Here is a 49,867-nt window from a genome sequence, read left to right on the forward strand (position 1 = left end):
TCGAGTCATCGGGGTTTGTCAGCAGTCTGAAACCCGCCATTTAGGCGGGTTTTTTTATCTGATTAGCTTTTTTAACTAGTCAATCGATTAGCATTCGAAGCCATCAAGCTATCTGCTTCACTTTTTTAATATCCAGGCTTTCCAGTTTGCCATCAATGGCCTTAACCAGTTGCTTAAAGTGCTCCGTTTTATTGTGTTTTTCCAATGCTTCATCGGAAGCCCAACGTTCGAAAAAGACAAAAGACCCTTTTTGCTCGTTTTCGGTATGGAGATCATATTGAAGATTCCCCTTTTCCTCACGGCTAGGCTCTATGATCTGATGAAGCGCGGCTTTAACCTCTTCAATAAATTCAGTTTTTGCCACTATACTGGCGATGACACGAACTTCCATCGTTATTCTCCCATGCTAAAAATTTAATCAGTGAACTATTGTTCCATCATTTATCCTAACAGACATCACTATCTCAAACTCCCTCAATGAGATGCTCTTTTTGTATTGTTTTCAACTTAACCCTAACAATCAGATGCATCCTAAGCACTTTCCGCATATCCTTAGACCCCGCCGGAAACATTCCTGTCACAACATAAAAAACCGATATCTCACCATGACTGCGGAGCCTGTAGAATGACTGCACAACCCCAAACCCTAAAAATTCGCCGCCCAGATGACTGGCACATTCATCTACGTGATGATGAAATGCTCAGTACCGTGTTGCCCTATACCTCCGAGGTATTCGCCCGCGCTATTGTTATGCCAAATCTGGCTCAGCCAATTACAACGGTTGCCAGTGCCATTGCTTATCGGGAGCGTATTTTAGCGGCGGTTCCTGCGGACCATAAATTCACCCCGTTGATGACGTGTTACCTGACCAATGGCCTTGATGCTAAAGAGTTGACCAAGGGTTTTGAGCAAGGCATTTTTACCGCGGCCAAACTGTATCCGGCCAATGCCACCACTAACTCCACTCACGGTGTATCTGACATCCCGGCAATTTACCCGTTGTTTGAGCAAATGCAGAAAATAGGCATGCCACTGCTTATTCACGGTGAGGTAACAGATGCGGCCGTTGATATCTTTGATCGTGAAGCCCGTTTTATTGACCAAATTTTAGAGCCCATTCGCCAAAAATTTCCCGAACTAAAAATTGTCTTTGAGCATATCACGACCAAAGATGCGGCAGATTATGTGCTGGCAGGCAATCGTTTCCTTGGGGCAACCATCACGCCACAACATTTGATGTTTAACCGCAATCACATGCTGGTAGGCGGTATTCGCCCCCACCTGTTCTGCTTGCCAATATTGAAGCGTGGTACCCATCAGCAAGCATTGCGCGCAGCCGTCGCCAGTGGTTCTGACCGCTTCTTCCTCGGGACCGATTCTGCTCCCCATGCCAAGCACCGTAAAGAGTCATCTTGCGGCTGTGCGGGTGTATTCAACGCCCCTGCGGCATTGCCTGCTTATGCTTCCGTGTTTGAGGAACTCAATGCATTACAACATCTGGAAGCGTTTTGCTCCTTAAATGGCCCACGTTTTTATGGCCTGCCCGTTAATGAGGGCGTTGTTGAATTGGTTCGTACCCCATTCCTGCAGCCAGAAGAGATCCCATTAGGCAATGAATCAGTTATTCCTTTCCTTGCGGGTCAAACAATTAATTGGTCAGTGAAAAGCTAGCTCATTAAAGTTGTAGCAAGCGTGTGCATCACTGGCTTTGTTCAGTGATGCACATAACTACAGATGCACATAACTACAGCCTGAAATCAAAAGGGCATTAAAATAAGGCGTGAGATTAGTGACAAGCCTGTTTTATAGCGAGATGACCGAAGGGATGGCCGCACTTGGTGCCGCTTTGGAGGCTATTTTAAATACTACGGCCCTAACGCCACACATCTCCTTCATCTGATATTGTCAGCCTCTTGGAATACCGCCTCTCCATCTCAATATTTTTTATATCAGTCCCTTGTCGGTCGAATAGTTATACTGTATAAATAAACAGTATAACTATTCGGAGGGCCAACTATGCGCGTTGAAGTCAGTATTAATAAAAAAAATCAGTTACCCGCAGGTGCTATCGAAGCACTCACCCATGAATTGACAAAACGACTCAATACAAAATTCCCGGACACGGCGACGGCAGTACAAGTGCGTTATGCTAGCGCCAATAATCTCACCGTATTGGGCGGAGCCAAAACAGACAAGGACGTGATCTCTGAGGTATTACAAGAAATCTGGGAAAGCGCTGACGACTGGTTCGATGCGGAGTAAGCCATTATCCTCGTCATACTGAACCTATAATTAATATTTGTGTCATTGCCTGAACGTTGGCAGCCTTTGCCCTGCCACCTTAACTAAGTTTAAGCTGTTATTGGGGATTAATGAGCCTCAAGAACTTAGATAACTAAGTAACTGAGCAAGCAAGGGCAGCTCCCCCCGCATCTTGAAGGACGACGGGTATATAATGCTATTTACTGCATTCTGATCACCACAATATCATTTTGCCGGGGAGTCGCTCCTCGGTTTTTTTTACTTAAAACATGCGAGTTTCCCTTTTCCATCAGACATATTGGTCCCCCCCCTAAATTGAACAATTAATAGCCATAAAATAAATAATTTGTAAATTTTTTTGTATAGTCTCCAAATTCATTGGCGGTTGAGTATACTAAAACAGCTCACTCGGTAATGAGCCGCATTGATCCTCGTTAGTCACTCAAGCCAGTAACTACTATATAAGGGGTCTTTATGGACAGAAATAATGAAGTTATTCAGACTCACCCTGTCGTAGGTTGGGATATCAGTACTGTAGATGTGTACGATGCTATGATGATACGTCTTCATTACCTGTCTTCTATGGATCAACCACAAGAGGATGCGTTGGTTGATAGAACGCTCTGGCTTACGACCGATGTTGCACGCCAATTAATTAATATATTAGAAGCCGGTATTGCTAAAATTGAGTCATCAGAATATCTGGATATGGACCACCGTAAACACTAATTTTTGTCCACCAAATCATTTTTTATTAACCATAAACAGGCACCGGTAAATATTATCTGGTGCCTTTTTATTAACCATTCCCTCCCTCATATCGCCAACATCTCTTTTTCTCCCTCCTATCCCGTGCTATTACTATCGTTTTAATTATTATCATCGCTGTTTCTATATATACCCAAAGCCACTGGTCCCCCAAAAATCATTGGCGTTGCAGGTAGACAGATAGCGATACTCCCTCAGGGTGCAAAAACATGGATTATGATTTGATTGTTATTGGCAGCGGTTCTGTTGGTTCAGCCGCGGGTTACTACGCTTCTCAGGCTGGTTTAAACGTGCTGATGATTGACAGCGCCATGCCGCCACATCAAGCAGGTAGCCACCATGGAGAGACACGGATCATGCGCCATGCATATGGTGAAGGAGAAAAGTACGTTCCTCTCGTATTACGGGCACAAGCCTTGTGGGACCAACTGGCAGCACAGACCGGCGAAAAATTATTCCAGGCCTGCGGGGTGATTAACTTAGGACCCGATAATTCAACTTTTCTGCAAAACGTACAGCGAAGTGCCCAACAGTATGATTTACCAGTAGAAACCTTAAACTCAACACAAATTCGTGAGAAATGGCCAGTATTTACTGTTCCGGATAACTATATTGGTGTGTTCGAACCACGATCTGGCTATTTGCATTCAGAGTTAGCGGTAAAAACCTTAATCAAAGCGGTCACTGAAGCGGGTTGCGGTATTTTGTTTAATTGTCCGGTAACGGCTATTGAGTCACATCATGCAGGCGTTGATGTCGTGACTATTGATGGCACGTACAGCGCCACGAAAGTAGTGGTGACAGCGGGAACATGGGTGAAAGAACTGCTACCGACATTACCGGTGACACCAGTACGCAAAGTGTTCTCCTGGCATCAGGCCGATGGTCGTTACAGTGAGGCCAACCACTTCCCTGCGTTTACTGTAGAAACACCAGACAATATCCTCTATTACGGTTTCCCCGCTCAGAATGACGCGCTAAAGCTCGGAAAACATCATAGTGGGCAGCCGATTGAATCGGCAGCACAGCGTAAACCTTTTGGCCGTTATGCTGAGGATGGCACCGAAGTCTTTAGCTTCTTACGTCACTTTCTGCCGGGGGTAGGTGTTTGTCTACGTGGTGAGGTGTGCAGTTACGATATGAGTCCAGACGAAGATTTTATCATCGATACATTGCCAAAAGATGAAAGGATCATGGTAGTTAGTGGCTTGAGCGGCCATGGTTTTAAATTCGCCACAGCACTGGGTGAAGTGGCGGCTCTCTTTGCACAAGACAAGCCATCGCCTATTGATATATCAGCTTTTTCTTTAGCTCGCTTCCGCTAATCAGGGCGTTAAACCGCAATATATTGTGCCTCTCAAATATGGGTCGATGACGATGAATATTTTAAATCAGTTATCGGCTTTTTATGCATAATTTCGCCATTATTTCAGTACAAAACATCACCTAGATCACCACTGGCAGCATCTTGCACTCGGAAAATCCGCAAAAACCATTCGTGATTCCCGAATTGACGTTAAAGCCATTAGGGGATTACCTTATCCTTGTTTGCGACTAAATATAGTTGCTGTCAGACAAGGATGTAAATCATATGAAAATATTAATCATCGACGAATGTTTTTATACTCGTTCTGGAGTAAATACCTATTTGAATAGTGTCTCATCTATAAAATTAATGGATGTACCTACCGTTGAAGAGGCGACTTTAGCTATTCAAGAGTTTGGGCCGGATATAATTATTGTTAATTTAACTCAATATTGTCGCTATGGTGGTCATTGTCCATTGTTAGCGCAATTTATTCATTACTGTACCCGAGCTAAAGTTTATATCTATTTAGATGCCTCTTACCCCTTTAGCGAAACACCTATTCCTCTGACAGAATCCGTATCAATACTGGCTAAGAAACATCTACCTAATTTACTCCGCAGGTTACCTGGTTTCTCTCTTGAGAGGCTAGGCATTCAGCCAGACCAACAGGCCTCCCTGTTCAGCCCACAAGAGCACAAAGTGATGTGTTACTGGATGACAGAGATGCCTAACTATCGAATTGCCAGAAAGCTAAATATCAGCGGCAGTACGGTTTACTCACATAAACGTCATATCACCGAGAAAATAAAAGTCAGAAATAGATTGGAATTATGTTTCATTTATAATGTGTTTAAGTATTTGTACTAGCTATTACTGACAAATCATAAAATATCGTCATAATACATTCGATTTTAATCATTAAGTTATTAATCAATTAGTAAATAATATATCATCACTTATATCAATTACACTAAACAAACATAACTTGTTGAATCTTTTAGTTACACAATGAATTGTGTTGTTAAATAAGAATTGTATTTTCTGGTTGAGCGCGACAATAAATCGAATTTTTTATTTCTTGCCTGCTTTCTTGCCTGAATAGTGACGTAAACATGTGTTCTTAAGCGTATGAATTTAACCGCTTTAGCTCATTGTTTATAAAACATAAAGTCCCTATACTGAGCGCTGATTCTAGCCACAGGCAGTAAGCATGTTAGATAAATTGCTCTCAATGGTTATCAATAATGTAAGAGAGCATCTGCTGCTCTACTTCTGCTTATCGCTTGTTTTGCTAGGGCTGGATATCTATTTCTTTTTTTATTAGCGTGCTGCCGAATCATCACTCTTCTTAATCACTGCCCCATTATTCGGTTCCTCAGGGCCGTAGGCCAATTAACGGCCCTGAGGGTTATCTAACCACCGTGATATCAGAGCGCTTGCTCTTCTTCAACCTTAGCGGGTTTACCATCACTCAATAAAACTGCAAATTTATAACCCGCAGGGGTTAGCTCAAGGACAATTTTAGCAATAATAGTTAAAGGCACCGAGAGCAACATACCAATTGGACCCAATAACCAGCCCCAGAAAATTAATGATAAGAAGACGACCAACGTCGATAAACCCAGTCCACGGCCCATCATACGCGGGTCGATAATATTGCCCCCTATCAGGTTAATCAAAATGTAACCGCCCGTTACCGCAAAAGCATCAGCAAAACCGTTAAATAACAGTGCCTGAATGATGGGTGGGATAGCAGCCAGAACCGACCCGATGTTAGGAATATAATTCAGTACAAACGCCAATAACCCCCAGAGGAAGGCGAATCTAACGCCCATAGCCGCCAAGAACAGCCAAATGACGATCCCTGTAGCGATGCTAATAATCGTTTTGATCACCAGATAATGGGTTACACCATTCAGTGCTCGTTTGAGGATAGCATTCCCTTTTTCGGGATTATCAAACATCAATTGCACTTTATAAGGCATCCGTTCTACTTCAAACAACATGAAGACCACGGTCATCAGCAATAAAAACGTGCTGGTCATGGCACCAGAAAGGTGGCTGAGTAGACGGGTGATAAAGTTCATCGCCATGCTGGGATCGACATACTTCATGATGTCATCTACTGAGAATTCAATATTGAAATGCAGGGCAAACTCTTGCAGATCGCGCATTTTTTCTAGCATCATGCCGCGATATTGCGGTAATGAGCGTGCGAACTCATTAAGTGAAGAGCCTAAGCGACCAAATAGCAACGCCATCAGTAAGATAATAATGGTCACCAGTAAAACAACCGCCAGTGTCCGTGGGATCTTTATCCTCTCAAGCAATTTGACTAAGGGGTTCAGTACGATCGCGAGAAAAATAGCCAGCAGGAACGGGACGACAATTGGTGATGCCGATTTGATACCGGCCATGATGACCACCAGCATTGCCAGCATCGCCACTAATCGTAGCCCTTGGTTACTCACCACAGGTGTTGTCATTATCAATCCTTGTATTCGAACCGCCACTGCTCAAGGCGGAAAAAAGAGACGCCAGCGGATAAAGTAACCGACAACGTCAACTAAAGCCTAATTTTAAGTCAACTAACGTCTAATTTTAATAGTATAACCAGCGGGTTAAGTGAGGTGGCTACTTTTTATCCGCATTTTTTTCTGGCGCGGGAATGTGCATGGTGGCTTGCAACAACCCTTTAGACTTATTAAAAATCTTAATGCCATTTTCACGCCCTACCCGGCGGGAGCGTTGCTCTTCCTGTGGCAGTCTCAACTCTTCCTGGCAAATCTGGCTACAGCACCCTTCAAACTTCGCCGCGCACACTGGACACTGGATAAACAGTAAGTGGCACCCATCGTTTTTACAGTTGGTATGCGCGTCACAAGGTGTTCCACATTGATGGCAGTGCGCTATTACATCGTCAGAAATCCGCTCCCCCATCCGTTCATCGAACACAAAATTTTTGCCGATGAATTTCAGTGGTAGCCCCTGCTCTTTCGCTTTGCGTGCATATTCAATAATGCCGCCTTCAACGTGATAAACATTTTTGAAGCCATTGTGCAGCATGTAAGCACTGGCTTTCTCGCAACGGATCCCCCCGGTGCAATACATGACAATATTCTTCTCTTTGTCATGTTGCAGCATATCAACCGCCATCGGCAGTTGCTCGCGGAACGTATCCGAAGGGACTTCTATTGCGTTTTCAAAATGGCCCACTTCGTATTCATAGTGGTTACGCATATCAACAAACAACGTATCTGGGTCATCAATCATCTGATTGACCTGATCGGCTTTCAGATAGTGCCCGATATTGGCAGGGTCAAAGCTGTCATCATCAATGCCATCAGCCACAATGCGCTCGCGGACTTTCATGCGCAGAACCCAAAATGATTTACCGTCATCTTCGTGCGCAACATTCAAACGCACTTGATCCAGCGCAGGATGTGAGGCAAACAGTGCAATTTTAAATTCATCATATCGATTCGCGGGGACGCTGACCTGCGCATTAATCCCCTCTTTTGCCACATACACACGGCCAAAAACACCGAGTTTAACAAATTGGCTGTAGAGGCTATCACGGAAGGTTTTAGCATCTTCCAGAGTGAAGTATTTATAAAAAGAAACTGTGGTGCGCGGCTCGGTTTCAGCCAACATACGCGCTTTGAGTTCCTCATTAGAAATTCGGTTATGTAACACTGGCATGGTGTACGTCCTGTCTTTCGAAGAGGTTACTGATAAAAATTATTTATTGTTCAATAGGTAACATCAAAGATACAGCCAGTATCCCCGATAAATGATCGCCCAAGAGAACGGGTGTTTTGACAGGCATGACCCCGTGCGGGCCATATAATACCCGAAACACTGCCATGACACATCCTAAGCCCCCCTTTTCAGTCGGATAAGGTGATACCCCGATGTCGCTGTTTTACGCCATTGTTGGCACTAATGCGTGAGGAGGATGTTTGGTTATTGTAAATGTGATTACTTACCTTGTGGTCCCATTTATGGGCAACGACATGATACGTAAATCATAATCGGCCAGTTACTTGCAACGATAATCGTGATCAGTAAAACCAGAAGCAATGAGGCCGGCCAACAAAACGATCCCAGCAACTATCAACAAAGACGCCATCTGCCAATAGGCTCCCCCGTAACCCAAAATACCGCCAGTTGCCAATAAACTTGCACTGAGTTTTGCTGTCTGCATTATCCAACCTTCGATAAATATTAATGATGATAATGTATACATCGGAAAGCGCCGATACCCAAACAATAAATCCCTTGTAGTAAGCAAGGTATTTAAGCTACTAACAAACCTCGATGACGCGATCTGAAACCGTAAGGCAACGTAAACAGGATGATCATCCGCTGCTACCAATCCTTGGGCAAATCAGCCAGCAGGCACTGCATGAGGCCGATACTATTGCCAACCTGCATCTTTAGGTAGAGAAATATCCGATGGGAAATAACCCGCAAGCGTCTCAGTCACTGCCCGCAATTATTGCGCACGTCTGGCAATTGCTGGGGACGCCACAATATAAACCGCCCTGCGTACTACACACGGATATCAATACCTAGCTCAATCTATCCCTGCCGCCCACCTTGTTAGATCAGGTATTGTGCAACCTCTTTGCCAACAGTTTACAAGCGGACGTCCTATTGCTGGATATTCGCATGCCGCTAATGGATGGCACGCAGGTCTATATGTAGATGCGTGAACGGTACCGCACGCTGTGCCGTGATTTTTCTCACTGGCCACGGTGATGTGACACAGGCAGTTGAACAGATGAAGCTAGCCGCGGTAGACTTCTTACAAAAATCGCTGGCTACCGCACCACTGACGGCGGCTTTGCAACACGGGGGAGCAAGGGCTAATTAACCGTAATATTGCTGCTAACGCCGGTGTTTCCGTGAGAACCGTAAAGGTCCATCGGGCCAAATTTATGGAGAAAATGGCGGTCAGCAGCCTGGCAGAATTGGCCTGTTTACTTAACCCACTGAAACAACAGGCGTGAATATGTTTATTGCACGAACAAAGCTATGATTAATGTACCGTTGCTATTGTTTAAGAAAAAATGGGGGGTCACTCATGAGCCATAGACTTTCTATCAAAAAATATTTTCATCAATAAACCTCCTCATCAATACGGAAACGATTAACAGTATTAATTAATCACAATGACGCTGAGAACTGATAATGCAAGCTCCTCCTTTTGATCGTTCACTGCTGCACCCACGTTATTGGCTGACCTGGATCGGCCTCGGTATTCTTTACCTGCTGGTGCTACTCCCCTACCCGGTTATCTATACGATGGGAACATCACTGGGCCGTTTTTCTATGCGCTTTCTCAAACGACGTAAGTGGATCACACGGCGTAATTTGGAGCTGTGTTTTCCCCATATGTCGCCAGCAGAACGTGAGGCGCTGCTGGTGAAGAACTTTGAATCCGTGGGGATGGGGCTATTCGAAACCGGTATGGCGTGGTTTTGGCCAAATTGGCGTATTGAGCGTTGGAGCCGTGTCAGTGGTCTGGAACATATCCAACAGGCCCGCGATGAAGGCAAAGGTGTTTTGCTGATCGGGTTACATTTTCTCACGCTAGAACTGGGTGCACGTATCTTTGGTATCTACAATCCAGGCATCGGCGTCTATCGTCCCCATGATAATAAAGCGATGAATTGGATGCAGACATGGGGACGGATGCGTTCGAATAAGGCCATGTTGGACCGCAAAGATCTGAAAGGGATGATCCGTAGCCTGAAACAAGGTGACATTATCTGGTACGCGCCAGATCATGATTACGGCCCGCGTAGCAGTGTCTTTGTCCCTCTGTTTGCCGTTGATCAAGCCGCAACCACCACTGGCACTTATTTGCTGGTCCGGATGGGTAAACCCGCAGTTATTCCCTTTACCCCGCGCCGTTTACCTGATGCCAAGGGATATCAACTGATTTTACAACCCGCAGTCGAAAACTTCCCGTTAGATAATGAGGTCGAAGCTGCGGCCTTTATGAACAAAATTATAGAGAAAGAGATTGCCCTTGCGACTGACCAATATATGTGGCTACACCGTCGCTTTAAGACCCGGCCAGAAGGGGAGCCTTCCTTATATGAGTAAAGATCGTTAATGCTTTAATAGTTAGATATTATGCTTGTTTATGTCCCATTCTGACGGGGCATGTGTGTAAGTGATATGTGCGTAAGTGGTATATGAGTAAGTGGCAGCTACCTAAGCTGGCGGATCAATATTGACAGTGTTAATAGGGTGATCAGAATACTTTCGTGCCGATTCTGTCACCCAGCGTGCCTAAACATGACACATCATTAAAACGTGACAGATCATTCGCGTGGCAACACCGGGGATTAAGAAAATCATGTAATCATACTTGGCACGATTATGGCTATCATCCCACGGTGTTTGTTAAGACTCCGCTGCAACTGGGTGTTCTGTGTTCTGAGTATTTACTCGTTTTTTATTGCGTAAAATTCCGAGTTATTACCTTATATAATCCCCCTTGGTCCAAAATCTAGAGTGATTAATTTATCGGCAAAAGGCGATTTCTCTACGCTTCCCAGCAGAAAGTTTCTTGCAGCAATGAAACCAGTACTCATAAGAGTATCGCTTAATATGCTAATTCATTGAGAAACAATAAAAAAAATAAATTAGCAGGAAAATAATTCTGATGCGTTTTTTGTATCAAGAAGCGCGCCAACACTAAGATATAAAGCTAAAAAATGCGATGAATATCGACTTTTCATCTCAAAATAAGATATAACCCGGTTGGGAATCAAAAATAGCGTTAATATTTGCGCCGAACTCTATAGCATCGAGTGTTAAATCAACTATACCTAAAGTTGTTGGTATTAACATAATGCCGGAACCAATAAATAGTAAACAATAAACACTCAGTGGTGGTTTATTCGCCTAATATTACGGTGATTCTATGGGAAGACTTTATGCAAACCTCTGTTAATACTCAAGGCGGCCGTACATTTTTTGGCCACCCTTACCCGCTAAGCGGCCTATTTCTTTCCGAAATGTGGGAGCGTTTCTCATTCTACGGTATCCGTCCGTTATTAATTCTATTTATGGCAGCCACGGTACTTGATGGTGGCATGGGCCTCCCCCGTGAGCAAGCCTCGGCGATTGTCGGGATCTTCGCCGGTAGTTTATATTTAGCCGCATTACCCGGTGGCTGGTTGGCCGATAACTGGCTAGGGCAGCAACGTGCTGTCTGGTATGGTTCTATTCTGGTTGCACTGGGCCACCTATCGATTGCGTTATCTGCCTGGTTTGGTAATGACCTGTTCTTTATTGGCCTGGCGTTTATCGTCCTCGGTACTGGGCTATTTAAGACCTGTATCTCCGTCATGGTTGGGACCTTATATAAGCCGGACGATACACGCCGCGACGGTGGTTTTTCACTGTTCTACATGGGCATCAATATGGGGTCGTTTATCGCACCGCTGCTTTCTGGCTGGTTGCTACAGACCCATGGCTGGCACTGGGGTTTTGGTATCGGCGGAATTGGTATGCTCGTGGCATTGGTGATCTTCCGTTATTTCGCCGTCCCGGCCATGAAACGCTATGATGCCGAAGTGGGTTTAGATTCAAGCTGGAATAGACCTACCGTGCAACGTCAGGGCGTTGGCAAGTGGGTAAGTGCCATTATGCTGTTGCTCGTGGTCATAACAGCGCTAATTTCACAAGGGATCATCCCGATTAACCCTGTGCTAATTGCCAGCGTGTTGGCCTATATTATTGCGGCCTCTGTAACCCTGTATTTTGTCTATCTATTTGCCTTTGCCAACATGAACCGCAAAGACCGCGCTCGCTTGCTAGTTTGCTTTATTCTGTTGGCATCAGCCGCCTTCTTCTGGTCTGCTTTTGAGCAAAAACCCACCTCTTTTAACCTGTTTGCCAATGACTATACTGATCGTGTGGTAATGGGTTTTGAGATCCCGACCGTCTGGTTCCAGTCAATTAACGCCCTGTTTATTATCTTGTTGGCACCAGTCTTTAGCTGGGCCTGGCCTGCATTGGCGAAAAAGAAAATTCAGCCAAGCAGTATCACCAAATTTGTTATTGGTATCTTATGCGCGGCAGCCGGTTTTGGTGTGATGATGCTGGCAGCACAGCATGTACTGAGCAGTGGTGGTGGCATTGGTGTTTCGCCACTGTGGTTGGTAATGAGTATCCTGCTGCTGACATTAGGGGAGCTGTGCCTTAGCCCTATCGGGCTGGCAACCATAACATTATTGGCACCGGATAGAATGCGTGGTCAAGTGATGGGGCTTTGGTTCTGCGCCAGTTCGCTTGGCAACCTCGCGGCCGGTTTGATCGGTGGCCACGTTAAGGCTGACCAGCTTGATATGCTGCCAACCCTGTTTGCCCGTTGCTCAATTGCGTTGGTCATTTGTGCTGCGATCCTGATATTACTCATCGTGCCAATTCGCCGCATGATGAATAACACGCAGGGTAAGCAAGCAGCCTGATCAGTTATTAATATTGACCAGCTATTAGCTCTAATAGCGTATTGTAATAGCACAAATACCTGCGTTATCTGTAAAAACCAGCCCTTGTGGCTGGTTCAGACTGCTGACAAACCCTGATGACTCGATCTTAAACAGCAAAAGCTGAGACTATTCATAAGGCCCATGCTGGGCATCGATTGGCAGCATAAATGTATCAACAATCATCGACAGAGGAACATCAATCACAATGATGTATTTCCATGCCCCTTCACGCATATCCCACTGTACACCAGGATAATATTGGTGGCCGTGCCCCTGACCGGGCACAGTGCGACTAATAATACTGCCGCAGCCGGATAACAGCATGAGAGCACTCCCCACCAAGACGAGCCGGGCGATCATCCACAGACGGCTTATCAAACTCAGGATTAGATTCACAGCATTAACCCCTTCAGAATCGGACAATTTCATTATAAACGGGCAATACTTCACGCGTTTACCCGTTTTTATAACCTGTTCTTATGGCCTGTCGCTACGGATTTTGATGCTCAACTGAGGGAAATGCCTCTACGTTATGTGTCCGCTGACGGTAATAACCATTCCATCTCTGATACGGCTCCGGCTGCTGCCAAATCTGCTGATGCAAACGGGAAATCAGTACCGGATCGCTGAGCAATATCAGCCGCTGTTCTTTCTCCAGATTATCCAGCCCCGCGGCTAATGCCGCTGTCACTCGCTGGGCACGAACCTGTTCGATAATCGCCTTGGAATGATGGCGAGCCGTTGCCATCGCACTGACTAACGCGTTATACGATGGATTCATCACCGCATGTATAAAACCATGGCTCAACGCGCGTTGATGATTCAGCTTCAGATACTCCTCTGTGGCGAGCAGCACCCGTGGCGGATCATACTCCTCCGGTATCAGGAACAATTTTTCCTGCTTACTGGCCAGCCCTAATGTCCGTCGGCTGGACAACACAGACACCACCGGTGACAAGATCAGCGAAAAGACAATTGGCGATAACCACCACAAAAAACGCAGATCCAACCAAGCGACACCCCCCGCCCAGACGATCCCCAGCAATAATTGCGAACCATGGCGAACCAGCGCTTCACTCCAGGGGGTCGCATCGTCATCACGCTGTGGCGAATTCCACTGTACCGACCATCCCAAAAAAGCACTGACTACGAATACCGTATGGAACAACATACGTACCGGAGCTAGTAGTACCGAGAACAGCATTTCCAGCAGCATAGAAAGTAGCAGATGCAACGCACCACCATAAGCTTTCGCACTTTTCGCCCAGATCAAAACGATACTGAGCAACTTCGGCAAAAACAGCAATACCAAGGTGGTAGAGAACAAGCCAATCGCCAATTCTGGCCGCCACTGGGGCCACACAGGGAATAACTGGCGCGGTTGCAGGAAGTATTGCGGCTCCATCAGCGTATGCACGGCCTGCAAAGCGGTACACAGCACTAAAAACATAAACCATAGCGGTGCCGATAGGTATGACATCACACCAGTAAGGAACACGGCACGGTGCACCGGGTGCATTCCTTTTACCAGAAACAGCCTGAAATTCATCAAATTACCGTGACACCAGCGGCGATCACGCTTTAACTCGTCCAACAAGTTAGGTGGCAATTCTTCATAACTGCCGGGCAAGTCATAGGCAATCCACACCCCCCACCCTGCACGGCGCATCAGTGCCGCTTCCACAAAGTCATGTGACAAAATAGCTCCGGCAAAAGACCCTTCGCCCGGCAACGGTGCTAGCGCACAATGCTCGATAAAAGGTTTCACCCGAATGATGGCGTTATGGCCCCAGTAATGTGATTCACCTAACTGCCAATAATGCAAACCGGCAGTAAACAAAGGCCCATAAACTCTGGTCGCAAACTGCTGGATACGAGCATATAGCGTATCCATCCCTGAGGCTTTAGGCGCTGATTGAATAATCCCGGCGTTAGGATTAGCTTCCATCAACCGCACTAACCCTGTCAGACATTCACCGCTCATAACACTATCGGCATCCAGAATCACCATATAGCTGTATTGGCTGCCCCAACGACGGCAGAAATCATCAATATTGCCACTTTTACGCTTAACCCGACGCCGACGACGCCGATAAAAAATACGTCCATGACCCTCGACATCGCGGCATAGCTCCAGCCAAGCCTTCTGCTCTGCCACACAGATATCGGGATCATAGCTGTCACTCAGCACATAAATATCAAAATGATCAAGCTGGCCGGTTGCCACCACCGACTCATAAGTGGCCCGCAGACCTGCGAATACCCGCTCCACGTCCTCATTACAAATCGGCATAATCAACGCTGTCCGGTGGGCGGGATTCAGCGCTTCATCACCTTTAATGCTGGCCGAGATACTGTATTTATCTTTGCCCGTCAGTAATTGCAGGAACCCCATCAGCGCGGTCCAAAAACCGGCAGAAACCCAGCAAAATAAGACTGCAAACAGGATCAAGATCCCGGTTTGCAACAAATAAGGCAATAATTGCATCACTGAAATCTGCCAGCTTTGTTGCCAGATATCGAAGGGATCAATCAATGCCCAGCCCTGATAAGGCAAAATCGTCTTCATATAGCGGGTCGCAACCGTGGTTTGCAGCACGATCAATATCAGCAAGATGTAGCGGCGCAAGGAGCCGACGCTGCGCCATTTCTTCTCGGCGACGGCCTGTTCATGGTTTTCTGTCGGTAAAACCGGGGACTGACCGCGTAACCTATCCCAAAAACGCCCGACCGGATTCGTACGCCAAGCCTGCGGTGCCATGCTGGTGCGTTTGATTGGCGGCACGGCATGGATCACTGTACGCCCTTCACTGTCCTGCCCCAGCACGTTGTCACCCCTCAGTGCTTCCGGCCATGCCGCCTGTAAACGGGCATTGACCGATACCAACGCACTGTCTTCTTCAGCGGGGTCGTCTGCCACACCGCTGTGTGCTTGGTGTCCTGTGCATACGGTGTATCCTAGGCATGCTAATCGTTGATGCAAACGACACATGGCATCCGGTGAACTATCGAGTAACATATCGTCAGGAAAAGCAACGCGTAACGCCTCTTGTTGCTGCGCAGTCAGAGGCAAGTCCGCAATGTAATCCTGAATAGGCGTTTGAGTTAGCTTATTCATTAGCAGGTAACTGGTAGCTCCAGGTTTCAGTCAGGGGTTTATCACCGTTAGCCAGCGCCGCGCGCATCTCTATCGGTTTCTTCGCATCCTTAACTTTCAGCCGCAGTGTCAAACGCCACCCCTTGGTCACCGGGTTATAACGCACCGTATTTTCGAGCAGCTCACCATTGTCATCAACGCTAACCTGAGAAGCCAACGGCGTGTTTTCATCCAATGATGTCAGTGCTGGCCCAACAAAATCGACTAAGAAAGCGATACTGCCATCAGGCTCACGAACTAAATTCGACTGCTTCACATCCCCCGTTGAGCGCAATGTCTGTTTCACATAGGCCACTTCCTGGGAGTGTAACTTCTCTTCATCATGGGTAAAATGCAGGCGATAATTAAGATCGAGTGACTCTTTCGCATTTGGCAACACATCCGGTGTCCAGAAAGCCACGATATTATCGTTTGTCTCATCAGCAGTTGGGATCTCCACCAATTCCACTTTACCTTTCCCCCACTCGCCCCGAGGTTCAACCCACGCGCTTGGGCGCAGGTCATAGCGATCATCCAAATCCTCATATTGAGAGAATTCACGCCCACGTTGCAATAAACCAAAACCTTTTGGATTTTCAACGATATAGACACTAACAGAGAGATGTTTAGGGTTATTCAGTGGCCGCCAGACCCATTCGCCATTACCGGCATGAATAGAAAGGCCATTAGAATCATGTAATGCCGGACGGTAATTCAATACCGTAGACGGTTGATGGGGACCGAACAAAAACATACTGGTTAATGGCGCAATCCCCAGTTTATCCACTTTGTCACGCAGGAAGACTTTAGCCTGAACATCAACGGTCGTATCACGACCCGGATAGATGACAAAACGGTAAGCACCGGTGGCGCGGGGGGAGTCCAGCAATGCATAGATCACCAAATGCTTGTCATTCGGTTTGGGCTGCTCAATCCAAAACTCACGAAAGCGCGGGAATTCCTCACCAGAAGCCAATGCGGTATCAATAGCCAACCCGCGAGCAGAAAGACCATAAACCTGGCCTTTACCAATCACACGAAAATAGCTGGCACCGAGCATACTGACGATTTCGTCTTTTTTATCAGCCTTATTAATAGGGTAAAGCACTTTGAAACCCGCGAAGCCTAACTTCTTTGTGGATTCCGAATCATGTTTAACCGAGCCGAAATCGAAATAGTCCGGGCTATAACTGATGGGCTTGACCCGAGTCGCAGTCACTTCATTGATCTGTACTGGCGTATCGAAATACATGCCCTGATGATAAAACTCTAGCTTAAAGGGCGTATCCAGCTTGCCCCAATACGGCTTATCGTGATTAAACTGAATTTGTTGATAGTCAGCAAATTTCATATCGCGAAATTGCGATGGAAGGTTACTTTTCGGGGCTTCGAAGCTTTTGCCCGCTAGTGCCTGCGCCTGCTTGGCAACATCATCTAACGAAAAAGCCTGTGCCTGAGAGGTGAATAATAACAGCAATAGCGTAGCACCCAACCATCTGGCGCAGTTCACCGGTGGTTCTTTTGATATTCTATGAACGTTTGACAATATATTAACTCGCACATCTTCCCCCTATTCGGGTGCTTAAATCACAACAGCCACATTATTGATGACTTATTCAGCAGGCCAGCAACAGTTCATCGAGGTTTCAATTAAATCCAGATTGATGTCGCCAGTACTTTTCTTAAATTGATGGCTAAGCTATAAGCCTAGCAAGTCAGACTAAAATTCGCCATGGAAAATTATTAATCCTTAGAATAGTGCTGTTTCATTGAATGGCGTATAACGTTAATAATCACCAATAATTATAAAAGCAAGATAGCTAAAAATCAGACTCATAATTCTAATAACGATAACAAATAGTGAATAAATATGAATGAAAATACGACACCACGAGAGTATTTCCCAGATGCCATCCGTGCCTATTTGATGTTACTGGGTATCCCTTTTCATCTTTCTCTTATTTACTCCAGTTACCCTTGGGCGATAAATAGTCATCACCCATCGCTGGTATTTACATTACTAAATGATTTCACTCATGCTTTTCGCATGCAGGTATTCTTTGTTATTTCTGGTTATTTCTCATTTATGCTATATCAGCGCCCTGAACGTCTTTACTGGCTTCAGGTGCTTTTAGAGCGAGTAGTCATTCCCCTACTGAGCGCCATTCCACTCATTATCTTGCCCCAGTTATTTTTACTCAAAAATTACACCCCAAAATTACAAGATTGGCATTTACTTACAATTTATCAAAAGATAAATGTTGCTATTTGGGAAGTGATTTCTCATTTGTGGTTTCTGTTAACTCTCACGTTGTTTACTGGAATCTGTTTTTACTGGTTCAAAAAAATCAAGAATAACGCACCATTAGTACCTTTCTTTATAAATGAAATTAATAACATAGGAAAAGTCTCACTATTATTGTTGTTATATGCATTAGGCTACTCCATAATACGCAGAGCGTTATTTATTCTTAATCCAGAAATATTCTTCAGTAGCGTCTTTAATTTCTTTTTCATGGAAACATTGTTTTATCTTCCCTTCTTTCTTCTCGGTGCTTACAGCTTTGTTTATCCACAACTTAAACAGTTATTTATTGTATTTTCACCTGGCGCTTTGCTGGCATCACTATTTTTATTTCTCGCTTACTACACAAACCAACACCTTAATACTGCTGATTTTTTTCCTTTGAACTGGATATGATAATCAAAACCCTGACGGGGGTCACCATGACCAATGTAGTTTACTCTCTGGGGTATCGGCTATTGAATTTCCCCTCTGCCCGCATCACTTATCTGGTTAACGCCTCACTGTTCATTTATACCCAAGTGACTTCAAGAGGCAGGTAGGCAGCAACCGAGTAACAAATGGGTCGGGGATCCATTTGAACAGCATTTATGCTGCCCGCAGGGTGAGTCTCAGGGATGAGGCTCATTAATCCCCAGGAGCTTATTTATTTTAAGGTCAACAACAAGTCAGTGACTGGGGTGAGCAAGGGCAGCTAACACCCCTGCATCTTGAAGGGCGACGGGTATATCTGGTACATCATCCTCTAACCTTAATTTATGGCGCATTCATTACACCGCAGATTGACAATAATGGACGGGGTTTCCTGTTAGGAATGATGTTCATTTGCTTGATAGCGTTCTTGCTGTATGAAATCCATTGCCGGGTTCCTTGGCTGAGATTCTTGTTTTACGGAAAGCTACAGCGAAAGGTTTCCCGATAGAATTATTCTTTTGATTAATAATATTATCGCTAACGAATATAAATATCTGCATACCGTTTGTGTTGCGAAGCGGCTACACTGTTCAACCATCATGCTGATGGCTGAATGGCTAATACCTCACTGTGTGCCCTGTTTTCAGGACAACTATTCTGTTGAGTTTTATCAGAATTTGTTTCATTTTCAGTGACAACAAAGAGGAATTGTGATGAAAAAACAAGAAGATATCGAGAATGGCCTTGCGCCTGATTCTAACGTAAACACCGAGTTTCCTACGCTATTTGCCCTGGTAAGCCGCCTTAGCGGAGCACTAGACGGCGCGATCACCGGAAAAGATCGTAGCGTCTTGGTTAATGAGCTCTCACAGTTTTCCGTCGATAACCTTCCTGAACAGGAAAAAATGTTGACGGCAGAAATCTTGAGACGAACGCTGGCAACCCTCAAACGCGACTAGCGTTATCCCCCAACGCTCACCCTTGATTCCCCTCTGGGAAATGAAAGGTGAGCGCTCTGCCAGTGCTCTTCTCACCTATCTCTACTTAACATCATTGGCGTTTCTGCAAAGCGGCTCGCTAATAAATCCCCCATAGCTAACCTACTCAGTGATTTGAGTAAGAGTGCGGCTACAACGCCAAAGAAGGCCAATATAACGATTTAACACCTTGAATTAGGTTATATCGTCTCATCGAAACCCATAATTTTGTGTATAATAATGTGACTGTAACATTCGCCTACCCCCCACTTCTTTATATATTGCATCAGGAGAACGCCCATTTTGGACGCCATCACGATTAATAGTCTTTTTTTGGTCGGCGCAGTGCTGGTGGGAGCCAGTATTTTACTCAGTTCATTTTCATCTCGGTTAGGGATCCCTATCCTGGTTATCTTCCTCGCTATCGGTATGTTGGCCGGTACTGATGGGTTGGGCGGTATTGCTTTTGATAACTATCCGGCCGCTTATCTGGTCAGTAACCTGGCATTAGCCGTGATCCTGCTAGATGGTGGTATGCGAACGCGAGCCTCATCCTTCCGTGTTGCGCTATGGCCAGCACTCTCCCTGGCGACATTCGGGGTAATCATTACCGCCGGGCTGACCGGTTTGGTGGCCGCCTGGCTGTTCAACTTAGATATTATTCAGGGCTTATTAATCGGCGCAATTATTGGTTCAACTGATGCCGCAGCCGTATTCTCTTTATTAGGTGGAAAAGGCCTCAACGAACGTGTCAGCGCTACCCTAGAGATTGAGTCAGGCAGTAATGATCCAATGGCGGTCTTTTTGACCGTCACGCTGATCGCAATGATTGCCGCGGGTGAAACTAGCCTAAGCTGGATGTTCTTGGTGCATTTGATCCAACAGTTTGGGTTGGGCATCATAATTGGTCTGTTCGGCGGTGGGTTACTGCTGTTGTTAATCAACAGAATGGAATTGGCCAACGGCTTATACCCTTTGCTGGCCGTCAGTGGCGGGATTCTAGTGTTTGCTCTTGCGACCGCACTGAACGGCAGCGGCATTCTTGCTGTCTATCTCTGTGGATTGTTACTGGGTAACCGCCCTATTCGTAACCGTGCCGGGATATTACAAACTTTCGATGGACTTGCCTGGCTCAGCCAGATTGGCATGTTCCTGGTATTAGGGTTGCTGCTTAATCCAAGCGACCTGTTACCCATCGCCATTCCAGCTCTGCTTTTGTCACTATGGATGATTTTGTTCGCCCGGCCACTCTCTGTCTTTATTGGCCTGCTACCATTTCGTAGCTTCAATCTACGCGAGCGTGTCTTTATCTCGTGGGTTGGCTTACGCGGTGCCGTCCCGGTTATTCTGGCGGTGTTCCCAATGATGGCTGGCTTGCCCAATGCCAATCTCTTCTTCAATGTGGCCTTCTTCGTCGTGCTGGTATCATTACTTTTACAGGGTACCACCCTGTCATTTGCTGCCCGCAAAGCAAAATTAGTGGTGCCACCTACGCTGGCACCGGTTTCCCGCATTGGCTTAGATATTGATATGAACAATCAATGGGAACAGTTTATTTACCAGCTTAGTTGCGATAAATGGTGCATTGGGGCCACGTTGCGCGATTTAAAAATGCCACAAGGAACACGTATCGCCGCCCTGTTCCGTGGCAAAGATTTATTGCACCCCACCGGTAGTACCCGCTTAAAAGAAGGCGATATCTTGTGTGTTATCGGACAGGAGCATGACTTACCGGCGCTAGGTAAACTGTTCAGCCAATCACCCAACATTCAATTGGATGAGCGCTTCTTCGGTGATTTCATTCTTGATGCGGATGCTAAACTCCAAGATATCTCACAGATTTATGGTCTTAATCTGGAACCTGCCATTGATAAACAACAAACTCTGGGCCAATTTGTTTTATACCTCTTTGGTGGGGAACCCGTTATTGGTGACCAAATTGAGTGGGACGGTCTGACCTGGACAATTGCCGAAATGGAATCAGATCGTGTCAGCCGGGTTGGGGTTAAAATCGTCACCGATAAAGCTTAATCTATTTATTCACTGACGCGGTTTTCACGGTCAGTGAATAAGTTTCAAGCTGCTTTATGCCTCAATTCGCTTTATTATTTAATTCCATTTTATCGCTTAATCCGAATGAGAGAGCGGCTCTAGCAACTCTCTCTACGTCGATTTGATTTTATTCACCAAAACAATCCCGACGCAGACCAAGGCCAACGCGATGGCGTTTTTCCATTCCAAAATACTCTCATGCAGGAAGATAGCGGAAAGAACCGCACCAGATACCGGGATTAAAAAGTTAAACGGTGCCACCATACCGACACGATTATATTTAAGTAATAAGCTCCAAAGAGCGAAAGCGACCGATGACAGTAGTACCAGATATCCCAGTAGCAACAATGCTTGCCAGCCAAAATCACTGAGATGCCCACCAAATAGATAGCCCCCAAGGGTTAACACCAACCCACCGATCGCCAACTGATAGCCAGTCATCACCGTGGTATCCATCGTCTGCGAAATACGCTTACCGTAAATGCTGGCCGCTGAGAGAATAAATGCGGCTAATACTACAGACCCCTCACCGAGCAGCGAAAAATTGAAATCCATAAAATCTGAACCCACGTTGACCACCATCACACCCACAAAACCCAGTGCGCAGCCAATGATTTTATTCAACGTTAACCGGTCATTTTTATAGAGGTAATGAGCAAGCAGGACACTGAAGAATGTCCCCGTCGCATTCATGATTGAACCTTTCACTCCAGTAGTGTAAGCCAAACCTATATAAAAAAATACATACTGCACCGCCGTTTGGGTCAACCCCAAAATAGCAATTTGCTGATATTGTCCCTTTTTAAGACGCCCGATTGCCTTACCACTGGCGACCGCAAAAAGCAGCAATACCAATCCGGCTAATAAAAAACGATATCCTGCAAACACCATCTTGCTGGGAATATCATCAGGCGAAATATTGAACAATTGATAGCCGTTTTTTATTGCCGGATAAGCACTCCCCCAAAGTAGACAACAGAAGGTTGCACCGAAGAAAACGAACTTTTTATTCGTAAAAAGAGAAGGACTGCGGTCCACATGAACATCCTTTACAATCAAAAAATGAAATGATGTTTCGTTATAGCTACTTCTTACTAAAAAGTCCGGTTTGATGTCACTTTTTACTTAAAAACCCGATTACTTGGTGCTTTATCGCCTAAATACCACTCATACAAGCAAAATGTGAAAATAAAAAAGATGCATTTGAGGTTATTGACAAAGTGCCTGCAACGGAGAGAACAGGCAGATCGTAAAGACGCTGGCTTCCCTGTATAAAAATAGCCTTCCCTGGGGGCTCGAGCCGCGCCCTCCCTGGCGCGGACGCTTTACTCCTCTGCCTATCCTCACCGTTCAAGATTGAGTCATCGGGGTTTGTCAGCAGTTTTATTTTTATACCCTAAATAATTCAAGTTGCAGGAAGGCGGCAAGCGAGAGAGCCCCGATGAGCTTACTGTAGTAAGTGATTCGGGTGAATATATGCCACGAGAACCATATAAATAGAAAGTTAAAAAAAGCAATAACTCGGCATTACACTTATCTCTACATTCATCTCATCACATAAAATACGTTCAACGTTTGTACTAACAACCTAACATCGTGGATATAAAGGTATATTGACTGTTGTTAGCAGAGGCATGTATACAATACTGAAACGCTCTGGGTGGGGTATTACAGTACTTAATCAAGAGGAATCGGAGAGGAATAAATTTATCTATCTTTTACACTTGAGCATTGACAATAATAGCCAACAGCAGTTGATCAGGAAAATGCAACGAGGGCCAGTATTACTAAATAGGTTTGATCAATTGTAACTCAATGCCAAGTCTTATTGCATGTTTGGCATTGAGAACACCTAATTTCCTAACAATGTTACCAATATGAAATTTCACTGTGCTTTTTTTAATGCCTAAAATTATAGCAACTTCAGAGTAGGTTTTGCCTACACTGGCCCAGTACAGAATTTCATTCTCCCGAGGAGAGAAAATTTCTCTTTTATTTTCTTTTTTATTTAATTCATTGTTTTCATGATAATTCTTATTATATAGGTTGAGCATTTTATCATGAATTAAGATAAGTAACATTTGTATTTTTTCTTTGTTCACCTCGATGCTTTCATCGAAAAAAATACTATCATCATCGCCACTTGAAACATTCAAGGTCGCCATATTATTGTTATTATCATGAAGAACGAAGGTATAGCCATTAACAATATTATATTCTCTGGCGAGGTTGAACACGGCTGAGTCGGTTGATTTTATATTGATGACTGAATTGTCATCCCATGCAAATGGCGCAACTTTGCCTTTGGCGGTCAAAATCACAGGGTCGATCAGATGATAACTATTCTTCTTGTATTTTTTTACCCAGTCTAGCGGGTAGTTCGATATAATTGCTGGATGCAACGGTAATTTTTTGTTCATTAGTAAATAAGAGTAGCGGATATTACCATAGGCTTTTATCCTGCGTTGGATATAGTTTTTTATATCTTCATTAATACTTTCATTATCAAAATAATTAATTATCATAGCAGACCAAATTTACTTTACGCCTACATGCACCATACATTTTTCACACATTATTTTCAATAAAAATCAATATATAAAAAACCGTGATCATTGCATCATATTCAAATTATTAACATTGTTAAAAAATAAAACCTAGACTAAAGGATAGCACTGAGAACTAGACTTAAATAGAGCTACTATTATAGCCCTATGTTAACTAAAATATTTCTGCTTTAAAGAATGAGTACTTAATATAATAGAACTAATATTTTAGCTTATTGTTGCTGAAAAAGTTAGTCTGCTGTGAATATATTTTAGCCAACGCCAGGGGACTTTCCCGTCCCCAAACGAATCTATAAACCCCACCATCTGGGTGCATTTACATCCAGATGGTGGCGATGCTTACCCCCAGCCTCTCTCCTCGGCGCTCACACTTGGTGCACTTAATCTGCTGGTACGGATTAGCACACAAGAACGGCACGTTGGCTAATGGGGAAAGGCCGTGAGGACGGAGCCATGGTCATCGTGTGTTCCGCTACAGTGCATAAATACTTTGGCCCGAACATAACGTCGGTTGACGAAGAATGTTTTGAATTAGAGCGTAACTACACCCCGTGCGATGTCATTAATGATTACACCGCTGGCAAGCGGATCGCGCGGGAAGTTCGCCCGCCAAGCGGTATTTTTGCCCCATAAAATAACGGATATAAGTGATTCTTTAACTATTGGCCAGTGCAACATAAAATCAATACGTTAACACTGGCCAAAAAGAATCAAAACCAAGGGATCGTTGCGTTAACGCTTAGGCCATAAGCGCTGAACTCACCGGTAGTGGCTGACGTCTGCAAAGTACCTTGCTCGATAAACAATAGAAAATACTGTTCACTGGAACGGCTTTTTAAACGCAGAAAAGGCAAATTACAGCGCTTATCATGGCTATCCGGAATACGTAACCTGGCTTGCTCCTCGGTTAACCACCCTTTGCTAACCGAGCGGCGACGTAACCGTTGAGCACTGCTTTTTACCTGCACACGCCTGATGGTCCGGTGCTTCACGTCGGCAGGCACTGCCAAGATCTCACTGCATTCACAGTAATCCTGTAAACCTTTCAGCCACCCGGCGGACTGCAACTCAAGTAAATCGCCGCGGCTACCATGGAGACGTAATTGGCTCCCCAGTGTCTTGCCTGCAGTGGGAAAACTGACGCCTACCCGCCCCGGAATTGTCGCCACCAGTGCGCGGTGTAATTTGGCAAACAAGGCTTCCAATAACGTCTGAGCGCTAAATTCAGGATCAGGAAGCACTCGTATATCAAGATAATGATCCATGCCCCCTCCTTTATTCGCCTTTCTCACCAAAGACACCACCACGGATCAAGGTTGCCATCACATAATGTTGCTGTTCGACCGCCGGTACCGTGCCTTTTGTCACCCAGTTGTCCAATAAGGTGTAGAAATCCATTTTTTGTTTTGGCTGCCGATAGGCTTTACCCCGGCTGGTCACCGAGCCATAGGGTTCAACGGCAATTGGCCCCAAAGCCAACTCAGTGGCATCTGGATACCAATCATCAATGGTACGTAACGCATTACCCACTTTCTGTGAATGCAGGGCCGCAATACCATCAATCTGATATAACACTTTGCTTTTCTTACTGTTGCTGTCCAGCACCAATTCCTGAGACGGGAACACTTCCTGCCCGTTGCCTAAACGAACAAAAGCATCAACGGTGAAAAAGGCAAAACCGTTGCCCGCTAAACCTTGTTCTATTTCTTGTGCCAGCGCAGTCAGTTCCTTGCTGGGTTGGCTAAATTGACGCAAGCTAAATTCATTGCTATCAAATTGATAACTCTTCGTTTGGCTGGTGATACACACTTTAATATCTTCAGCCCCGACCCGGTTGCGCCACAAGAAACGGCCATTAGCCAGATTCTCAGCATAGCGCGCCGCCAGCACACTAAAACTCTGCTCACTGATATAGCCATTAATAACACTGGCCAGTTCAGCCTGATATTCCTGATCATTACACACTGATGGCGTAGCGAGGTTGCCCAGCACCCGCAGTGTAAAACTCATTTTCAGGGTGTCAGTATCAAACGGCAGTGCGGCCACATCCACACGTTGTAAGTTTGCTTTTTGGATCTCTGCATCCAGTTTTGCCGGATCAGATGCCAGGGCATTTTTCAACCGGTTGGAGATGGTGCCCCGCACCGCTTTTTCTTTAATGATGATAGGCTGCCAGTTGTCGGTTTGCCCCCAGTTACCGGCATACATCATGGCGTCGGAATTGGATAACTTACGTTCAAATGCCAGTACAGAAGCGGTTTTAATCGTTGCTTTAGCCATTTTTAGATCCTTTAAAATTATTCTTCATCATTTAATAGATAGGTATCAACCGATGCCGGGAGTGCACAGCGACAGAGGTAGTTATCGCCTTCCTGGTGATAGCCCCAGAGCAATTGACGCAGATCCTTTATGCGGTGCAACCCGCGCCACTCACCGATGCCATAAAGGGATTCAACAAAGCGGAACGGCGTATGCGGGTCACGGGTTTTATCCACTTCACCCGGCGCATACAGCGGTGAAATGGCACGATAACCAGTGACAATGGGGACCAAATACCCTGTTTTTGGCTTACCAACATAACCCCACGGTGCAGGAGCACCGCTTTCCACCGGCGTATCGCTCTGCGGGGGAATGGCTTGTATTTTGAGCGCAGAGAAATCGAGCCAGGCATCCAGCATTTCTGCCTGTGGATTGGTTTGTCTTAGCTGGTTAAGATGTTCAGCCAACAATTCAGAGCGGTCCAGTAACGCAAAACCTGGCAGTAAGCGGCACAATAATCTGCGTGTGGCGGCCTCGGTTTCGGGATAATTAATGACTTTAACTCTGCGAATGTTGGTGATAGTGCCCCCGGCTAAACGCTGAGTCAGGCACAGTGACGCCAGATGATTTTCCAGCGCGTTAGCACCGTCATCCCCATTAGCAATCGTGCCATCACATTCAATCACTAGAGACACCGTCATATGCATACGGCCCTCTTCATTAAAGGCGGCGGTTTTGGCCTCTTTAGTGAGTGGATTCCGCGTTAGCGAGAAAACATAATCGCGTCCGGAGGAATAGGCATGAACTTGCTGTTGGTGGCAGATAACGGCACAACCCCGTAGTGTTAAACCGTGACTGGATTGCAATTTACGTGACAACGCGTGGCTATAGCCCAGAAAATGGGTGATCGCAGGGAAACCATAAGTTAACCCCGCGATGGCATTGGCGTTCTCAACGCGCACCTGATGTAAAACAATCAGTGAGCTCATGACCATGTCTCCAGGCTACCTTGTTCAAATTCACGTAGCCGCTGCTTAAATAAGCTTGACCACTCCCGCTGTTCAACATAACTAAAGACCAGTTCATCATGCTGTAACCAACGATTTAACCAGTAACCGAAGTCTTGGCTGACCTCTTGTTTCCAATCCCCCTTCTCACGTTCAAGCTTAAATACGGGATCATCCATAGCACGGTTCGGGTCAAGCCAGAGTTGCTGTGAACGTTTTAACTTACAATCTTTACCGTCACTCCAGCCATTGGTACCGTCCAGATTTTGAATTTCAGCCACATAGTTAAACAGAATATCAATGATTTCATCGCTGCAGGCCAAACGAACGGCGCGGATGTCCATCGTATTGCTCAGGGGTTTGACACCCAGCAAATATTGCTGCATTTGCCACAGGTTATTGCGGGCCAGTACAGTAAATTCACTGCGATCATGAAAAATAGATCTATATTTTATTGGCGGTTTCTGAATATTTTTCCAAGGCGGTGCGCCACAGGGCAGTAACCAAACTTTTCCACCACGGACGCTGTTTAGGTAAGAGATATTTTGGGGCTTGGTACCGCCAATATTTTGCACCGCAGTTTTGAGGTAAATCACCCTAGCCTCTGAGTGCCATTTCCCTGTTTTATGGGCAACCTTGGCCTCTTTCGATTGGTCACTGAAACGAGCTTCGGCAATACGTTGATGCATGGCCTGCGCCAGTGATGAAGAGAAAAGTGGACTTAACAAGTGGTATTGATCTGGCCCCACCGGGAAATAAAATTGCTTGGCCAGTTTATGTGACGTGAATTTCTCATTATTCAAAATGCTTTTAAATTTTGTAGTCCACTCTTCAACTAACTCTTCATCATTTGAGAATAGTTTCAGTACTGAATTATCACCTTGCTCTAAACACTTTATTAATGAGCCGCCTTCACATTCACTCTGTAATAGCTTTACAAGATCAAATACGGCTGCATTACCAATAACATCACTGGCTTGTTCAGCGAGGTCTACGCTGGAGAAATAATCCTTTTTCTTACTTTGTAACTCAATATTCAAAATACCACTACTTTTTGAATCACTATGAGTGTATTTAGGTGCATGAGTTGCTAACTTTATTTGTCCGGCACGGTTAGCCGCATCGGTTAACCAATTGCGCACCTCATAACGGGCTATCAACTCCTGCCGTTGTTGGGCAATCTCTTGCTGGGCCAGTGCAATATCTTCCGCCTGAGTTAACCCTGCCAGCCTTTTCTCTGCCTCTTTATCAAAAGCCTCAAGCTTTGGCTGCTCGCGGCTTTTGATATAAGAGACAATAAACGCCGCTAATCCATTCTCTTCCATAACACCTCACATATATACCCGCCATACTTCAAGCTGCGTGTGCGCTGGGCTACGCTCAAAAACCCGAATCACTTACTACAATAGGCTCATCGGGATTCTCTCGCTTGCTGCCTTCCTGCAACTCGAATTATTTAGGGTATAATCCATTAAAACTGTCAATCGAGTGCGCCAAACACCCCTAATAGCGGATGATAATGCCACCTCTCGCCATCTTTTTTGGGCAGCAGGCGGACCTCACCAAATTGCCGGCTAACCTCGTTTAATTCCTTATTTAATGACTCTGCCAACCACTGATAAATCCGCAGACAATCGGTGTCTATCCATGCACTGTTTCCTGCTGCCAGTGTCAGTTCAACGTCCTGAAACCCGTCACTGACTTTCCACTCAATCTGGTCGCTATCAAGACGTTTAAACACCGGTTTATCCGCTTCATCGTCAATCCACAGATTACGCTGTTCATCAGGGCTGGATTGTCGGAAAGGGGTGCACCGTTGCTGCTCCCCACTCCAGGTCGCCTGTTTACGCCACCATAATGCGGCATAATACTTCAACGGCTCGGTGCTACCCTGCAATATCAACCTCAAGCTAAGATGTTCTAAATCAACAAAATTATCTCGAGGTTCGAGTTTGGTTCTTTCTTGAATACGGCTGATGGCATTAATCACTTTATATTGTGAGGGTAAGAGCAGCTTATCCAGATCGTGGGTGTTCAGCCGACAACGGGTGGTCTCAAAACCAGGTTGGCAATAAACGGGGATCGCCGGATCTCTTTGAGTCAGTGCCTTAAAATTCTTTTGCAGAATATGCATATTCGCCACCGGCGGCGCGACTTGCCGGTGCCGTTGTACACGCCCTGCCAACTGGATAAACGAGCGCATAGAGCTGGGTTCGGCTAGCGCCCAATCGTAGTCATGGTCCCTACCCACTTCAACCACCGAGGTGGCAAGCACCACAAATAGGTGATGCTGCTCTGGATGGTGCTGTAGTGCATGTTCAATTTCGGCTATCTGCCAAAGTGCATTAGGCTGATAGCGAGTTAACGTCACATCCAACCGCCGTTCAATAGCAGAACGCACCGCTAGCGGATGCTGACTATGATAGACACAGTAATGAATACGGTAATTTTCTGGCGCGGCCATCGCGTATAAGCGCTGGGCAATCGCCACCAGCGGATTAATATTAGCCATCCTGACCACACCCACTGAAACGGTTTTCTCAGAAGGGTGAGTTTGATGATGTGCCTGATGTAAGCGCAGCATAGAATCGCGCATCACCGCCGCCATAGCATCTAGCACCGAGCCTTTCTTCACACTGGCAGAGCTGACCGGTATTAACTCGGCTCTGCGCAGCACCTCTGCCGTAGACAGTTTCCCCACTCGGCGAGTGATAAAATCGCCATGATGTTGGATAAAATCTGTTGACTGCTGGATATCTTGCTGTGCAACGCCATGTTCATCAAACCAGGCACAGCAAATATTAACCGGCGTATCCGGTTGCCCGCAGGCTTGTTGATAATCAGCCCGCCCCGCACGATAAGCATTGAACAACGCTTGTACTAATGCTGGCGGCAATGTGGCTGACGAAAGCAGAACGCGGGAACCTAACATGCCTGCCCAATTCACCAAGCGGCATAGCGCGGGCAAGTCATTGCGATCAAAATCATCCGGTTCATCCAATACTAAATCGGAGGTTAGCAAACGCAGCATTGGGGCTATCTGCTTGCCACCCCGCAGGCTCTCGGTGGCAGGTATCAGGTGGTCAATGGTGCAGACCAGTACCGGCGCACAGAGCAAACGCTTTAATCTATCGTTATTACTTAACCAAGTGCTCAGACGCCCATCATCCAAACTGCCGTCATAACTGACATACTGATGCTCAGAAAAAAACTTATCCGCCGACTGACTACCAGTTCCGCGAGGTTCCAGTTTATCGTTATTTAATTGATATAATTGCAAGACCGATTGAGAACCAATCAAGACGGCCAAATCGTCCTTTTGTAAGGTTAACTTCTGCTGCAATGCGGTACCGGTCTGCAAGGTTAAGGTGCGTAGGCCCAAAGCAACAGAAAAGCGGCATCCCTGTTTTTCATCAGCCAGACCATACATTATCCGGGCATTAGCAAAGGTTTTACCGCACCCCGTTGAGGCCATATTGACGCCGAAAAAACCTTGCTGCTGAGAACGCTCGCGCAGCGTGACAGCCAGATCAAAGGCTTGATCTTGCCAACGATACTTTTCCTGAACCGAGCGTTGTTTAAATCCTTTATGGCGAGTGATCGACGGTAAGGTTTTGCGGATATGTGGCAAACTGCGGCCAAGCAGCAGCGCGTTCTGCCCCACACCAATATTATGTTCATCCAGCCGCTGCTTCATTTCAATCGTTTTACTATGGGCATTCACACCCCTCATTTTACTGTGGGTATTTGCAAATACTTGATAGTTTTTATCCTGCCAGCTTGGGGTGGCCGGTAATGAAGAATAATGATGATCGGCCAGCATTAACGCCAGACGCGCCATATGGCTGGTAAAACGCTGGTCCAAGTGACCATGATTAACCAATGACGGTTGCCGCAAAGCGCGTTTGGCAAACTTTTGTGCCTTTTTACACCATTCGGCACTTTGTAGTGGCGTACCATGCGGGAAACTCCATACATCCAGCTTATCTTTTTCGCGCCAGTCACCGCTGTCCATATTGGTCGAATTCCATACCGGCATAAGCTGCTGGTGCAACCAATCATCTATTTCTTCTACTTTAGGTGGCCTATGATAATCCTTGGAGGGATACACGGGTAAGCGATGGTGTGAAAGGATCAACCACGCGATAGTCTTGGCAAAAGGAGGTAATGCAGCGAGGGGGTTGTTATAGTCGTCTAGCCCATCTTTAACCAAATTGGACATTAAAGTGGTTTCGTCAGCGGGATTAATTTGGCTTAAAGCTGTGAGCCATTGAATATCATTTTTCTGTTCAACAAAAGCTTGGAATAAACGTAATGAAACCCACTCATGCCGATAGGGTTGATATGTTTTCCCCTGCCCTTGCAACCCTTGTTGAAATAATATATTGGCCTTACCAAAATCATGAAATAACCCAGCGATGCCGGCCAGCAGTGCAATGGTCTCCACACTGTGCCAACTGTTTTCATCCTGACTACGTAAGATATCCCGTTGCGTAGTATTGGTTGGCACGGTTCCCTGCGCATTAAAGCGCCTTAAATTCCCAACAATCCATAACAACTCGCTTTGGTTATTACTTTTGACCCAATGGCAGGCCACCGCACTATTACGCCGCGCCGTTCTACGCAATAATTTACGTAATGTATTTAGCCCTTCCTGCGTTATTGCCGTCTGCCATGTCCGATCACCTTTACGTTCAGCAAACTGATCCAAAATACGGCGGGTTTCATCAAGCGCCCGTTTGTGGCATTGGGATATCAGTAAAATATTCATCGCGGAACCTGGCTACATAACGCTGCCGTTTCTTTTATTCCATCAATCATCACATCCAGCGCTTCTGTTCGTTGAAACCCGCTAATGCAGCGCTGACGAAATTCTTGTTCCTCTTCTCCCTGCATGGCGACAATAAATGCCTGCGGTAATACCAGCGCATCTTTAATTAAATCGGCCACATCAAAAACCAAACCTCCACGCCGGGTCTTACCGTGTAAAACAGACAGACCATGGGGTAAGCCAATAACCCATGTCGCCGTCGCGGCTAAGCCATAAGCGAGGTAATTCCCATGGTCGAGAAAACGATTAGCCAGATCGATGCCCCCACCGCGTTTAGCGCGGGTGAAATCGCCGTAATTCACTGTATTAGCAGCCAGTTTATAGAGTGCCTTTGTTAATACCGCTTCCTGAACCATAAGGTCATTACTGGTGAGACAATTCGCTAAATTTTGCTCAAAACGGCTGAGGATAAATAATAATTGATCGTGATTAACCGGAAAAAGAGATTCGCGCTGTATGTGGCTGCTAAGCCAATGTTGTTGAATTTGGGCGATCCTGATGCGCTGGAAAGCCACAGCTGCTGCCAGTCTTTTTTCATCATCGAACCAGAAACTGACCCAATCGTGCAGATACTCGGTTGGCCGGTATTCGCTTTGTGCAGTGAGCCACGAGACATTGACCTCTACGTCATTAGCCGCAAAAAGCGGTGTCCCACCCCCGCCACAAAAACCGACTAAGACCCCTGCTCGGGCAAACTCACGCATAGCTGCCTGAGTCACCGATGTCCCGGTTCCCAGCATAATCACGGTGGTGTTCGCTATGGGGATATTCCAGTAAAGAGATTGTTTACCTTCATCGGTGACATATTCAACTCGCCCCCCATTAACCAATACGCGGCAATATTCTAAATAGTAAATATTGGATCGTTTTGAATGCAGGATCGTTTTCAAATCAGAGGAATGAATAGCATTTTCCATGGAAATAAAACTCCTTAGAGGGATATCCACCGCGCTATTTTTCCGTTAGCGCTTTATTTAGGTACCAAGTGGATATTATTCCAAAAAATAACTCTCTCTATACTCAGAATAATTCGAGTTGCAAGAAGGCGGCAACTGAGTAAATCCCCAAGAGCTTACACCAGTAAGTTACTGGGAGGACGAAAGCAGCCAACACATATGCAGCTTGAAGTATGACGGGTATATATTGATATGCCACCTGCTATTTACCTTACTCTAATACTCATAAAGTCAGTAATAAAAGATGCCATTATCCCTGTTGTCAGTTACAAAATGCGCTTCCGCTCGCAATTTTGATCCCCAAATAGCATCAGAGCATGGTCCAGGATTTGATTGTTGCCTGTGCGGCAGTGAACTTACGCGGGAGATATTGACTAGCAGGTAGATTTTTCTAAGCTGCCTGTGCGGCAGTGAACGCATGAGTGTCGTGCTCTAGTGGCTCGAAGCTTTTCTAAGCTGCCTGTGCGGCAGTGAACATATCCGTAGCGAGTCGCACGTACTCTGTGACTTTCTAAGCTGCCTGTGCGGCAGTGAACTCTGATAATATTCGAAAATTAGGCGCTATGATTTTCTAAGCTGCCTGTGCGGCAGTGAACACTGCTTTCATTGTCATCTTATTAATCTCTCTTTTCTAAGCTGCCTGTGCGGCAGTGAACTTCATATATTGTACTGATGCCTTAATCTCATTATTTCTAAGCTGCCTGTGCGGCAGTGAACTTAATGGATGTTGGAAATATGAATCCTAATAATTTCTAAGCTGCCTGTGCGGCAGTGAACTTTACGATGCGACTTGACTAAAATGACAATTATTTCTAAGCTGCCTGTGCGGCAGTGAACAGTAAGATAATACGATAACATCCTGTTTGTAAAATAATTCTTTCGCTAATAGGGAAAAAACCCTTTTTTTAGACCACCGGTAACTACAATGAAAAATCAATGAGTTAGCAGTAGCTAAAAAAATAGGGTCAGAACATAACTCATAATAAAACCACAGTACAATCCCACAAACCATGTCATAAACCACAGCATATAAATATGTCTCCCCCTTTGCTGGGCAACAATCGAACAAAGATACAGAACCACAATGTAAAAAAGGGTAAACAGGTGCCCCCCCTGCGCCCATAGCCTTTAGGCTAAGGCCTTTTCGTCAGATTGATGTTTTAAAGGAGCAATGATGCAACAAAGAATAAGCCAGTGGCTGGAAAGATTGGGGATGGAGTTCTCCGATGTGATGTCATTGACGATGGTGATTGGGCTAATCTTATTGATTTCTGTGGTGATCCACCTGGTGCTACACCGTGTAGTTCTGGCCACCCTCCAGCGCCGCGGGCAGCAATCGCAACGCATCTGGCAACAGGCCATCACAAAACACAAACTGTTTCAACGCGTAGCGCTACTGCTGCAAGGGATCATCATCAATCTCCAGGCCGTACTGTGGTTACAAAATGGCAGCCAGACGCAGGCTGTTATCGTTACCGCCGCGCAGGTGTGGATTATGGCCTTCGCCCTGCTGGCTCTGTTTTCTTTACTTGATACCTTGCTAGCCCTGCTCCGCCAGAGTTCAGTTGCTCATCAATTACCCCTGCGCGGTATCTTCCAAGGGCTGAAACTGGTGGCTGCGATATTTATCGGCATCATGATCGTTTCGCTGTTGATGGGCCGATCACCCCTGTTGCTACTCAGCGGCTTAGGGGCCATGACGGCAGTGCTGATGTTGGTATTCAAAGACCCAATTCTTGGTCTGGTGGCAGGTATTCAGCTCTCTGCTAACGATATGCTAAAAATTGGCGATTGGCTGGAGATGCCAAAATACGGGGCTGATGGCGCAGTGACAGATATTGGCCTGACTACAGTAAAAGTAAGAAATTGGGATAACACCGTCACGACCATCCCAACTTATGCGCTTATTTCCGATTCCTTCAAGAACTGGCGTTCAATGTCGGAATCCGGTGGTCGGCGTATTAAACGCGGCATCAATATTGATACCACCAGCGTACATTTTCTATCAGAACAGGAGCAACAGCGCCTAACCCTCAATCCGCTGTTACAACACTACCTCAGTGAAAAATCGCAGGAACTGAACCAATATAATCAGCAGATAGCCCTCGACCTCAGTTCACCACTCAACGGCCGTCGCCTGACTAACATCGGAACGTTGCGCGCTTATCTGGTGGCTTATCTGCGGGCGCATCCGGGGATCCATCAGTCGATGACATTAATGGTGCGTCAACTTGCCCCAACACCCGAGGGCTTGCCGCTAGAGGTCTACGCTTTTACCAACACCACGATATGGGCAGAATACGAAGGTATTCAGGCAGATATTTTTGACCACATCTTTGCCGTGGTGAGTGAGTTTGATCTGCGAATCCACCAAACACCAAGCGGTAACGATATGCGCAGTATGCTTGCCAAAGTCTAACGACATCATTTTTACTGGTAATTATCCTCAGCTAATTGCCAGTAAATGTCCCCTAACGAGTACGATGAAAGCCTGTATCACCTTGTTCTACTGAACTCACAATACCATTGACGATACGCTGTTCTTCTATAATTATCTATCCCAAATTTAAGACGGCAGATGGCATTGCTATAACTTTCTGCTTGAGTCACGCGTGAAGTAGACTTGCTGAGAGATAATGAAGATAAAAATGGCGATAAATATAAATAGAATATGGCTGGTGTAATAATGGTGCTCTGAAATATAAAAATAATTCAGAGCACCGGGGCTGCTATTTACAGGATGATGCAGTTATTACTGCTTGATATTCCGCTTTTCAAGCGCCGATTCCAACATGCGCTTGGCATCAGGGATAGATTCAATCAACTGAAGAGTGAGTAACGCTTCAATCGTGGATTCTGCTCCCGAGTTTTTATTCACGGTAGTGGCCGAATCAATACCGTCAAATGCAATCCCAGTTACGGGGTAATACATTTGAGCCTGTGCCGGATTATTTTTAAAGAACCACAGTGATAAATCAACAGCGCGCTCCAGATAAACGGCGTCACGTGAAATCTCCCAAGCTTTGATATTGGCGAAGACCATCGGGCGGATGATATAAGCAATCTGGGAAAATTTCTTTTGTTCAATTAGTGTGACTTTTTCACCCTGCTGACGGACGGTAAACTCGTTTAACAGCCCATTACTGATCAACCAAGGATGGAAATGATCCAGCTCGTTAAAGGCAGCTTTAATCATATCCCGATCGCCCAGCCTGTTACCCGCAACCAGCAAAGCATAAGCCTGGCTGTTACCATAACCGTGCCACAGGTTCTGCCAGCTTAAAAAGGCCCCATTCACCGGTGAAGACGTATCCTTAACCTGCATCAGCATGATGCCAGCCGCCAGTGAACGCATCATCTTTTCAATTTCTGGTTTTGCTTCCAGCGCCTGTGCATCGCTCAGGGCCATCAACAATACAGAGGCTTGGTCACCCGCGGTATGAGGCAGCCATTCTGGCACCGCCACTCCCTCTTTTTCGCCACGAGTCTGTTTGAAATTAAAGTCTTTATAAATAACATCGATGGTGGCGAAAATAGTCTCGCGGGTTCTTTGCGCCAACGCGTTATCGGTTTTCACCAGCGTAGGATAAGCCTGAGTCAGCGCCCATAATGCACGCCATGTCCACCAATTTGGCTCCGCCACACTGGTTTTATACTCTTTATTAATGGAATGGTCTGGGTAGATAAAATTATAGAAGTAACCATTATCTGCCCGTTGATACAGAATAAATTCGACCAGCGATTTTATTTTTTCTAAATCTGCCGCTGAGCCTGTTGCCTGGTATTGACGTTGATAAAAAATTGCCGCGCGAGCGACATCATCAATGGCGGATACGCCTTCGATGGGATCTTTAACCCAGCGGTAATCTGGAAATTCGCTATAGATATGAATCAGACCCAGTTCTGTTTTGTTCGCCACCGTGACCTTTTGATATAAGGCATCCAGATGCTCAGCATTAACCAGCTTCGCAGAGGAAGAAAATGATGTTAAACCAATGATACAAACCAGGGTATTTAGTAGTTTCATATTATTTCTCTTATTCTAAGTTAGTTATTTATAGCCGCTTAAAAAATATAATTAATTCCTAACTTGCCAAAGTGCGTGGTGGTATCACTGTAGCTTTTATTGTCGCGTACACCACGATCCCAGAATTTTTTGTCATGTTCTACTCGGTAGAAATATTCGGCAACCAAATAGACTCTATCGGCGATAGGATAGCTATAGTTAAAAATATATTTTTGAGCTTTCGAGGTTTCTCTATAACCATCTTGCCCGCCGATACGTCTTAACTGTGGTTCCATTTTAAACAGGAAATTATTTTTACCCATGTTCCAGGCAACCCAAGGGCGAAGTTCCTGTTCCAAGACGTTTGCTGTTTTGGTGCCATTATGATTAAAGTCCTGGCCTTCTTTACGAAACACTTCGATACCGGCGTGTACATTATCGGCGACCCGATAGTTTACATTAACAAGTGCTTCGTAGAACTGGAACCGTCCATTATCTGCACCACGGGCATCTTTATCTTCTACCAGCATTTTTACATCAGTGTTCACACTTAAGCGATCTGATACCTGGTAGCGGTAATAGGGCCGGAAACCATAACCATCGCCGCCAATATTGTTATCGCCGCCTGTCGTGCGGTTTTTTTCGTAGCCTGTTTTACCTAAATAGATCCCTTCGAACATAAACCAGTGCTTGTCGATACTTTTGGACCAGGCGGGACGGATTTCCATTTCTACCATGCGGAAATCAACTTTATGATTGCTCTCATTACGTGAGTCGCTGGTAAACCGCACCTGCTTGAGTAAAAAACCGGTATTCCAGCCAGTATCGCCAAAATTGACGCGCCCATCAGCAAAGACAATTTCATGCACTGGCCGAGAGTTGGTACTGCGCCCCTCATTGCGGAAATGTTCTATTTTATATTCTGCTAACCAGTTGCCATGAAAATAGGCTTTTTCATCCTTCGGGATGCGCACAATCCCTATATTATCATCGCTGAGTTCTACAATAGCCTCTATCGTCTCACCGCCGTCTTTTACTATTCTGATTTTGTCACCGGCAAAAAAAGTCCGGTTCTCAACGTTATTGGCGTTTACCACATTCGGGGAATTATCCGCTTGGGCAACAGAACAGATACCTGCCATCAGAAACAGGGATAAATATTTTTTATGTTTCATATGCATTCCATGTAAGTAGGTGGTATTCCCAATCGATAAATAATGGGAACTCCACCCAATCTAATTGATATTAGGTTTTTTCTATAAATCGAGTTAAAAACGCAATTCAGATTTCCTGGTAATTAAAATCCACTAAAAGGATCTTCAATATCAATCCAGTGCGCTTCCGCATCGCTGGCACCAACATATAATCGCCAGCCGTTGTTAGGTAATACAATTAAGCCACCCGGAAAAATAACATCCACTAAGTCCGGGCGTTTAGCTGCACCGGGTAGCAGATTATCTCTGGCTGCAATAATTTTTATTGGCGTATAGTTTCTGGTGTCCGGGTTAAAGATAAATACGCCCGGATAGTAGTGCCTCCTTCCATGTTGATCGAAACAGGCAATATGGGAAAGTAACCCAATGGTGCCATCGCAGAGTAAATGCGTTTCGTTGACGCCGCCCCATTCTTCAGAATTAAACTGCTGCTCAAATAGTTCGGCGCTGGTGATAGTTTCTGGCGTTAGCGCCTCCAGGTTGTTTATTTCAACATACCCGATAGTGCCTCTGCCGCCTATTTTACCTTGTGGTCGAGTAAATACCCCGATGCGCCCCTGCTGAATATGGCACAAACGGATATCTTTCATCCCCGGTGGGCCGGAAGCGAAACGAGTTAATGAGTGAATATCTCGCCCACGGAAAAATACGGTGTGCCAGATGAGTTGCCCTGGGTTATCAGGGTGTGGATTAATTTCAACCCCGCCAAAAATAAGCTCATCCTCAATCCAGGTGAAAAAAGGATCCTGTAATTGAAACGTCGGTGCATTTTCAACTGGCGTCCATTTCCCTTGCTGTTCACTGAAAAACACAATAGTCGAATGCTCGGAGTCTCTCGCTTCAACACGTCCGGCAATCACAACCTGCCCGGCAGAGGTAAATGGCGCGGTGATGTTATAAACATCCTTGTCACCTACCCCTGTGAATTCGAGCCGACCGGTAGAAAAGGTGTTGTGAGCCGTCCGTTTCTGGTAATCGGCGAACAATTGGGCAACGTTGGCTGGTGGGGTATGTCTCATCATAGAAGCCTTATTTTTTATACCGTAATTACACCGACAGGTGCTGCCACAGTTGAGCCAGCGGCATTTCAGCCAGGCACATACATTCGTCCGCCGCACCGTAATAGACCCGTAGGCTATCGTTCTCAATGAGCGCGCCGCAGGTAAAGACGACATTACCAAAAAAGCCGTGAAGCTCATAAGGAGCCTGCGGTTGGAGCAACGGTACCTGCGATTTAGCAAGGATTTTAGTCGGCTGTTCCAGGTCTAGCAGCAGCGCACCGAGAGAATAGCGTTGGGTCGCATCTACCCCATGGTAAATTTGCAGCCACCCTTTTTCTGTTTTCAGCATTTGCGCCCCGCCCCCCAGTTTCAAGGCATCCCAAGGGTCTTGCGATGTCCCCAGTAAATGCCGGTGATCTCCCCAATGCAGCAGATCCATGGAGCTGGCCAGCCAAATTTCGGGTTTACCGAAGTGTTTAGGTGCCGGGCGGTGCAACGTCATGTATTTACCGTTGATTTTTTCCGGGAACAGACACGCATCACGATTATCAGGGCAGAAAATAAGCCCCAAACGCTTAACGTCGGTGAAATCCTGGGTAACCGCCAGCGCAGTGCAAATGCCCTTCTCTGAAACTGCGGAATAGTTAATATAGTAAGCGCCGTCGATCTGAGTAATGCGAGCATCCTCACAACCAAAAGCTTCGTCACCGTTGGCCGGGAAGATAAAGGGTTTATCGTCAACGACGAAAGTAACACCGTCATGACTTCTTGCCACACGAAGATGGGAGAGCGACGTCAGGTACACGATCGATGGATCTGCAATATCGCTGATCAGCCGAGGATCGCTAAAATCGTAGGCCGGGTCGCCGTGCTTAAATACCCGCGTGGTAACCTGCCAGTGCCCGGAAATTTCCATAAGCAAAGGCACGACGGTAATACCCTCACTTTCAGGGATAACGCTCTCCGCGATACGAATCAACATAATAGTCTCATCGCCCAGTTTGGTGATGCCCGCATTAAAGGCGCATTCAACCTTAAATCCCGGATGGCTTGGCGTAATATCCTGGGGTGTGATTAACGGGTTGCCGGAATACCTAATCATTATGGTCCTCTATATAAATAGCAATATCGTGGTGAGTCATTTCACCGTGTTTTCGAGTATCAAATAAAAGCGTTTCACGTCACCATTTCATGTCAGTCATCGCATCAGTCCCCTACTTTAATGATAGGGACATGCCCTGCATGAAATATTTACGGAATAAAATAAACAGTACGACGATCGGGATGGTCTGAATTACTGCACCGGCGATCACTGGCCCAACATAAACGCCATAGGACTTACTGAATGTAGCCAGTAATACCGAGAGCGGCATTTTACTTTCATCCTGGATAACAATCAGCGGCCATAAGAAGTTGTCCCATGTGCCGACAAAGGTAAACAATGCCACGATGGCGATAATTGCTTTATTCAGCGGCATCATCAGGTAAATCATAATTTGCCACAGACTAGCATTATCAATTTTAGCCGCATGAATATAATCATTAGGTGTCCCCTGAAAGCTTTGTGAAATCATAAAGATCCCCCAAGAACTCATGAGGAAAGGGACAATCATGGCGCTATAACTGTTTAATAACCCCAGTTCTCTGACTAAAACGAATTGCGGGATGATAAACATCGAAGCAGGAAAAACCATTTGTAAAAACAGTAAATTCCTAAACAGAGACTGGCCTTTAAATTGCATTTTTGCCAGCGCAAATCCAATAAACATAGAGCTAAGGGTAACGGCTACCGTCACTACCGTTGAAATAAAGAGTGAGTTAAATAGCGTCTTTAAAAAAGGTTTTTCCACCCGGCCACTGTTTTCAAACAAAAAACGGTAATTATCGAGTGAGTAAGCGCTACCAAACAGCCCGGTAGTATAAACATCGGCAGACTGTTTAAAGGAAGAAAGCACCATCCAGATATAGGGATAGAGCCACGAGAGCGCCAGAGAAAACATAACCAGATGGATAATTAAACTGTTGATGTTTTTTTTCATTTAAACAATCTCTACCTTTCTTTCCAGCAATTTTCTGACACCCAAGATAATTCCAAAGCTGATGAGTGCGATAAAAATTGACATGGTCGCTGCCCAACTGGGCTGCATCTTCATAAACGCGGTTTCATACATCACGATCATTGGCGTGGTGGTGCTATTAAGCGGCCCGCCGCCAGTAATCAGATATGGCTCAGTAAAAATAGCGAAGGAAACCGTAATGGCTAAAACCAGCACCATAATTAATTGCGGGTTGATCATCGGTAACGTGATATGGAACAAACGCTTAATGGTGCGGGTATTATCTAATTCCGCCGCTGAATAAATTTCTTTAGGAATGCTGTTTAACCCGGAAAAGAGAATCAGCCCATAGTACCCGACAAACTTCCATGTAACGACCAAAGCGATAGATAACATGGCGAAGTCCGGGCTGGTTAACCAAGGCAGCGTAAATCCAAACCAATCATATAAGAAGGTATTCAGCGGCCCATTCTGACTAAATATCTTCGAGAACACGATGGAATAGGCCACGCCGGATGAGACGTTGGCCAGTAAAAAACTTAATGCAACAAAGGTCCTGCCATATTTTAATTTCTGTAAACCAAATGCGAACAGAAATGAAGAGATAAATACAATAGGTAAGTAATACATTAAAAAACGCATCACGTTCAGCATCGATTTCCAAAACAAAGGATCTTGCATCACCAAAATAAAATTATTCAGGCCATTGAACGTAGGAATACCAACAAAACGCCACTCAGTTAGCGATAAAACTGCGAGCCAAATAAAAGGATAAAACCAGAATATGCTGGTATATCCCAGATAGGAGGCAGCTAATACGCTGCCTACATGTTTATCTTTAAGCTTTAAAAAAGTCATAATGAAAGGCCACCTGGCTCACTTTGATGCATAAAACAAGAAATTAACTCATGCTTACTGCTAGGATTCCAAAATATTAGGACTTTAAAATCCTAGCGTTTTAAAATCTTAGGGCTTTAAAATCGCATTCACTTCTTTTATTGACTGTCGTAGCGCTTCATCAGGCGTTGCGGTATTAAACGCAGTCTTCTCAATCATTTGTGTCATGCTGCGTTGGATTTCCACTGTTTCACCACTGGAAACCGGAGGTATCGCTACATTGACATATTCAGCGTAGGCCGCTGCATACGGGTGTTCCTGATAGTATTCTGCAAAGAAAGGATTGGTGAGCAAATCTGCCCTAGCAGGTGGCATACCGGTCAGTTCCATCCAGCGCTTATCGAATTTTGGCTGGCTGAATACCCACTGGATAAACTCCCACGCCTCGGGTTTAACCTTTGAATGGCTAAACAGCACCAGCCCTTTGCCATCGGCGAAAGTATGTGGTTTATCTTGCTGATCTTTAACCAGCATCGGCCCTATTTTTATGTGCTTTAAAATTTCCGGATATTGCTGCTGGTAGCGGCTAATATCCCAAGGGCCGCGTACTGCACCCAATACTTTACCGGTGACTAATGGATCATCCTGGCCAAAATCGTAAAGGGTCCATTTTTTTGAAAAAAGTGTATGCATAAAGTCCAGAACGTCACGACCAGCCTGGTTATCATAGCTGGCTTGCTGGTTGGCGATATAAGGCTTACCGCCACTTTGGGCATAATAGAGGGCAATAAAATCAAACCAGCGATCCCACCAGTTACGGCCAGAAGTGGCTTGTATAGCATAACGTTTATCTGGGATGGTGTATTTTTCGGAGAGCGCGTAAACCTCGTCATACGTTTTCGGAACCTCACTAAAACCCTGCTCTTTTAACAGATCGCCACGCCACCAGAAGAGTACCGGGTTCATATAAATCGGCAGGATGTAGTTTTTCCCGTTATAGCGCCAATTCTCCATAATATCCGTCATCTGACGACGACTAATTAAGTTTTCATAGCCATCCAGCGTCGAGAGATCAACAACCTGCCCTAAGTCAGCAAGCTGAGAGCCAAAGCCGGTAAAAATATTTTCTGAGATATCAGGTGCGCGGTCAGAAGCAATCGCATTCATTATCGCTTCTTCAGAGCTGCCCGCTGCCGGGATCGTTGAAAATACGACTTTCTTTTTATCCGGTTGTTTATTCCACTCCCCAACCACTTCGCTCCAGAATGCCTCTTGGACATTGTTCGGCGCTATCCAAAGCGTGATGTCCTGTTTTTCATTTTTAGCCGATGCCGCATCATTGTCACAGCCAGTAAACACAACACAACTGGAGGCAATTGCCAATGAAATCAGGGTGTTCTTCATTTTTTCTAACATTATTCTATTCCCAGAGCCGTTGTTGAAAGAAAAGGCTGGAAGACCAATTTTAACGTTAAAATAAAATAGCAGCGTAATTTCGATAATGATGTGAAGTATTTCACATCTCATCATTTTATGTTTAACGTTAAAATCGTGACGTTTGTTCAAATTTTAACGTTAAAATTAAGATAACATGCTATTCCTGAACGGTGAGGTTTGATCATTTCACAAGACGGAGGGGGGTATAATACAGGCAGTTTGTTTAGTTCTTCTTCCCGGAGCTTTTAAGATGACCACTGGTAAAAAAAGAGAAACACTTAAAACAATCGCTGAAACGCTAAACGTAACGCATACAACGGTCTCGAATGTGTTTAATCGGCCGGAGAAAGTCTCGCCTGAATTGCGAGAGAAGATTTTAGCCTATGCCGAATCCATAAATTATCATGGTCCTGCAGGTGCCGGGCGCTTTCTGCGTACCGGAAAATGTGGAACGCTTGGGGTCATCTTTAATGACAACCTCAGTTATGTTTTCTCTGATCGCCATGATATTGCGCTGATGCGCGGTATTGCCGAAGAGTGTGAAAAAAATGGTATTAACATTGCGCTGATGCCATTAAAAACGAATAACGCGCTAAAAAAACGAATGATGGGTGCACTGGTAGATGGTTATATTTTAAATGCGACCTATAACAATGACGAAGTGGTCCAGGCGGCGTTGACCAGTGGGTTGCCGGTCATTACCACCGATATCAAACTCCAGAATTTCACCTGTGTTTCGATAGATGACGGGGCTGCTATGCAGGCTATTTGCCACCACTTGTTGGCAGCCGGGCATAAGAAATTCGGTATTGTCTCTTTCCCTGTGAAAAGGCTCCCCGGCGAGCTAACATCACTGGCTGAATTCTCCACTGACTATGATAACGGTGTGGCTTTCGGGCGGATTAGCGCCTGTATAACAGCGCTGGCTGAAGCCGGGATTGATTTGCACACCAGTTATGTCGCGGAACAACCGCACAGTGAAACCGGGGGCGAAAAAGCGGCCAAAGCGCTGCTGGCAAAGGAACCGGGCATTTCGGCTATTATTTGTTTATCTGACCGTTTTGCATTCGGCGTTTATCAATTTTGTCAGGACCACAATATTCCCGTGCCAGGCCAAATTGCCATTACCGGGTTTGACGATATTGATATTCAGGATCCGCCGGTTGGTTTAACCACCATCCGCCAACCTACTGTTTTAAAAGGCCGTGAAGCCGCAAGGGCCCTTATTTCAGGCCAATTAGCCAATGATATATCTTTAGATTTTGAACTTGTCGTCCGTGATTCAGCATAATCAGATTGGAAAGGAAATGGAAAAATTAACCTGTTTTAAAGCTTACGATATTCGGGGAAAACTGGGCTCGGAGTTAAACGAAGAGATAGCCTATCGGATCGGACGCGCCTATTGCCAGTGGCTAAAACCAGCCAAAGTCGTGGTGGGTGGGGATGCACGGGCAACCAGTGCCGAGTTAAAAAACGCCCTGGCAAAAGGGTTAATGGATGGCGGTGCGGATGTCATTGATATCGGCATGGTGGGTACTGAAGAAGTCTATTTCGCCACCCGCTTTTACGGTGTCGATGGCGGGATTCAGGTGACGGCTAGCCATAATCCGATTGACTATAACGGGATGAAGTTAGTTAAAAAAGATGCCCAACCTATTAGCGGTGATAACGGGCTGTATGAAATTCAGCGGCTGGCACAGGATAATCATTTTGCACCACCTGGCGTTAGGGGCCAGCTTGAAACCCAGTTGGTCCGCGAACACTATGTCGAGCACTTATTAAGCTATATCGATCTGAATGCATTACTACCAATGAAAATTGTGGTTAATGCTGGCAACGGCGCTGCTGGCCCCACTCTTGATGCACTGGAAGCTGCACTGGCAAAACGTAAGGTGCCAATCAGTTTTATTAAAATCAACCATCAGCCAGATAGCAGTTTTCCTAACGGGATCCCAAACCCGATGTTGCCAGAAAATCAGGGGTCAACTCGGCAAGCAGTCTGTGAGCATCAGGCAGATTTAGGTATTGCCTGGGATGGGGATTTTGACCGTTGTTTCTTCTTCGATCACCTTGGGAATTTTATTGAAGGTTATTACATTGTGGGGCTGCTGGCAGAAAAATTCCTGCTCACCAACAATATTGGCAAAGCAACTCATAATGCCGACAAAATAATTCACGACCCTAGGTTAACGTGGAATACGATAGATATCGTACAGACACTTAATGGTACAGCAATCGAATCTAAAACCGGCCATGCCTTTATTAAAGATGCCATGCGCCACCATGATGCCGTCTATGGCGGGGAGATGAGCGCTCATCACTATTTCCGAGAATTCGGCTACTGCGATAGCGGTATGATCCCTTGGCTGTTAGTGATCGAATTACTGTCGAAAAAAACCACATCGCTGTTTTCATTAATTGAATCCCGCAAGGCGAAATTCCCGGTATCGGGCGAACTTAATTTCACTGTTAGCGATCCAAAAACCAAAATCCAGCAGATAAAACAGTTTTACGCTGATAGTGCCATTCACGTGACTGGAATTGATGGCCTTAGTATGGAGTTTGAACACTGGCGCTTTAATTTACGCTCATCGAATACTGAGCCACTTGTGCGTTTAAATATTGAAACTCGTGGTGATATAACACTTCTGGAGCAGAAAACAGCGCAATTAACTCAATTTCTTTATCCAAAGTAATTAAATTTTCAAATAACCTTTCGTTAAAAACTAATAAAATCAACCTCGCGTTTATTACTGAACGCGAGGGTAAATAGCAGCATATTGTTGGAGCTTATAATGGCTAGCGTTTCTCTCGCAAATGTCGTGAAGTACTATGGGAAAATTAAAACGATTGATAACGTCAATCTTGAAGTGGCGTCGCGGGAATTTATTGTCTTAGTTGGCCCTTCTGGCTGCGGAAAATCTACGTTATTAAGAATGATTGCAGGGCTGGAGGAAGTTAACAGCGGTGAAATTAAAATAGAAGATAAAGATGTCACCCAAACTAATGCGGGGGCACGCGGTGTATCGATGGTATTTCAATCCTATGCGCTTTATCCCCATATGACCGTGCGAGAAAACTTAGCATTTGGTCTCAAAAACATCAAAATTCCGAAGCAAGAAATTGCAGACAGAATAGCTAATGCGTCAAGTATCCTGCAACTGGATAATTATCTTGAGCGCCTGCCGCAGCATTTATCCGGCGGCCAACGCCAGCGCGTCGCTATTGGTCGATCTATTGTCAGTTGCTCCAAAGTATTTTTATTTGATGAACCTTTATCTAACCTTGATGCTGCGCTGCGTATTCAGATGCGACAAGAGATAGGCAAGCTGCATGAGCGCTTAGGCAAAACTACAATATACGTCACCCATGACCAAACGGAAGCCATGACATTGGCGGATCGGATAGTGATTTTAAACCAAGGAAGAATAGAACAAATCGGGACCCCGGAAGAGGTTTATAACCATCCAGCCAATCTTTTTGTCGCCGGATTTATCGGCGCTCCTAAAATAAATCTATTTAACGCAGTTTATGAGCAGGCTGGCTACGTTAATATTAATGGACTCCGCTTTTTTATTCCGCGATTGGTGAAATTGAATTTGGCAATGGGAGCCGCACTGACTTTGGCTATCCGTCCTGAACACTTCTCCTTAACCAACAGTACCGAATTGAGTCTGGCAGTGAAAACAGACATTACCGAAATGCACGGAGATTCCACGGTGGTGCTATTTAGCTCAACAGAGCACGGTACGCTACAAATGAAAGTCCCCTATCAACTGAAACTTTCCGTTGGTGAAGATGTTACTATTGGCGCTTCCTGTAAACATATTTTAGTCTTTGATGAGCACGGTCAGGCAATACACGGCGAGTTATAGCAGGTTTAGGCGTGTGTCATTCCTGTATATTTCCGGAATGACACTCAGATTGTATTGCATCTTGTAAAGCATCATTCAAAAACACCCTATTTATAAACCACATTCCCACTCGTATCCGGCTACCATCAGTATTACTGGCACCATTTCTCGCCACTTTTATCTGGTGTCACCAACGCTGTTCCCTTGTTTTGATCGGGCGCAGGATTTATCAGCTTACCCCCAGTGGGATCATCAACTGGATTAGGGAATACAGTCATTATCAGGTTGATTATCTATCAAACGTTATTGATAACAAGGAGGCTTTGGCTGAATCGCTGTAGGTATTCCAGAGTTCTTCTGTGCTGTTAAATGCGATGATAACTCCTCTGTCCATAAAGGAAGTTATTAGCATGACATTATGAATATCTGTATCTATTGCCTTAGAGGTAAAATTAAGCAGCCATGCCTTTTGGCCCTTATCTACAATTACACTCTCTGCCGCTGGTTGGTAGTTGCGCATCGCATGTAACAACAAGTCTTTATAACCATCTAATTGTTCAATCTTAAGTGGTAATATGCCCGCGCTCATAGCTAAGTTTACCGTCCCTTGCTCATTGGTAAAAACCACTTGAGGGCGATTATCTGAAGGGTATTTATATTTTTTCATCGTCTCATCCATACGAAGAAAACCTTTAGGAATATTGAGAGATATACCCTGTTCAGGAATCTGCTGGCGTTCCATAAGTATCTGAGCTTGGGCTTGGATTGAAAAGACAAGACCAATCGCGACACTAAATATCCCCTTAAGTACTTTTTTCATAGATTTGTAGTCCAAGATAAATAGGCTTATTTAATGGCAATTATGATGCAACAAAGTATCTAAGGGAAATGAAACGACTCAGACTGATCTACCCCACCATCATTGCCAGCATAACAAGATGATCAAGATCGTCTTCCGATATCTTGTCTGCGATCTCTTTGGCGACAATACCCGTAATACCCGCTTTAACACCGATCTCCAGAACTTGCTTCGCTATCAGACTTCGGCAGGGTGCAGCGATACCACATCCCTTCAGAACCAGACCCAGCGTATTATTCTCTACCGCATTGGTTCATTACCGGCCTCACCATCAGCACGCACGACGTCAGTAATAGGCTCATTGCGGAAAAAGGCCATAGAGACGACCATCCAGATGACCATATCGCCAGGCAAACAGCGGCGACGAACAGTGGCATGTTCGGAAAGCGTCAAACAGTGTTGTATCCACTCAGCGGGCAGATGCTCTGCGAAAAGTTGCGCAGAGGGGTGTGGCATAAGGGGGTGATCACTAAAATCAAGCAGGTCGTTGAGAAATGGCATAACAAAGATCCCGCCCCAAAGGCTGGGATCTTATTCAAGAACCAAAATTGCTTATTAAATAATAATTAATTCAAATATGAATTTCTTCTGTAGTAATAAGGATTGGTTGAATATAAGACTCTAATTCATTCTCCATCAACCACTCTGCACTATCCCTTTTAGCGTGAAATTTTATTTTTGGCAAAAAGGTTTCATCGTCTAATGCAATGATTACATTTAACGCTGAGCTTCTAAATGACCGCCACTTTTTTATCAATTCATTAGAGAAAACAATGGAATATGCAAGATGTGAATTATCTACATAGTCCTCCATATGAAAAGAATTCACAAAACACTCATACGCAATTTCATCATCAAAATTTGAGCGATGCACGGACGTACAATAATCCAGCAATCGCTTGGATAAAAAGCTACCGTGTTCTTCTATAAAACCTAACTCTATTATTTCATTAAGTTTTTTTGATAAATTTAAATCAACAAAATCATCAGATGTTAATTTGGCAAGTTGTATGTCCATTAGACTATTAGTTAGCAAATTACTGTTCTCCCAAATAATTAGACATGCCTTTCTCTATAGCTTTTTTAAAAGCTGGATTTTTCAGCTGGATATTTACACTTTTTGGAGCGTCAGGAAAACTTTGAGTTATCTTTCTCTTTATCAAAGATAGGGGAAAGGGCATTGTTGGCCTGCTCCACGTCACGGCTCAGGTCATCAACATTCTGCTGCTGGTTATCCGTGTC

Annotated in this window: 40 protein-coding genes, 6 pseudogenes and 1 CRISPR repeat array; of the genes and pseudogenes, 20 read left to right on the plus strand and 26 right to left on the minus strand. The window is 45.3% G+C overall.

The window, feature by feature from the left end:
* Positions 1-103 precede the first annotated feature (103 nt).
* Complete coding sequence (locus AC971_RS18865; RefSeq protein ID WP_025384217.1) at positions 104-391, minus strand: putative quinol monooxygenase; 288 nt, start codon at positions 389-391, stop codon at positions 104-106.
* Between the two features lie 234 nt (positions 392-625).
* Between AC971_RS18865 and pyrC the strand changes: the two genes are divergently transcribed.
* From pyrC to AC971_RS23500, 6 genes are all read left to right on the plus strand, one after another.
* Positions 626-1,672, plus strand: coding sequence for a dihydroorotase (gene pyrC / locus AC971_RS18870; protein ID WP_025384218.1), 1,047 nt, complete (start codon positions 626-628; stop codon positions 1,670-1,672).
* Positions 1,673-2,017: 345 nt separating this feature from the next.
* Positions 2,018-2,263 (plus strand): DNA damage-inducible protein I, encoded by a 246-nt coding sequence (gene dinI, locus AC971_RS18875; RefSeq protein ID WP_025384219.1) that lies wholly within the window; start codon positions 2,018-2,020, stop codon positions 2,261-2,263.
* 474 nt (positions 2,264-2,737) lie between these two features.
* Positions 2,738-2,992, plus strand: a complete 255-nt coding sequence (gene bssS, locus AC971_RS18880) for a biofilm formation regulator BssS (protein WP_011192611.1) — start codon at positions 2,738-2,740, stop codon at positions 2,990-2,992.
* A 248-nt stretch (positions 2,993-3,240) separates the two neighbouring features.
* Positions 3,241-4,356 carry an N-methyl-L-tryptophan oxidase gene (solA, locus tag AC971_RS18885; protein ID WP_025384220.1) on the plus strand — a complete coding sequence of 372 codons (1,116 nt, stop codon included), beginning with the start codon at positions 3,241-3,243 and terminating at the stop codon, positions 4,354-4,356.
* Between the two features lie 266 nt (positions 4,357-4,622).
* Positions 4,623-5,207 carry a response regulator transcription factor gene (locus tag AC971_RS18890; RefSeq protein WP_025384221.1) on the plus strand — a complete coding sequence of 195 codons (585 nt, stop codon included), beginning with the start codon at positions 4,623-4,625 and terminating at the stop codon, positions 5,205-5,207.
* A 364-nt stretch (positions 5,208-5,571) separates the two neighbouring features.
* Positions 5,572-5,664 (plus strand): DUF2770 family protein, encoded by a 93-nt coding sequence (locus tag AC971_RS23500; protein WP_231573033.1) that lies wholly within the window; start codon positions 5,572-5,574, stop codon positions 5,662-5,664.
* Positions 5,665-5,767: 103 nt separating this feature from the next.
* Here AC971_RS23500 and AC971_RS18895 read toward each other — a convergent pair whose 3' ends face one another.
* The 3 genes from AC971_RS18895 to AC971_RS24820 form a co-directional block, all read right to left on the minus strand.
* The gene (locus AC971_RS18895; RefSeq protein WP_025384222.1) at positions 5,768-6,826 is read right to left on the minus strand and encodes an AI-2E family transporter; all 1,059 of its coding nucleotides are present in this window, start codon (positions 6,824-6,826) and stop codon (positions 5,768-5,770) included.
* Between the two features lie 148 nt (positions 6,827-6,974).
* Positions 6,975-8,042, minus strand: coding sequence for an oxygen-dependent tRNA uridine(34) hydroxylase TrhO (gene trhO / locus AC971_RS18900; RefSeq protein ID WP_025384223.1), 1,068 nt, complete (start codon positions 8,040-8,042; stop codon positions 6,975-6,977).
* A 340-nt stretch (positions 8,043-8,382) separates the two neighbouring features.
* Positions 8,383-8,547: a hypothetical protein gene (locus tag AC971_RS24820; protein WP_038402287.1), complete on the minus strand. Its 165-nt coding sequence runs from the start codon at positions 8,545-8,547 to the stop codon at positions 8,383-8,385.
* 137 nt (positions 8,548-8,684) lie between these two features.
* Between AC971_RS24820 and AC971_RS25820 the strand changes: the two are divergent.
* The 5 genes and pseudogenes from AC971_RS25820 to AC971_RS18920 form a co-directional block, all read left to right on the plus strand.
* Positions 8,685-8,990, plus strand: a pseudogene (locus AC971_RS25820) (tetrathionate respiration histidine kinase TtrS); the annotation flags it as partial.
* Positions 8,991-9,054: 64 nt separating this feature from the next.
* Positions 9,055-9,219: a response regulator gene (locus tag AC971_RS25825; RefSeq protein ID WP_231573031.1), complete on the plus strand. Its 165-nt coding sequence runs from the start codon at positions 9,055-9,057 to the stop codon at positions 9,217-9,219.
* 31 nt (positions 9,220-9,250) lie between these two features.
* Positions 9,251-9,355, plus strand: coding sequence for a LuxR C-terminal-related transcriptional regulator (locus AC971_RS25830; RefSeq protein WP_231573032.1), 105 nt, complete (start codon positions 9,251-9,253; stop codon positions 9,353-9,355).
* A gap of 181 nt (positions 9,356-9,536) precedes the next feature.
* Positions 9,537-10,457 (plus strand): Kdo(2)-lipid IV(A) acyltransferase, encoded by a 921-nt coding sequence (locus AC971_RS18915; protein WP_025384225.1) that lies wholly within the window; start codon positions 9,537-9,539, stop codon positions 10,455-10,457.
* An 839-nt stretch (positions 10,458-11,296) separates the two neighbouring features.
* Positions 11,297-12,835: a peptide MFS transporter gene (locus AC971_RS18920; RefSeq protein WP_025384226.1), complete on the plus strand. Its 1,539-nt coding sequence runs from the start codon at positions 11,297-11,299 to the stop codon at positions 12,833-12,835.
* 147 nt (positions 12,836-12,982) lie between these two features.
* Here AC971_RS18920 and AC971_RS18925 read toward each other — a convergent pair whose 3' ends face one another.
* The 3 genes from AC971_RS18925 to AC971_RS18935 all read right to left on the minus strand — a co-directional run bounded on the left by AC971_RS18925 (position 12,983) and on the right by AC971_RS18935 (position 17,502).
* A complete protein-coding gene (locus AC971_RS18925) occupies positions 12,983-13,216 on the minus strand; it encodes a YceK/YidQ family lipoprotein (RefSeq protein ID WP_025384227.1) in 234 nt (77 codons plus the stop codon).
* Positions 13,217-13,346: 130 nt separating this feature from the next.
* Positions 13,347-15,974, minus strand: a complete 2,628-nt coding sequence (mdoH, locus tag AC971_RS18930) for a glucans biosynthesis glucosyltransferase MdoH (RefSeq protein WP_025384228.1) — start codon at positions 15,972-15,974, stop codon at positions 13,347-13,349.
* On the minus strand, positions 15,967-17,502 hold the full coding sequence (locus AC971_RS18935; protein WP_038402291.1) for a glucan biosynthesis protein G: 1,536 nt from the start codon (positions 17,500-17,502) through the stop codon (positions 15,967-15,969). Before AC971_RS18935 ends, mdoH begins: the two co-directional genes overlap by 8 nt.
* Positions 17,503-17,862: 360 nt before the next feature.
* On the opposite strand from AC971_RS18935, the pseudogene mdoC reads away from it, so the two are divergent.
* From mdoC to AC971_RS18950, 3 genes and pseudogenes are all read left to right on the plus strand, one after another.
* Positions 17,863-18,812, plus strand: a pseudogene (gene mdoC / locus AC971_RS18940) (glucans biosynthesis protein MdoC); the annotation flags it as partial.
* 612 nt (positions 18,813-19,424) lie between these two features.
* Positions 19,425-19,670 carry a hypothetical protein gene (locus tag AC971_RS18945; RefSeq protein WP_025384230.1) on the plus strand — a complete coding sequence of 82 codons (246 nt, stop codon included), beginning with the start codon at positions 19,425-19,427 and terminating at the stop codon, positions 19,668-19,670.
* Positions 19,671-19,991: 321 nt separating this feature from the next.
* Positions 19,992-21,719 (plus strand): potassium/proton antiporter, encoded by a 1,728-nt coding sequence (locus AC971_RS18950; protein ID WP_025384231.1) that lies wholly within the window; start codon positions 19,992-19,994, stop codon positions 21,717-21,719.
* Positions 21,720-21,851: 132 nt separating this feature from the next.
* Here AC971_RS18950 and AC971_RS18955 read toward each other — a convergent pair whose 3' ends face one another.
* A complete protein-coding gene (locus AC971_RS18955) occupies positions 21,852-22,778 on the minus strand; it encodes a DMT family transporter (RefSeq protein ID WP_025384232.1) in 927 nt (308 codons plus the stop codon).
* Positions 22,779-23,332: 554 nt separating this feature from the next.
* On the opposite strand from AC971_RS18955, the pseudogene AC971_RS23515 reads away from it, so the two are divergent.
* Positions 23,333-23,515: pseudogene (locus AC971_RS23515) on the plus strand (acyl-homoserine-lactone synthase); the annotation flags it as partial.
* A gap of 12 nt (positions 23,516-23,527) precedes the next feature.
* Here AC971_RS23515 and AC971_RS18960 read toward each other — a convergent pair.
* On the minus strand, positions 23,528-24,265 hold the full coding sequence (locus AC971_RS18960; protein ID WP_025384233.1) for a helix-turn-helix transcriptional regulator: 738 nt from the start codon (positions 24,263-24,265) through the stop codon (positions 23,528-23,530).
* Between the two features lie 558 nt (positions 24,266-24,823).
* On the opposite strand from AC971_RS18960, the pseudogene AC971_RS24470 reads away from it, so the two are divergent.
* Positions 24,824-24,940: pseudogene (locus AC971_RS24470) on the plus strand (aldo/keto reductase); the annotation flags it as partial.
* 77 nt (positions 24,941-25,017) lie between these two features.
* Here AC971_RS24470 and cas6f read toward each other — a convergent pair.
* The 6 genes from cas6f to cas1f form a co-directional block, all read right to left on the minus strand.
* Positions 25,018-25,572, minus strand: a complete 555-nt coding sequence (gene cas6f / locus AC971_RS18970) for a type I-F CRISPR-associated endoribonuclease Cas6/Csy4 (RefSeq protein WP_025384235.1) — start codon at positions 25,570-25,572, stop codon at positions 25,018-25,020.
* A gap of 10 nt (positions 25,573-25,582) precedes the next feature.
* Positions 25,583-26,587: a type I-F CRISPR-associated protein Csy3 gene (gene csy3, locus AC971_RS18975; RefSeq protein WP_002211867.1), complete on the minus strand. Its 1,005-nt coding sequence runs from the start codon at positions 26,585-26,587 to the stop codon at positions 25,583-25,585.
* Between the two features lie 17 nt (positions 26,588-26,604).
* A complete protein-coding gene (gene csy2 / locus AC971_RS18980) occupies positions 26,605-27,555 on the minus strand; it encodes a type I-F CRISPR-associated protein Csy2 (RefSeq protein WP_025384236.1) in 951 nt (316 codons plus the stop codon).
* Entirely contained in the window at positions 27,552-28,898 is a 1,347-nt protein-coding gene (csy1, locus tag AC971_RS18985; protein WP_025384237.1) for a type I-F CRISPR-associated protein Csy1, read from the minus strand. The genes csy2 and csy1 overlap by 4 nt, the downstream gene beginning before the upstream one ends.
* Before the next feature lie 155 nt (positions 28,899-29,053).
* Complete coding sequence (cas3f, locus tag AC971_RS18990; RefSeq protein ID WP_025384238.1) at positions 29,054-32,344, minus strand: type I-F CRISPR-associated helicase Cas3f; 3,291 nt, start codon at positions 32,342-32,344, stop codon at positions 29,054-29,056.
* On the minus strand, positions 32,341-33,321 hold the full coding sequence (gene cas1f / locus AC971_RS18995) for a type I-F CRISPR-associated endonuclease Cas1f (protein ID WP_025384239.1): 981 nt from the start codon (positions 33,319-33,321) through the stop codon (positions 32,341-32,343). Before cas1f ends, cas3f begins: the two co-directional genes overlap by 4 nt.
* A gap of 367 nt (positions 33,322-33,688) precedes the next feature.
* Positions 33,689-34,197: direct repeats of the CRISPR family, unit length 28 nt; unit sequence TTTCTAAGCTGCCTGTGCGGCAGTGAAC.
* A gap of 337 nt (positions 34,198-34,534) precedes the next feature.
* On the opposite strand from cas1f, the gene AC971_RS19000 reads away from it, so the two are divergent.
* Entirely contained in the window at positions 34,535-35,779 is a 1,245-nt protein-coding gene (locus tag AC971_RS19000; protein ID WP_025384240.1) for a mechanosensitive ion channel family protein, read from the plus strand.
* A 333-nt stretch (positions 35,780-36,112) separates the two neighbouring features.
* Here the strand turns inward: AC971_RS19000 and AC971_RS25835 are convergent, their stop codons facing one another.
* From AC971_RS25835 to AC971_RS19035, 7 genes are all read right to left on the minus strand, one after another.
* Positions 36,113-36,769, minus strand: a complete 657-nt coding sequence (locus AC971_RS25835; RefSeq protein ID WP_002365200.1) for a hypothetical protein — start codon at positions 36,767-36,769, stop codon at positions 36,113-36,115.
* Between the two features lie 656 nt (positions 36,770-37,425).
* Positions 37,426-38,541: a hypothetical protein gene (locus AC971_RS19010; RefSeq protein WP_025384242.1), complete on the minus strand. Its 1,116-nt coding sequence runs from the start codon at positions 38,539-38,541 to the stop codon at positions 37,426-37,428.
* Between the two features lie 122 nt (positions 38,542-38,663).
* Positions 38,664-39,602 carry an MTP-1 family protein gene (locus tag AC971_RS19015; protein ID WP_025384243.1) on the minus strand — a complete coding sequence of 313 codons (939 nt, stop codon included), beginning with the start codon at positions 39,600-39,602 and terminating at the stop codon, positions 38,664-38,666.
* 25 nt (positions 39,603-39,627) lie between these two features.
* Positions 39,628-40,683, minus strand: coding sequence for a glycoside hydrolase family 130 protein (locus AC971_RS19020; RefSeq protein ID WP_025384244.1), 1,056 nt, complete (start codon positions 40,681-40,683; stop codon positions 39,628-39,630).
* Positions 40,684-40,795: 112 nt separating this feature from the next.
* A complete protein-coding gene (locus AC971_RS19025) occupies positions 40,796-41,620 on the minus strand; it encodes a carbohydrate ABC transporter permease (protein ID WP_025384245.1) in 825 nt (274 codons plus the stop codon).
* The gene (locus tag AC971_RS19030; protein ID WP_025384246.1) at positions 41,621-42,496 is read right to left on the minus strand and encodes a carbohydrate ABC transporter permease; all 876 of its coding nucleotides are present in this window, start codon (positions 42,494-42,496) and stop codon (positions 41,621-41,623) included. It lies immediately after the preceding gene.
* A 108-nt stretch (positions 42,497-42,604) separates the two neighbouring features.
* Entirely contained in the window at positions 42,605-43,891 is a 1,287-nt protein-coding gene (locus AC971_RS19035; RefSeq protein ID WP_025384247.1) for an ABC transporter substrate-binding protein, read from the minus strand.
* Positions 43,892-44,162: 271 nt separating this feature from the next.
* Here AC971_RS19035 and AC971_RS19040 point away from each other — a divergent pair, with 271 nt between their 5' ends.
* From AC971_RS19040 to AC971_RS19050, 3 genes are all read left to right on the plus strand, one after another.
* On the plus strand, positions 44,163-45,203 hold the full coding sequence (locus AC971_RS19040) for a LacI family DNA-binding transcriptional regulator (RefSeq protein WP_025384248.1): 1,041 nt from the start codon (positions 44,163-44,165) through the stop codon (positions 45,201-45,203).
* A 16-nt stretch (positions 45,204-45,219) separates the two neighbouring features.
* The gene (locus tag AC971_RS19045; RefSeq protein WP_025384249.1) at positions 45,220-46,608 is read left to right on the plus strand and encodes a phosphohexomutase domain-containing protein; all 1,389 of its coding nucleotides are present in this window, start codon (positions 45,220-45,222) and stop codon (positions 46,606-46,608) included.
* A 99-nt stretch (positions 46,609-46,707) separates the two neighbouring features.
* The gene (locus AC971_RS19050; RefSeq protein WP_025384250.1) at positions 46,708-47,787 is read left to right on the plus strand and encodes an ABC transporter ATP-binding protein; all 1,080 of its coding nucleotides are present in this window, start codon (positions 46,708-46,710) and stop codon (positions 47,785-47,787) included.
* A 268-nt stretch (positions 47,788-48,055) separates the two neighbouring features.
* Here the strand turns inward: AC971_RS19050 and AC971_RS19055 are convergent, their stop codons facing one another.
* The 4 genes and pseudogenes from AC971_RS19055 to AC971_RS25840 form a co-directional block, all read right to left on the minus strand.
* Complete coding sequence (locus AC971_RS19055) at positions 48,056-48,508, minus strand: hypothetical protein (protein WP_048677802.1); 453 nt, start codon at positions 48,506-48,508, stop codon at positions 48,056-48,058.
* A 375-nt stretch (positions 48,509-48,883) separates the two neighbouring features.
* A pseudogene (locus AC971_RS19060) lies at positions 48,884-49,126 on the minus strand (transposase domain-containing protein); the annotation flags it as partial.
* Positions 49,127-49,196: 70 nt separating this feature from the next.
* Positions 49,197-49,643, minus strand: coding sequence for a hypothetical protein (locus AC971_RS19065; RefSeq protein WP_025384253.1), 447 nt, complete (start codon positions 49,641-49,643; stop codon positions 49,197-49,199).
* Between the two features lie 119 nt (positions 49,644-49,762).
* A pseudogene (locus tag AC971_RS25840) lies at positions 49,763-49,867 on the minus strand (hemolysin); the annotation flags it as partial.

It is taken from the genome of Yersinia similis (assembly GCF_001053095.1).
GTDB lineage: Bacteria > Pseudomonadota > Gammaproteobacteria > Enterobacterales > Enterobacteriaceae > Yersinia > Yersinia similis.

What these genes read in the sequence shown, in the direction of transcription:
- AC971_RS18865 (WP_025384217.1), bottom strand. Translation starts at nt 391, where the DNA reads ATGGAAGTTCGTGTCATCGCCAGTATAGTGGCAAAAACTGAATTTATT.
- pyrC (WP_025384218.1), top strand. Translation starts at nt 626, where the DNA reads ATGACTGCACAACCCCAAACCCTAAAAATTCGCCGCCCAGATGACTGG.
- dinI (WP_025384219.1), top strand. Translation starts at nt 2,018, where the DNA reads ATGCGCGTTGAAGTCAGTATTAATAAAAAAAATCAGTTACCCGCAGGT.
- bssS (WP_011192611.1), top strand. Translation starts at nt 2,738, where the DNA reads ATGGACAGAAATAATGAAGTTATTCAGACTCACCCTGTCGTAGGTTGG.
- solA (WP_025384220.1), top strand. Translation starts at nt 3,241, where the DNA reads ATGGATTATGATTTGATTGTTATTGGCAGCGGTTCTGTTGGTTCAGCC.
- AC971_RS18890 (WP_025384221.1), top strand. Translation starts at nt 4,623, where the DNA reads ATGAAAATATTAATCATCGACGAATGTTTTTATACTCGTTCTGGAGTA.
- AC971_RS23500 (WP_231573033.1), top strand. Translation starts at nt 5,572, where the DNA reads ATGGTTATCAATAATGTAAGAGAGCATCTGCTGCTCTACTTCTGCTTA.
- AC971_RS18895 (WP_025384222.1), bottom strand. Translation starts at nt 6,826, where the DNA reads ATGACAACACCTGTGGTGAGTAACCAAGGGCTACGATTAGTGGCGATG.
- trhO (WP_025384223.1), bottom strand. Translation starts at nt 8,042, where the DNA reads ATGCCAGTGTTACATAACCGAATTTCTAATGAGGAACTCAAAGCGCGT.
- AC971_RS24820 (WP_038402287.1), bottom strand. Translation starts at nt 8,547, where the DNA reads ATGCAGACAGCAAAACTCAGTGCAAGTTTATTGGCAACTGGCGGTATT.
- AC971_RS18915 (WP_025384225.1), top strand. Translation starts at nt 9,537, where the DNA reads ATGCAAGCTCCTCCTTTTGATCGTTCACTGCTGCACCCACGTTATTGG.
- AC971_RS18920 (WP_025384226.1), top strand. Translation starts at nt 11,297, where the DNA reads ATGCAAACCTCTGTTAATACTCAAGGCGGCCGTACATTTTTTGGCCAC.
- AC971_RS18925 (WP_025384227.1), bottom strand. Translation starts at nt 13,216, where the DNA reads ATGATCGCCCGGCTCGTCTTGGTGGGGAGTGCTCTCATGCTGTTATCC.
- mdoH (WP_025384228.1), bottom strand. Translation starts at nt 15,974, where the DNA reads ATGAATAAGCTAACTCAAACGCCTATTCAGGATTACATTGCGGACTTG.
- AC971_RS18945 (WP_025384230.1), top strand. Translation starts at nt 19,425, where the DNA reads ATGAAAAAACAAGAAGATATCGAGAATGGCCTTGCGCCTGATTCTAAC.
- AC971_RS18960 (WP_025384233.1), bottom strand. Translation starts at nt 24,265, where the DNA reads ATGATAATTAATTATTTTGATAATGAAAGTATTAATGAAGATATAAAA.
- cas6f (WP_025384235.1), bottom strand. Translation starts at nt 25,572, where the DNA reads ATGGATCATTATCTTGATATACGAGTGCTTCCTGATCCTGAATTTAGC.
- csy3 (WP_002211867.1), bottom strand. Translation starts at nt 26,587, where the DNA reads ATGGCTAAAGCAACGATTAAAACCGCTTCTGTACTGGCATTTGAACGT.
- csy2 (WP_025384236.1), bottom strand. Translation starts at nt 27,555, where the DNA reads ATGAGCTCACTGATTGTTTTACATCAGGTGCGCGTTGAGAACGCCAAT.
- csy1 (WP_025384237.1), bottom strand. Translation starts at nt 28,898, where the DNA reads ATGGAAGAGAATGGATTAGCGGCGTTTATTGTCTCTTATATCAAAAGC.
- cas3f (WP_025384238.1), bottom strand. Translation starts at nt 32,344, where the DNA reads ATGAATATTTTACTGATATCCCAATGCCACAAACGGGCGCTTGATGAA.
- cas1f (WP_025384239.1), bottom strand. Translation starts at nt 33,321, where the DNA reads ATGGAAAATGCTATTCATTCCTCTGATTTGAAAACGATCCTGCATTCA.
- AC971_RS19000 (WP_025384240.1), top strand. Translation starts at nt 34,535, where the DNA reads ATGCAACAAAGAATAAGCCAGTGGCTGGAAAGATTGGGGATGGAGTTC.
- AC971_RS25835 (WP_002365200.1), bottom strand. Translation starts at nt 36,769, where the DNA reads ATGGCCCTGAGCGATGCACAGGCGCTGGAAGCAAAACCAGAAATTGAA.
- AC971_RS19010 (WP_025384242.1), bottom strand. Translation starts at nt 38,541, where the DNA reads ATGAAACATAAAAAATATTTATCCCTGTTTCTGATGGCAGGTATCTGT.
- AC971_RS19015 (WP_025384243.1), bottom strand. Translation starts at nt 39,602, where the DNA reads ATGATGAGACATACCCCACCAGCCAACGTTGCCCAATTGTTCGCCGAT.
- AC971_RS19020 (WP_025384244.1), bottom strand. Translation starts at nt 40,683, where the DNA reads ATGATTAGGTATTCCGGCAACCCGTTAATCACACCCCAGGATATTACG.
- AC971_RS19025 (WP_025384245.1), bottom strand. Translation starts at nt 41,620, where the DNA reads ATGAAAAAAAACATCAACAGTTTAATTATCCATCTGGTTATGTTTTCT.
- AC971_RS19030 (WP_025384246.1), bottom strand. Translation starts at nt 42,496, where the DNA reads ATGACTTTTTTAAAGCTTAAAGATAAACATGTAGGCAGCGTATTAGCT.
- AC971_RS19035 (WP_025384247.1), bottom strand. Translation starts at nt 43,891, where the DNA reads ATGTTAGAAAAAATGAAGAACACCCTGATTTCATTGGCAATTGCCTCC.
- AC971_RS19040 (WP_025384248.1), top strand. Translation starts at nt 44,163, where the DNA reads ATGACCACTGGTAAAAAAAGAGAAACACTTAAAACAATCGCTGAAACG.
- AC971_RS19045 (WP_025384249.1), top strand. Translation starts at nt 45,220, where the DNA reads ATGGAAAAATTAACCTGTTTTAAAGCTTACGATATTCGGGGAAAACTG.
- AC971_RS19050 (WP_025384250.1), top strand. Translation starts at nt 46,708, where the DNA reads ATGGCTAGCGTTTCTCTCGCAAATGTCGTGAAGTACTATGGGAAAATT.
- AC971_RS19055 (WP_048677802.1), bottom strand. Translation starts at nt 48,508, where the DNA reads ATGGAACGCCAGCAGATTCCTGAACAGGGTATATCTCTCAATATTCCT.
- AC971_RS19065 (WP_025384253.1), bottom strand. Translation starts at nt 49,643, where the DNA reads ATGGACATACAACTTGCCAAATTAACATCTGATGATTTTGTTGATTTA.